Below are 51,241 nucleotides of genomic sequence, written 5' to 3'. Positions count from 1 at the left end.
GCCCTACACCCCGAGGCGACCCCTCCCCTGTGGTTGGGGGGTGGTTGTCAAGGCATCTTTCCCGCCTTGACAACCACCCCCGAACCGTCAGCACACTCAGCTTCGGGGTGCCCACTCACCCCCCGAGGCGCAATGTCGCCGCCAGGCGACGAGCCCCGACCTCATTCCCCCCGAAAAACCGGCCGCCGCTTCCCCACGAACGCCTCCACCGCCTCCGCATGATCCTTCGTTCCCCCCAACGCCGTCTGCGCCGCATCCTCCGCAGCCAACGCCTCCTCCAGCGAAGACTCCGCGGCCACCGCCAGCACCCCCTTGATCTTCGCGTAAGCCACCGTCGGCCCACCCGCCAGCTTCGCCGCCACCTTCTGCGCCCGAGCCGCCAGCTCCTCGTCCGGCACGACCTCCCCGACGAGCCCGATCCGCAACGCCTCCGCCGAGTCCACCGTCCGCGCCATCAGCATCAGCTCCGCCGCCCGGCCGTACCCGATCAACCGCTGCAACGTCCACGACGCCCCCGAGTCCGGCCCGAGCCCGACATTCGCGAACGCCATCAGGAACGACGACGACTCCGCCGCGATCCGCAGGTCGCTGGCATACGCGAAGGCCGCGCCCGCGCCGGCCGCGGTGCCGTTCACCGCCGCGATGACCGGCTTCGGCATCTCGGTGATCAGTTTGACGATCGGGTTGTAGTGGTCGCTCACCGTGTGCAGCGGGGCCGGGTCGTTCGCCTGCAGCAGGCCGACGTGCTCCTTGAGGTCCTGTCCGGCGCAGAACGCCTTGCCGGTGCCGGTGAGCACCACCGCGCGGACGTCCGGGTCCTCGGCGGCCGCGCGCAGCTCGGCGATCAGACGCTCCTTGAGCTCGACGGTCAGCGAGTTGTACGCCTCCGGCCGGTTCAGCCGCAGGGTGCGCACGCCGTCGGCGTCGGCGGTCAACAGGACGTCGGATGTGGTCACGAAATGCTCCTCTGAAGCGGCGGCTCGGGTTCTCGGGACTGAGTCTCGCACCCTCGGCGGGCGGCATACCAGCACCGATGCGGCGGCAAATGATCGGTCCGCGTTCGCGCCCGGGCGCTGATGAGGGACAATGGGGGACGAGACCCGGCTGGCATGGGAGTGCGCGACCCGGGCGCGCCGGTTGAGACGGAGGGAGCACGCTATGGCGGCCATGAAGCCCCGGACCGGAGATGGTCCCCTCGAAGTGACCAAGGAGGGGCGGGGCCTCGTCATGCGGGTGCCACTGGAGGGTGGCGGCCGGCTGGTCGTCGAGCTCTCCGCGGAGGAAGCGAAGGACCTCGGCGCCGCACTGCAGGAGGTCACTGGCTGACCTGCGCTCTCCCCGCTCTGTCCACTGTGCACCCCGGTCTCCTTCTGGAGGCCGGGGTCGGTTCGTCTGCGCCCTAAGGTTGCTCGCTGTGCGTAACTCGCTACCACCCGTTCCCACGAAGCTGCCCGAGATCGAGGTCGTCGCCGCGACGCGCCGCGGAGTCCCGCGAGCAGTGCTGGTCGAGGCAGAGGAAGGTGCCGCGTACGGGTCGAGCGGGCGCGCCGCCGAAGTGCGCGAAGTGCCTGAAGACGGCGATGGTCCGCGGTGGGTCGCCGGTATCGGCGAAGGCGCGTCGAAGGACTTTCGACAGACTGGTGCCGCGTTGGCCCGGGCGTTCCGCGACGCGGCCGAGAACCGTCCGATCCGGACAGTCCAGGTAGTACTGCCCGAAGACGCGACAGCGGAGCACGCGGCCGAGCTTGCGGTTGGACTGTCGCTGGGCGGCTATCGGTTCGTGGTCACCACGACAGAGCCGAAGCCGGCAGTGCCCGCCGTGCGTCTCGTCGTCGCGCACGAGCGTGCTGTGCCCGCGTACGCGGACGCAGTGGCGCGTGTACGCGTTCTCGCGGCGGCTGCTGCCTTTACGCGCGATCTCGCGAACGCGCCCTCGAACGTCAAGAACCCAGCATGGCTGGCGAACACTGCGGCGAAGGTGCTGGGCGGCACCGTCGACGTGACCGTGCGAGACGAGAAATGGCTCGCGGACAAGGGCTTTGGCGGAGTGCTGGCAGTCGGCGGCGGTTCGGATTCGCCGCCGCGCCTGATCGAAATGTCGCACCGCCCGCGCGGCGCGAAGAAGCACTTGCTGTTCGTGGGCAAGGGGATCACCTTCGACACCGGCGGCCTTTCGCTGAAACCGGCCGACGGCATGCACCTGATGCGCACCGACATGGCGGGCGGCGCGGCCGTGATCGCCGCGATGCGCGCGATCGCGGAGCTGCAGCTGCCGGTGCGCGTCACGGCGCTGGTGCCCGCGGCGGAAAACCACGTCTCCGGCGGCTCGTACCGGCCGGGCGACATCGTGCGGCACTACGGCGGCCAGACCACCGAGATCGGCAACACCGACGCCGAGGGCCGGATGGTGATGGCCGACGCGCTCGCGTACGGAATCGCCCAGTTCAAGCCGGATCTGATCGTCGACGCGGCCACGCTGACCGGCGCGATGAAGGTGTCGCTCGGCCTGCGCACCGGCGGCGTCTTCGCGACCGACGACGACCTCGCCGCGCGAGTGATCGAGGCTGGCGCCCGCGTCGGGGAGGCGTGGTGGCGGATGCCGCTGGTCGAGGATTACGCGACCGGTATCGAGGGCGAACTCGGTGACGTGAAGCAGGCTCCCGGCGGCCCCGGCGGGATCATGGCCGCGCTGTTCCTGCGGGAGTTCACGGCGGGATTGCCGTGGGCGCATCTGGACATCGCGGGCCCGGCGCGCGCGGACAAGGCGTACGACGACGTAGTGCCCGGCGCGTCCGGGTTCGCGGCGCGGACGTTGGTGGAGTTCGCGGCTTCGTACGAGAGCTGATCGGGCTGCGGGGTTCCGGCGCGCCGAGGGGAGTTCGCCGCCTCGTGCGAGTGCAGTCCGGCGGGCGGCGGTCGTGCGAGGGTTCGCCGCCTCGTGCGAGAGCCTGACGATTCTGCCGCGGCGAGGTCGCCGCCGCGGCAGTGCCCGGCCTACTGCTTCCCCGCCAGCTCTTCCTCGCGCCGGGTCAGCACGATCGGATCGCCGTCGGTGATCGCCACCGTGTGCTCCGAATGCGCGGTGCGCGAGCCGTCGGCGGAGCGGATGGTCCAGCCGTCCGGGTCGTAGACGATCTTGTCCGTCGTGCGCGCCAGCCATGGTTCCAGCGCGAGCGTCAGGCCGGGCCGGAGCTTCATGCCGCGGCCCGCTTTGCCGCGGTTGGACACGTGCGGGTCGCCGTGCATGGTGCGGCCGATGCCGTGCCCGCCGAACTCGGTGTTGACCGGGTAGCCGTAGCCGGTGGCGACCGCCTCGATCGCGGCCGAGATGTCGCCGAGCCGGTTGCCCGCGCGCGACGCCTCGATCGCGGCTTCGAGCGCTTCCTCGGTGGCCCGGATGATCCGCTGGTCTTCTTCGGCGGGCGTGCCGACGATGACCGTGCGCGCAGAGTCGGCCGCCCAGCCGTCGATGGTGACCGCGATGTCCGCGGTGAGCACGTCGCCGTCGCGCAGGGTGTAGTCGTGCGGCAGGCCGTGCAGGACAGCGTCGTTGACCGAAAGGCAGATGACGTTGCGGAACGGGCCCTCGCCGAACGACGGCGCGTAATCCCAGTAGCACGAGACGGCCCCGCGCCGCTTGATCATGCCGCGCACGTGGTGTTCGAGGTCCATCAGATTGACGCCCACGTCGGCGAGCTTGCCGACCTCGGTCAGCACCTCGGCGACGAACCGCCCGGTCACGTGCATGCGGTCGATCTCCGCAGGCGTCTTCAGCTCGATCACGACTACCTCGCGTCCTCAAGTTCCGGTATTTCTATACCGGAAACGGTAGCACGGCACCGGGATACAAATACCACCCCGGCCGTCAGCCGCTCCTGCCGAGCACGTGGTCCCGGAACACTTGAACCGCGGGCGAAAGCGGTTCCCCGGCGCGCCAGCCGAGCCCGATCGTCCGGTGGACCGGCGGCTCCAGCGGCACCTCCGCGACCCCGGCGGGGGAGCCGGGTTCGAAGCGCGGCAGGAGCGCGACGCCCAGGCCCGCTCCGACGAGTCCGCGGACGGTGTCGGATTCCTGGCCCTCGAAGGCGACTTTCGGGGTGAAGCCGGCGGCGGCGCAGAGGTCGTCGGTGATCTTGCGCAGGCCGTAGCCGTGTTCGAGGAGGACGAACGGCTCGTCGGCCAGTTCCGCCACGCGCACGCCGCGCCGTCCGGCCAGCCGGTGCCCGGACGGCACCGACAGGCAGATCGGCTGCTGGTCGAGCACGACCGTTTCCAGCCGTTCGTGCTCGACGACCGGGGCGAGCAGGGCGAGATCGAGTTCCCCGGCCACGAGCCGGTCGGCGATGTCCTGCAGCGAACCCTGGACAAGGGTGAACCGGGCGGCTGGGGCCTGTTCGCGGTACGCACGCAGCAACTCCGGCACCAGCGAACGGCCGAGCAGGTGCAGGAAACCGAGCACGACACGGCCGCTCGCCGGTTCGATTTCTTCGCGGGCGAGGCGGACCCCAGCGTCGACTGCGGGCAGCGCGCGTTCCGCCGCGTCGGCCAGCAGTTCGGCGGCCCGGGTCAGCCGGACGCCACGGCCGTCGGGCACGGTCAGCGGCGCGCCCAGAGCCTGTCCGAGTGCTGCAAGCCGCCTGCTGACTGTGGGTTGCGGCACTCCGAGGATCTCGGCCGCGCGAGTGACGTTTCCCGTGCTTCGCAGCGTGGCCAGCAGAGAAAGGTGCGGGACGAGCTGCGCGGTGAGGCTCTCATTCGGCACGGTATGAATCATCGCAGATATGCGTATTAGACGTATTGATTAGCGAAGCTTAGCTTCAAGGGCATGCTCTCTTCCGCCCGCCGGGTGAAGGTCGCGGTCGCCGCCGCGGGCTTCACGTCGTTCGCCCTGCTCTACGCCCCGCAAGCGGTCCTTCCGCAGCTCGCCGGGCAGTACCACCTCGACCCCGGTGGCGCGGCGCTCACGGTGAGCGTGGCGACCGGCGCGCTGGCTATATCCGTGCTGCCGATCGCCGCGCTGTCCGAGGTGGTCGGACGACGGCCGGTGATCATCGCGTCCGTCGTGATCTCCTCGGTGCTCGGGCTCCTGCTGCCGCTCATGCCGAACTACCCGGTGCTGCTGGTGCTGCGCGCGGTCCAAGGCGTCGCGATCGCCGGATTTCCCGGCGTGGCCACGGCTTACCTCATGGAACGGCTCGGGAAGACCGGCGTCGCGGCCGCGGTCGGGGCGATGATCGCGGGCAACACCATCGGCGGCATGACCGGACGGCTGGCCACCGGGTTCGCCGCCGGACCGTTCGGCTGGCGCGGCGCGCTGTACGTGGTGGCCGGCGTTTCGCTGGTCTGCGCGGTTGTGACGGTGGTGATGCTGCCGCCTTCGCCGGTCAAAACGGGGGAGCGGCAGGGCTTGCACGACATCGGCGTCGGCCTGCTTTCCGCGGTGCGCAAGCCGGTTTTGCTGGTGCAGTATGCCGTCGCGTTGCTGGCGATGGGGTCGTTCGTCGCGCTCTACAACGCGGCCGGGTTCCGGCTGACCGGCGAACCGCTGAACCTGTCGCCAGCGATCGCGTCACTGGTGTTCGTGTCGTACGCGCTGGGCTCGGTCTCGTCGGCCACCGCCAACCGGTTGTCCGCGCGGCTCGGCCGTCGGCAAGCACTGGTCGGCGTGCTGCTGCTGACCGCGGTTGGCGCGGTGCTGACGATCCCGGACTCGCTGCCGTTGATCGTCGTCGGTTTCCTCGTGCTGACGACAGCGTTCTTCGCCGCGCATTCGATCGCGAACAGCTGGGCGGCGGCCGACGCCCCGGAGAACGCGCGCGGCCAGGTCGGCGGGCTGTACATGCTCATGTACTACCTGGGCAGCAGCGTCGGCGGCGGGATCGGCAGCGTGGTCTACGGGCGCGCCGGGTGGAGCTGGCTGATCGTGGTCGTCGTGGCTTGGCTGGGCATCGCCGCGGCGGCGGTCGCCGCGGGCACCAGGGCGGCTAGGGCCGAGCGGGTGCTGGTGCGGAGCTGAGCGCTCACTGGCAAGCGGTGGCCACCAGCAGTCCGCCGCCGACCGGCAACAGGGCCGGAATGAGCCGGTCGTCTTCGCGGACCGCGCGCGCGACCTCGCGCAACGCCATCGTCTCCGGATCCCGCCGGGCCGGGTCGGTGAGCCGTCCGCCCGCCAGGACTTGGTGGAACACGATCACCCCGCCGCGGCGCAGCAGTGCCACGCCCTGCTCGTAGTAGCCGGGGTACTCGATCCGCGCGGCGTCGACGAACACCAGGTCGTAGCCGCCCGGCGTGAGCCGCGGCAGCACATCCAGCGCGCGGCCGACGATCAGCCGCATCCGGCCCGGCGGATAGCCCGCTTCGAGGAAGGTCTTGCGTGCCGCGCGCTGGTACTCCGGCTCGACGTCGATCGAGGTGAGCACGCCGTCGGGAGCCATCCCGCGCAGCAGGTACAGCCCGCTCACGCCGGAGCCGGTGCCGACCTCCACGACCGCCCGCGCGGCGACCGTCGCGGCGAGAAAACGCAGCGTCGTGCCTGCTCCGGGGGCCAGCGGGGCGCAACCGAGGTCGACCGCGCGCAGCCGTGCCGCGGCCAGCACGTCGTCGTCGGGCAGGTACCCGTCGACCTGCTCGGCTCCGACCGCCCCGGTCTCGGCCGCCGCCTCTGTCCCCGAACTCACGCGCGAAGGTTAGCGCTGGTTGTCGATAAATCAGCGAAGGCTCCCTGGTTAGCGACCCCCGGTCCGGGGAAAGCCCGCGAAAACCCAGGAAAGGACCACGCGGGCCAACTTCTCAGGCTGCTCTCAGATCGGTCTCATGAGTTCCATAAGGAAGGCCGACAGACTGAGTCTCAACCACACGGGAACACCGTGTGCCCGGCCCGCGTTGGCAGAGGTGAAGAGGAGTTGACCCAGATGGAGGTGCCTGCTCCCCTGATGCAGAACGCCGAACTGCCGGAAGCCGCTCCGGTGACCGTGGACGCAGCCGAGGCGGCTTGGACGCCGCCCTCGTGGGACGAGGTCGTGCGCGAACACGCCGACCGCGTGTACCGGCTCGCCTACCGCCTCACCGGCAACACGCACGACGCCGAGGACCTGACCCAGGAGACGTTCATCCGCGTCTTCCGGTCGCTCGCGTCGTACAAGCCCGGCACCTTCGAGGGCTGGCTGCACCGGATCACCACGAACCTGTTCCTCGACATGGCGCGCCGCCGCTCGCGCGTGCGCATGGAGGGGCTGCCCGAGGACACCGACCGGATCGTCGGCGACGACCCGAGCCCAGAGCAGCACTACAGCGACACTCACCTCGACCCCGACCTGCAGGAGGCGCTCGACGAGCTGCCCCCGGAGTTCCGGGCCGCGGTCGTGCTGTGCGATGTGGAAGGACTGTCGTACGAGGAGATCGGCGCGACGCTGGGCGTCAAGCTCGGCACCGTGCGCAGCCGCATCCACCGCGGCCGCTCGGCGCTGCGCGCGTCGCTCGAGCGCCGTCGCGCGACCCGGGAGGAATCTGTGAAGGTGCCCGTATGACCGGCTGGCGTTTCGCCGAATCCCACCTCATGCCCGACGCGGTAGTCGCACTGGTCGACGGCGAGTTGACGCCCGCCGCCCACGACCGGGCCCTCGCGCACGTCGCGCGCTGCCCGGACTGCGCGGCCGAGGTCACCTCGCAGCGGCAAGCGGTCGCGGCGGTGAAGGACGCTGGCGCGCCGTCGATGTCGGCGGGGTTCCTGGCCAGTCTTCGGTCCATTCCGGAGCACACTGAGTTGCCGGGTACGCCGGATAATCTCGCGGTCACCGCGGACGGGCAGCTGGTGGCGATCCAGCGGCCGGAGCGGGTGGCTGGACTGCGGGACGCGGGAGTGCTCGGGGGTGCCGCACCGTTGGGAACAACCGCGCCGCTCGGGCAGTCGGCGACCGTGCTCGGCGGCGGAAGGTTCGCGTTCAGCCGGAAGCGGGCGGCGCAAGGGGCCGGGGTCGTGGTGTCCGGGCTCGTGCTGAGCGCGCTCGCGCTCGTCGGGACGGCGGCGGACAGCGGGGAGGGGACCGGCGGGGGTGAGCGGACGCCCAATGCGAATCTGCTGCCTGCTCGGATGAATGTGCCTACGACGGGTCCCTCGTGGGAGCCGGAGGCTCCCGGGCTGGGGGATGAGCCTGGGGTGGTTCGGGCTGGGGCTGCTTTCGCGGCTCGGTGATTTTGGGCGGCTCGTCGCCTGGCGGCGACATTGCGCGTGGTCCTCGGTGGGGGCACCCCGAAGTTGATTGTGACGACGGACGGCGGGTGCTTGTCAAGGCGGGAAAGATGCCTTGACAAGCACCCGCCGTCCGCATTTGTGGCTTCGTATCGGGGTGCGGGGGTGGTGTGGGTGCCTCGCTCGTTGGGTGTGCTGGTGCGGTTGGGCTGGGCATACCGGCAGCGTGTGGCAGCGGTTGTTGCGGGTGGGCTCGCGCTCGCGGGATCTGGGCTGGTTGTGAGGGGAACCCTGAGGGAGTTTGGGGCTGTGAGGGTTCCCCTCGCGCACGGCCTGGCTAGCCGCGGCGGGTGCGGACGGCGGAGGCCAGGGTCTCCAGCAGGTCTTCTGTCGTGTCCCAGTCCATGCAGGCGTCGGTGATCGACTGGCCGTAGGTCAGCTCTGCCGCGTGGCCTAGCACCAGGTCTTGGCGGCCGCCGATGAGGTTGCTTTCCAGCATCAGGCCGGTGATTCCGCGTTCGCCTGCGGAGATCCGGGTTGCCAGGTCGCGGACTACTTCGGCTTGGCGGACGTGGTCCTTGTTGCTGTTGCCGTGGCTCGCGTCGATGACCAGGCGTTCCGGGAGACCGGATTTCGCCAGGCGGGCCAGGGTTTCCTCGACGGTGGCCGGGTCGTAGTTCGGGCCTGCGGAGCTGCCTCGCAGGATGACGTGGCAGTCCGGGTTTCCGGAGGTTGTCACCAGGGCGGCCAGGCCGTCCACGTTGATGCCGGGGAAGACGTGCGACGCGGCGGCGGCGCGGGTGGCGTCCACGGCTACCTGGATGTCGCCTTCGGTCGAGTTTTTGATGCCGACCGGCATGGACAGGGCGCTGCACAGCTGGCGGTGGACCTGGCTGGCCGCCGTGCGGGCGCCGATCGAGCCCCAGGTGACGATGTCGGAGATGAACTGCGGGGTGATCGGGTCCAGGAATTCGCAGCCGACCGGCAGGCCCAGCGCGGAGACGTCCAGCAGCAGTTTTCGCGCCAGGCGCAGGCCTTTGTTGACCGCGAAGGTGCCGTCCAGGTCCGGGTCGTTGATCAGGCCCTTCCAGCCCAGCGTGGTGCGCGGTTTTTCGAAGTACACCCGCATCACGATGTGCAGGTCCTCGCGCAGCGATTCGGCTTTGGCGGCCAGGCGGCGGGCATAGTCGAGGGCGGCTTCCGGGTCGTGGACCGAGCAGGGGCCGACGATCACGGCCAGGCGGTCGTCGCGGCCGTCGAGGATGTCGACCGTTTCCGCGCGGCCGGTTTGCACGACTTTCGCCACGGCGGCGTCCACGGGATGGTCTTCGCGCAGCAGGGCGGGCGAGATGAGGGGACTGACCGACGTGGTGCGGCGGTTGTCCAGCGTGCTCGCGTCGGCGGGGGCAGCGACGAGGCGGGTGCTCATGAGCGGGTGGTTCCTTCCTGGTGGACACCGACCCGCGGGGGACTCGCCGAGCCGGTTCGAGATCCGGCTCGGGTGGAGGTCAGCGCAGGTTCACGCCGCCGTGCCCACCCGGGGCCGGCTTCGTAAACCAGAAATAGCGCTGCACGCCGCCACGGTAACACACCTCCGGACCAGCCCGAGCCGGACCGGATTCGGCAGGTGGTCCGCCCTGCACCGATCCAGATTCGAGCCGCTACGCTGTCCGCGGACTGTGACTGCACTCTCCCTGCGAGGAAGACGGAGGCAACAGATGCGTGTCGGTGTGCTGACGGGGGGCGGCGACTGCCCCGGCCTGAACGCGGTCATCCGCGCGGTGGTCCGCAAGGGCGTCGAAGTGCACGGCTGGGAGTTCGTCGGCTTCCGCAACGGCTGGCAGGGCCCGCTGACCGGCGACAGCCGGCCGCTCGGCCTCGCCGACGTCGAGGACATTCTCACCCGCGGGGGCACCATCCTGCGGTCGTCGCGGACGAACCCGTACAAGGTCGACGGCGGCGTCGACAAGATCCGCCAGGTGCTCGCCGACCAGGGGGTCGACGCGCTGATCGCGATCGGCGGCGAGGACACCCTCGGCGTCGCCAAGCGGCTGACCGACGACGGCATCGGCGTGGTCGGCGTGCCCAAGACGATCGACAACGACCTCGGGGCCACCGACTACACGTTCGGCTTCGACACCGCGGTCTCCATCGCCACCGAGGCGATCGACCGGCTGCACACCACGGCCGAATCGCACCACCGCGCCCTGGTCATCGAGGTCATGGGGCGGCACGCGGGCTGGATCGCGCTGCACTCCGGCCTCGCCGGCGGCGCGAGCGTCATCCTGGTGCCGGAGCGGCAGTTCTCCGTGGACCAGGTCGTGCAGTGGGTCGAGCGGCGCTTCGAGAAGGAGTACGCGCCGATCATCGTCGTGGCCGAGGGCGCGCTGCCCGAGGGCGGCGAGGAGAAGCTGCTGACCGGCGAGAAGGACGCCTTCGGGCACGTCCGGCTCGGCGGCATCGGCAACTGGCTGGCCGACGAGATCTCCGAGCGCACCGGCAAGGAATCGCGCGCGGTCGTGCTCGGCCACGTCCAGCGCGGCGGCACCCCGACCGCGTACGACCGGGTCCTCGCGACCCGCTTCGGCCTGCACGCGGTGGACGCGGTCGCCGACGGCGACTTCGGCGTGATGGTGGCGCTCAAGGGCACCGACATCGTCCGCGTGAAGCTGTCCGAGGCGACGGCCGAGCTGAAGACCGTTCCGCTGGAGCGGTACCAGGAAGCCGAGGTCTTCTTCGGCTGAGCCCGGGTAGGGGCAACCCCACCACGGTGCCGGGGGCGTGCGGTATTCCGCGCGCCCCCGGCGTTTTCCTACCCTCGGCTCGTGCGAATCTTCCTGGCGGGATTGACGATGCTCTCGGTGACCGCGGCTCCTCCATCCACTGTGGACGGCGTCTGGCGGACCGACGGCTACGGGCAACTGGTCCAAGTGTCCGGCGGCAAGCTGACGACCTACGACGAGACCGAGGTCAGCTGTCTGCCCGGCTCGCTTTCCGGAACCGGCGACGGGACCCGGTTCACGACGAACGAAGGCTCGGTCGTCACCATCCGCGCGGGCAGGATGAGTTTCGACAACAACCTGGGCGTGCGGTCGTTGCGTCGCGTTCCCGGCGGGTTGCCGCCCGCGTGTCAGGCTTCGGCCGCAGACTTGTTCGACGTCTTTTGGCACACTTTTGCCGAGAACTACCCGTTTTTTCAAGCTAAAGGCGTCGACTGGAAGTCCGAAGGGGACGCTGCCCGCCGCGAGGCGGCCGCGCATCCCGAACGGCTCTTCGACATCCTTTGTGGACTGATCCGTCCGCTGCACGACGCTCATGTCGGCCTGCTCGCCGCGAACCAGCACTGCTCTTCGCCGCGGCCGGGCACCCCGGACATGAAAACGACCGTGCCGCGCATGATCGCCGTAGCCGACGAGAACCTCGGCGTGCCGATCGAGCGGATCCAGCGCTGGGCCGGCGGGGCCATCGCGTACGCGGATCTGCCGGAAGGACGCGGATACCTGCGCATCAGCGGATTTCACGATTACGCCGACACTTTCGCCGCCAGCAGCAAGGTCCTGGAGAAAGCGCTGGACGAAATCTTCACCGCCGACCGGGTGCGCACGTTGCGCGGCCTGATCCTCGATCTGCGCGTCAACGGAGGCGGGGACGATCCGCTCGGACTGCAGGTCGCCGCCCGGCTGACCGACGTCCCGCATTTCGCCTACGCCAAGCGCGCGCGCAACGATCCGGACGACCCGGCGAAGTTCACTGTGCCGCAACCGTTTTTCGTCCACCCCGCCGCGGCGCCGCACTACACCGGCCCGCTGACGGTGCTGACCGGCAGCCTGGACGTCTCCGCGGGAGAGGCGTTCCTGCAGGCGCTCCTGAACCGGCACCCGCGGCCAGTCCTGATCGGACAGTCCACTCAGGGCGCTTTCTCCGACATGCTGGAACGGACGCTGCCGAAACCAGGCTGGAAGGTGGCGCTGCCGAACGAGGAATACCTCGACCCGCACGGCCGCACCTACGACGGCACCGGCATCGGCCCCGACCTTCTCGTCCCGGTCTACGACCCGGACGACCTCGCCGCCGGACGAGATCCGGCGCTGGCCGCCGCCCGCCGGTAAGGTGAGCGCATGGGGTCGGTCAAACAGTTCCAGGTCACTTTCGACTGCGCGGAGCCCGCGCGCGTCGCCCGCTTCTGGTGCGAAGCGCTGGGGTACGTCGAACCGCCGCCGCCGGAAGGATTCGCCGACTGGGCCGAGTTCGACCGGACCCAGCCGCCCGAGGAACAGGGTTCGTGGGCGGCCTGCGTCGATCCCACGGGGGTAGGACCGCGGCTGTACTTCCAGCGCGTGCCCGAGGGCCGGGTGGTGAAAAACCGCGTGCACCTCGACATCCGGGTCGGCAGCGGGCTGGTCGGCGAGGAACGGCTGGCGGTGCTGAAGGCCGAGGCCGAACGGCTGACGGCGCTGGGCGCGTCGGTAGTGCAGGTGCTGGAGTCGGACGGCGTGAACGAGTCCTGCATCCCGATGCAGGACGTCGAGGGCAACGAGTTCTGCCTGGACTGACCCGAAGCCGCCGTGCCGCGGATCGGTCGCGGCACGGCGGCTCTCAGTGCGTCAGGAAACGGAAACGTTGGCCGGAGCGGTGAACGAGCCGCTCGACACCTGGTAGATCTGGGACACGGTGAGGCTGCCGCCCGCCGGGATGGTGTCGTGGCCGGTAACCACGACGTGCCCGGTGGATCCGGACGCGGTGCCCGGGTTCGTCGTCGACAGCGATTCGTTCGAGGGCAGGTCGAACGACAGCGTCCAGCCGTTCGCCGCCGACGAACCGCCGTTGGCGATGGTGAAGTGCGCGAAGGCACCGAATCCGTAGTCGTAGTCGGTGGTGAACTTCGCGGTCAGCTTGCCCACCGGGGCCGTCGTGACGGTCCAGGTGAACGGAGCCTGCGCGGTCGCCCCGGCGGAATCGGTGGCCGTCACGGTGACGTTGCTGGTGCCCGCGGTGGTCGGCGTGCCGGTGATCGAGCCGGTCTTGCCGTCGATGGCCAGCCCGGCCGGGAGGCCATCCGCCTTGTAAGTGTAGGGCGAAGTGCCGCCGGAGGCGGTGACCTTCAGCGAAACCGCCTTGCCCACCACGCTGTTCTGGTTGCCCGGGTTGCTGACGCTCAGCTTGCCGTTGGTGCCGCCGCCGGGGGTCAGGCCGGTGACGCCGTGCGGGGTGCCGAGGCCGGTCGGGCCGTCCCAGCCGGTGCCGGCGTTGCAGATCACCGTGCCGCAGCTGCCGTTGCTGCCCGAGGTGACGTCGTTGAAGTCGCCGGGGTGCGCGTACGGGTAGGTCGCGGCGTTGTCGCCGTCCTTCGGCGTGCCCGCGAGCGCCCAGATGCCGGCGACGATCGGGGTGGCGAGGCTGGTGCCGCCGTACTGCGACTGCTGGCCGTTGACGTAGATCGTGATGCCGCTGTTGGGATCCGCGTCGGCCGAAATGTCCGAAGTGGCCCGATTGTCGCAGGCGGTGCTGATTCCGTTCTGGTAGGCGGGCTTGCTGAACTTGCTCGAACAGCCGCTGCCCGTTTTGTTCCACGCGGTTTCGGAGTAGCCGCTGCCGGACGCGCTCAGCGTGGTGCCGCCGACCGCGACCACCTCGGGCGAGGTGGCCGGGTATTCGGCCTGCGAACCGCTTTCGCTGCCCCAGTCGCCGGTGGCGCCGAGGATGGCGACGCCCGGGTGGTTGTAGTGCTGCTCGGCGTCGGACGGGATCGCGCTTTCGTGGTCGGCGTAGCTGTTGGACACGATCTTCGCGCCGAGCCGGACCGCGCTGTCGACGGCCGCCGCGAGGTCGCTGTCCTCGTTGCTGTTGCCCTCCACCAGCAGGATCTTGCAGTCCGGGCAGAGCGCGCTGACCGCGTCCACGTCGATGGCCATCTCGGTCGCCCAGCCCGAGTCGGTCTTGGACGGGAGCGTGCTCGTGCCGTCCTGGCCGACCACGGTCAGGCAGCCGTTCGCCTTGGTGCAGGAGCCCAGGTTCCAGTGCGACCGGTAGTCGTTGAGGTCCTTCTCGATGCCGGGGTCGTCGAAGGCGTCGACGATGGCGACGGTGGTCCCGCCGCTCTTCATCCCGGCGACGCCGTAGGCCTTCTGGAGGTCGGCCGGGCTCATCGCGCTGGCCGGGCGGGCTCCCGCCGAAACCAGTTGCACCGCCTGGCATTTCGCGTATCCGGCGGGCGCGCTGGCACACGACGCCGGGCTCAGCTGCGGCCCGGCGGCGGCCTCGGCGACCGGGGTGAAGGCCGCCGACACCCCCGCTCCGAGAGCGAGCGCCGCACCGGCGGCGGCCAGCCGTCTCAAGGTCATTCCTGCACGCATCATCGCGTCCTTCCTCGTACGCCGCTGCCCGGAGAGGGGCGAAAAGCGGTGCCGCCATTGGATTTCACCGAGGCGGTGAGGTACCAGGAACAACCGGCACAACCGGCTGTTGTGCCGGAGCGAGGAACCCGACCTTCGGAGGATGTTCCCCGCCCCGGGGCGAGCGACGATGGACCGGCGGGAGGTGCGGGACATGCCGGACGGCGCGACGGAGACGTTCGACCGGACGCTGGTCCGGCTGCGCCGGGCGGCCGGGCTGACGCAGGAACAACTGGCGCAGCGCTGCGGGCTCAGCACCCGCGGCGTCGGGAATCTCGAACGCGGGCAGCGGCATCCGCGGCGGGTCACCGTGCAGCTGCTCGCCGACGGCCTCGCGCTGCCCGAGGACGGCCGGGCCGAACTGCTCGCCGCCGCCCGGCGCGGCAGGCAGCGGCCGCCGGACGACCCGGTCCCGCCGCCGCGTCCGGCACCGGATCTCATCGGCCGCACCGAGGAACACGCCCTGCTGGACAAGCACATTTCCGGCACGGGCAGGCCGTTTCTGGTCTTCGCCGGACAGACCGGCATCGGCAAGACCCGGCTGCTGGCCGAAGCCGCGTCCCTGGCCGAGGTCCGGGGCACGACGGTGCTCTCCGCGGCGTGTTCACGGCACGGCGGAGAGCCGTACGCGCCGCTTTCGGAAGCGTTCGCCCAGCACGCGTCCGAGCATCCTGCCGGACCAGGCCTGGCGTTCCTGCTGCCGGAACAACGCACCGCCGAACCAGCTCCGCCACGCTGGCTGATGTTCGCCGAAGCCGCGAAATTCCTGGACACGCTCGCGCGGCGCCGCGGCGTGCTCGTGATCCTGGACGACCTGCAATGGGCCGGTCCGGACGGACTCGCCTTGCTGGCTTCGCTGGTGCAGGACGTCCGGCCGGACCGCGTCCGCTTCCTCGCCGCCTATCGCGACACCGAACTCGCCGCGGCTGAAACACTGGCCGACACCCTGCTCGATTTGTACCGAAAAGGCTTGCTTGTCCAGCATTCCCTGGCCCCGCTCGCGGACGAAGACGCGACGACGCTGTTGCACCACAGCGCCGGGACCGAGGTCGGGCAGTCCGCCCGCGAACGGGTGCTTCGGCTGGCGGGCGGGCTTCCGTTGTTCCTGGTCCAGTTGGGACACGTGCTGGGCCAGTCCGGCAAAGCGCCCGCGGAACTGCCGTGGGGGCTCGCGCACGCGGTGCGGCGGCAGGTCGGATCGCTGCCCGAACGCACCGTCGAGGTGCTGACGCTGCTCGCGGTGGGACAGCAGCGGATGGATCCGGACGTCCTGGCCGCGGCCGCCGGGCTGGATCCGGCCGAATTGCCCGAAGTGCTGGCTCCCGCGCACACCGCGCGGCTGCTGGACGAGAACGCCGAGGGCGTCCGGCTCACCCACGAACTGGTTGCCGAGGTGGTGAACGGCGACCTGCCCCCGAGCCACCGGCACGTGCTTCACCGCAGACTCGCCGAAGCCTTGGGCGGCGCGGCGGCGGCATATCACTACACCCACGCACAGGACACCGAGCGCGCCGCGCAGACTTTGCGGCACGCCGCGGAAAAAGCCAGCAGGCAAGCCGCGCACGACACCGCCGCCCAACACTGGGGCGCGCTCGTCGACCTCTTGGACCGCGCCGGTTCCCAGCTAGCCGTCGCCGAAGCCGCCGAATCCTGGGCAGACGCCCTCGCCGCGGCTGGTCGGTACGACGCCGCGCTCGCCGCCGCCGAACGCGCGCTTTTGGTGTACCGCAAGGAAGGCGACGAGGAACGGCAACGCCTGGTGATCGCCAGGATCGGCTACCTGCACTACCAACGCGGCACACCGCGCGAGGGCCTGGCCCGGATCGCGCCGACCCTGACCGAGGACCGGCCCGGCGAATCGGCCGTACAGCTGCGCTTGGCCCGTGCCGCCAACCTCTACCAGAGCACGCGCTATCGAGAATCCGTCGAGGTCTCCACCGCCGCGATCGTCGCTGCCGAGGCGGTAGGGGACGAGCACGGCCTCGCGGGCGGACACCTGCGCCGCGGACTCGCGTTACGGCTGCTCGGCCGCAACGAGGAAGCACTGGCCGACCTGCACACCGCTGCGGCGACCGCGGAACTGTGCGGCGACCGGGAGATCGTCGTCCGTGCCCTGACCGGCGTCGCCGTGCTGCACCACTACCGCGGCGAACTGGCCCGGGCCGACCGCCAGTTCGCACGAATCCTCCGGCTGGCAGAGGAACTCGGCGACCGGGAACTGCTCAGCCGAGCCGTGTGCAACGTCGGCGCGAGCGCGGTCTATGTCGGCCGGTGGGGAGACGCACTGCGGCGATTCAGCCAGGCATTGGAGCTGGCGGGACATGGAAGGTCGCCGATGTGCGGCGCGATGGCTCTGATCGGCCGGGGCGCGTTGTGGTCGGCCTGTGGTCGTTATGAGGTGGCGGCCGATGATTTGACCAAGGTCATCCGGCTGGGTCGGGAAAGCGACAATGCCGACATCGTCTGCAACGCTTCGGCGCAACTGGCGGAGAACGACGTGCGCGCGGGCCGTCCTGAGCGGGGCGTGAGCCGGTTGCTGCCATTGCTTGCGCTGCAAGGGGAACGCAGCTGGCAGATGACCGACGCGCTGCCGTTTCTCGCCGAGGCACAACTGGCCTCCGGGGATCCGATGGCGGCCGGGGAGACCGCTGCGGAAGCTGTTGCCTGCACTGAGCATATCGAGCATATTCTCGCCCGCACGGACGCGTTTCGGGTGCAGGGGTTGGCTTTTCTTCGACGGGGAGTCCTGGCGTCGGCGGAGGAGAGCATGGAGGAAGCGCACTCGCTGGCGGAACGGGTGGGGTCGCCGTATCTGCTGGCCCGGGTGAGTGCGGCGCGTGCTCGTTTGGCGGAGGGGCGCGGTGATTCTGGGGCTGCGGCTCGGGATCGGGAGAGGGCGGGGGAGTTGTTCGCGGCTTTGCGGAGGGATGCTTTGGCGGAGGGTTGAGCAGACTGTCCACATAGGGCGGTGCGGAAACTCAGGTGCCTCGGCTGACTTCGGTTTCTACACTCGCTGTCATGGACAGCTTCCTCCTGAACGTGGTCGATGTCGAAGCGACCTGCTGGGAGAAGCAGCCGCCGCCTGGCCAGGTCAGCGAGATCGTCGAAATCGGACTCACGGTCGTCGATCTGCGGGCTCGCGAGCGGCTGGCCAAGCACCGGATACTGGTCCGCCCGGCCCGGTCCGCGGTCAGCCCGTTCTGCACGGAGCTGACGGGGCTGACCCAGGCCGAGGTGGATGGCGGCCTGTCGTTTCGGGACGCCTGCCGGACTTTGGCGGTTCAGCACCGCACCGCGGAGATGCCGTGGGCGAGCTGGGGCGACTACGACCGCAATCAGTTTGCCCGGCAATGCCTGCGCACCGGCACCGAGTATCCGTTCACCACCATGCACACCAACGCGAAGGTCTCGTTCACCGCGGCCTACGGCCTGCGTCGCCGCCCCGGCATGGCGCAGGCGCTCGCCGTCGCGGGCCTCCCATTGGAAGGCCGCCACCATCGCGGCGACGACGACGCGTGGAACATCGCCGCGTTGGTACTCGCGGTCAACGATCGCGGAGCGTGGCCGGGCGGATAGAGCCGCGCCAGTGCGGTGACAATCCGGGCGGTGTCGCCCGGCCGGACCTGCCGCAGCGGAGCCCTGCGGCGCGGCTCGGCCGCGAGTGTCCACTGTGGCCAGTCAGATCCGCGCCAGCTCGTCCAGCACCCCAGCCGCCTCCGCGATGTCCTCGGTCAGCGGGCGATCCTCCAGCCGCTCGTCCAGCACCTCCACCGCGGCCTCGAACGCCGCCCGTACCGGCAGGTCCACCAGTTCCGCCTTCCGGATCCGCAACGCCCGCACCGCCGCCACCAGTTCGCACGCCAGCACTTGCCGGTAAGCGGCCGCGGCCGCCGTAGCCGCTCGTGCGGCTTGGGTCGAGAAGCTCGCGTGGTCCTCGATCCCGCGCGACACCACCGCTGTCCCGAGCGTCGCGGGCAACGCCGCTTGCCGCAGTTCGGTGAGCGCGTCGTGCGCGACGTACTCCAGGATCATCACTCCGGAACTTCCCGGCGGGCCGACCGCGAGAAACGGTCGCAGCCCGGTGAATTCCGGTTCCACCAAGTCTCCAAGCCGAGCCACGGACAGCTCCGCGACCTGATGCACCGTCGCGCGGGCCTGATCGAGCGCGGTCGAAACGTACGCGGTGTGGAAGTGCGCGTGATGGTACGCGTCGCCGTGCACTGTGGAGATCATCGGGTTTTCCGTGCTGGCATTGATTTCCACGGCGAGCACGTCGCGCAGATAGTGGATCGCGTCGAGCGCGGGGCCTTGCACCTGAGGAAAAGCGCGCAGTCCAAAAGGATCCTGAAGCCGACGCCCCGGCTTAGGCGTGCCGTGCATGCCCAACAGTCGACGCATCTCGGCCGCGCACGCCACCTGTCCGGCGTGCGGACGCGCTTCGTGCACAGGCGTCGCGTACGCCTCGGGGTTGCCGTCGAGAGCCACGTACGTGAGTGCGGCGACGGCGTGGCTTGCGCGTGTGAGAGTGTCCAGGCTCATCGCGGCGAGAGTCGCTTCGGCGAGCGTCGCGGCGTTGCTGCTCATGAACGCCAGCGCGTCGCCCGCGCGCACCGGAACCGGCGGCACCGCACCGATCTTCCACTCGCGTTCTCCGGCCAAGGCGAGCGCGGCTTCCGCGAGGGGAGCGAGGTCGCCGGTTCCGATCGCGCCCAGCCGGTGCACCACCGGCAACGCCCCGCTGCGGACGGCTTCGGCGAGCGCGCCGATCAGTTCCGGGCTGATTCCGGAGCGTCCGGCCAGCAGCTGGTTGAGCCGGATCAGCAGCATCGCGCGGATCTGCCCGGCCGGCAGCAGTTCGCCGCTGCCGCCGGCGTGGCTGCGCAGCAGGCGAAGGCCGTGCTCGACGGGTTCGTCCACCGCGTCGTCCTTGTTCGCGCCGACGCCGGTGGTGCGGCCGTAGACCACTCGCCGGGTGCTCAGGTCCTCGGCCAGCTTCCACGAGTGCTCGGCGGCGCGCAGCGCGGCGATGGACACGTCGATCGCCAGCGGGCCTTCGGTGCGCGCCGCCGCGACCACGTCGGCGCACCGCAAAGTCCGGCCGTCCACTCGGATCATGGCGTGCTCCTCACTCGGTTTCGTCGAGCCGCTGTTCGAGCGCGTCGAGCCGGTTCGCCCAGAACTGCCGATAGGGCGCGAGCCACGCGTCCACTTCGGCCAGCGGTTCGGCACGCAGCCGGTAGCAGCGGCGCTGCGCGGAAACCCGCACGGTCACCAGTCCCGCCTCGCGCAGCACCCGCAGGTGCTTGGACACCGCGGGCTGGCTGAGCCGCAGTTCGGCCACCAGCTCGCCGACCGACCGCTCGCCCTCGAGCAGCAGGTCCAGCAGCGCGCGGCGGCGGGGTTCGGCGAGCACGTCGAAGGTCTGCATCACCCCGGAAATTTGCCTCGCCGGGCATATGCCTGTCAAGGAATGCGACTACCGCCGAATGTCCGGTTTGTGGTCTAAACCATTGACCTGGTGGTCTAGTCCACTTACGGTGCATTCGTCCCCACCGTTACGGCTTCGTCACCGACGGTGACTCCTGAAGGGAGCAACGATGCTTCGCTTGCGCAGAAAACGCTTGCTGGCCCTAGCCGGCTTGGCAACCGCGGCGTTCGCCGCCGCGGCCGCGCTCGTCCCGGCCGCCTCGACGGCCGCGCCCGCGAGAACGGAGGCCGCGGCCGGGAAGGTGGTCGGCTACTTCACCGACTGGGGCATCTACGACCGCAACTACCACGTGAAGAACATCGAGACGTCCGGATCGGCGAACAAGCTCACGCACATCAACTTCGCCTTCGGCAACGTCACCGGCGGAGGCTGCGCGATCGGCGACGCGTGGGCCGACTACCAGAAAACCTACGACGCGGCGGGCAGCGTCGACGGCGTCGCCGACACCTGGGACCAGCCGCTCGCGGGCAGTTTCAACCAGCTCAAGAAGCTCAAAGCCAAGCATCCCGGGCTGAAAATCCTCTGGTCGTTCGGCGGCTGGACCTGGTCCGGCGGCTTCGGGCAGGCCGCGAAGAACCCGGAAGCCTTCGCGAACTCCTGCTACAACCTGGTCAACGACAAGCGCTGGGCCGGGCTGTTCGACGGCATCGACCTCGACTGGGAATACCCGAACGCCTGCGGTCTCACCTGCGACACCAGCGGTCCCGACGCGTTGAAGAAGCTGCTCGCGGCAGTGCGGGCGAAGTTCGGCTCGTCGAAGCTCGTCACCGCCGCGATCTCCGCGGACGGCAGCAACGGCGGCAAGCTCGACGCCACCGATTACGCGGGCGCCGCGCAGTATGTCGACTGGTACAACGTGATGACGTACGACTTCTTCGGTGCCTGGGCGGCCCAAGGACCTACCGCGCCGCACTCGCCGCTCACGTCGTACAACGGCCTGCCGACGCAAGGGTTCTACTCCGACGCGGCCATCCAGAAGTTGAAGTCCAAGGGCGTTTCGGCCTCGAAGCTGTTGCTGGGCATCGGTTTCTACGGCCGAGGCTGGACCGGCGTCACGCAGAGCGCGCCGGGCGGCACCGCGACCGGACCGGCTCCGGGCAAGTACGAGCAGGGCATCGAGGACTACAAGATCCTCAAGACGAGCTGCCCGGCGACCGGAACCGTCGCGGGCACCGCGTACGCGAAATGCGGTTCGAACTGGTGGAGCTACGACACCCCGTCGACCATCGCGGGCAAGACCGCGTACGCGAGGTCGCAGGGGCTCGGCGGCACCTTCTTCTGGGAGCTGTCCGGCGACACCTCGAACGGCGAACTGATCACGGCACTCGCGAAGTGACCACGGCCGGGGCGCCGATTCTGTCGGTGCCCCGGTTTATCGTGCTGCGGGTGAAGTTCAGCGGATTCGGGGAGCACGCCGTCGAGTTCTACGACGGGCTGCTCGCGGACAACACCAAGGCCTACTGGGACGACCACGTCGCGATCTACAAGGAGCACGTCCGGGCTCCGATGGAGGCGCTGCTGGCCGAACTGGAGCCGGAGTTCGGCGCGGGCTTCGGCGAGGCGAAGGTGTTCCGGCCGTATCGCGACGTCCGGTTCGCCAAGGACAAGACGCCGTACAAGACGCATTGCGGCGGCGTGATCGAGGCTGGCCGCGGCGGGGGAGCGTATTACGTCGAGGTCGGCCCGGCCGGGCTGCGCGTCGGCGGCGGCTGCTTCCACCTGGCCTCGGACCAGCTGGCCCGCTACCGCACTGCGGTCGACACCGAACTGCACGGCCCCGCGCTGGAGAAGATCCTGGCGAGCCTGCGCCGGGCGGGCTGGGAGATCCTCGGCGACCGGCTGAAATCGAAGCCGCGCGGGTTCGCCGAGGACCATCCGCGCCTCGACCTGCTGCGGCACCGTTCGGTGTACGCCGCGCGCACTTGGGAGCCGGACGATTTCCTGCACGAGCGCGAGGCGCTGGAAAGGGTCCGGAAATCGTGGCGCCAGCTGCGGAAGTTCAACGAATGGGCGCGCGACCACGTCGGCCCGAGCGAGCAGCCGCGGCGCTGATCCGGGCATCCCCCGCACGGGTGGTTTCAGGCCGCTCCGCCCGGCCTCGCCGCGCAGCGCACGCCGGTGACCGGAACTGAATCCTTCCCGTGTTCTTCCCCCGGAGTTTCGGGATCGGTACAGACGCGAGCGGCTCAAGCGACTAGGCTCTCCGGACGTGAGCCGACGCGCGAAGATCGTTTGTACATTGGGTCCCGCGACCTCCACGCCGGAGAAGATGCGGGCACTCGTCGACGCCGGGATGGACGTCGCGAGGATGAACTTCAGCCACGGCAGCCACAGCGACCACAAGCAGGTCTACGACCTGGTCCGGTCCGCGGTCGCCGAAAGTGGCCGGGCGGTGGGGATCCTCGCCGACCTGCAAGGACCGAAGATCCGGCTGGGCACGTTCGCCAGCGGATCGGCGGAGTGGCACACCGGGGACGTCGTCCGGATCACCGTCGAGGACGTCGCCGGCACCCACGACCGGGTTTCGACCACCTACAAGGGACTCGCCAAGGACGCCAAGCCGGGCGACCGGCTGCTGGTCGACGACGGCAAGGTCGGCCTGGTGGTCAAAGAGGTCGAGGGCCAGGACGTCGTGTGCGAGGTGACCGAGGGCGGCCCGGTCAGCAACAACAAGGGCGTGTCGCTGCCCGGGATGGACGTCTCGGTGCCCGCGCTGTCCGAGAAGGACATCGAGGACCTGGAGTTCGCGCTGCAGCTGGGCGTCGACTTCATCGCGCTGTCCTTCGTGCGCTCGCCCGCCGACATCGACCTCGTGCACCAGGTGATGGACCGCGTCGGCAAGGGGCGGCTCCCGGTCGTCGCGAAGATCGAGAAGCCCGAGGCGGTCTACAACCTCGAGGCCATCGTGCTGGCCTTCGACGCGGTGATGGTCGCTCGCGGCGACCTCGGCGTCGAGCTGCCGCTGGAGCAGGTCCCGCTGGTGCAGAAGCGCGCCATCCAGATCTGCCGCGAGAACGCGAAGCCGGTCATCGTCGCCACGCAGATGCTGGAGTCGATGATCAACAACTCCCGCCCGACCCGCGCCGAGGCCTCTGACGTCGCGAACGCGGTCCTCGACGGCGCGGACGCGGTGATGCTGTCCGGCGAGACGAGCGTCGGCCGGTACCCGATCGAAACGGTCCAGACCATGGGCCGGATCGTCGAGGCCGTCGAGACGGATTCGCCGGTCGTGCCGCCGCTGTCGCACGTGCCGCGCACCAAGCGGGGCGTGATCTCCTACGCCGCCCGCGACATCGGCGAGCGGCTCAACGCCAAGGCCCTGGTCGCGTTCACCCAGTCCGGAGACACCGTGCGCCGCCTCGCCCGGCTGCACACCCGGCTGCCGCTGCTGGCGTTCACGCCGGAGCAGAGCGTCCGCAGCCAGCTGGCGCTGACCTGGGGCACCACGACGCAGATCGTGCCGAGGGTGGACTCCACCGACCAGATGATCCAGCAGGTCGACCACGCGATGCTCGAAATGGGCAAGTACCAGCGCGGCGACCTCGTGGTGATCGTCGCGGGCTCCCCGCCGGGGACCGTCGGGTCGACCAACCTGATCCACGTCCACCGGCTCGGTGAAGACGACCACGCATAAGGGACACGCCGGAACCTTCCCGCATAGTGTTCCGGCATGACTGAGATGGCCAGGGAAGCCGCCACCGAACTCGACACGAGCCCCGGTGGCGGCGGGCAGCCGGTGCTGGACAAGCTCGTCGCGCTGCTGGACCTGGAGAAGATCGAAGAGAACATCTACCGCGGCGTCTCGCCCGCGCACTCGTCGGTGCGGGTGTTCGGCGGGCAGGTCGCCGGGCAGGCGCTCGTCGCCGCGGGCCGGACCGTCCCGGAGGAGCGGCGGGTCCATTCGCTGCACGCGTACTTCATCCGCGGCGGCGACCCGAGCGTCCCGATCGTGTACGGAGTGGACCGCATCCGCGACGGCCGCTCGTTCACCACCCGGCGCGTGGTCGCGGTCCAGCACGGCAAGGCGATTTTCTCGCTGTCCGCGTCGTTCCAGAAGGACGAGCCGGGCATCGATCACGCCGAGACCATGCCGGCGGACGTGCCCGATCCCGAGTCGCTGCCGACGTTTCCCGAGCTGACCGCGGGCTACGGCCTGCGGTTCAGCGAGGTCCCGCGGCCGATCGACATCCGCTACATCGGCGAGCCGCCCTGGGTCACCCGCACCACCGGCGAACGCCCGACGCACCACCGCGTCTGGATGCGGGCCGACGGAACCCTGGCCGACAACCAGCTGCTGCACGTCTGCGTGCTCACCTACGCCTCGGACATGACGCTGCTCGACTCGGTGCTCGCGCGGCACGGCGTGTACTGGGACGTCGACAAGGTGCTCGGCGCGAGCCTCGACCACGCACTGTGGTTCCACCGTCCATTCCGGGCGGACGAGTGGTTCCTCTACGACAGCACCTCGCCGAGCGCCTCGGGCGCCCGGGGACTGGCCACCGGGCGGTTCTTCACCCGCGACGGCCTGCACGTCGCCACCGTGGTCCAAGAAGGACTGCTGCGAGTCCGGTGAGGACACCCCGGTCCGGCCGATGACCACTCAGAGTGGCTGTCTGCAGAAGAAATCACCGGAAACCGTCACACCGCCGTGGCGAAATTGCGCGGGAAAACCCGTCTGAGTAATACCGGGAAGCAAAGGAAGGTGCCCGGGACCGGTCGGGGGACGGTCCCGGACACCGTGGTCGTCCGTTTTCCCGCGGTGTCCGCGAATAGCCGGGGACAGTCGTCGTCTACGCTGCTCAGGGCCCGTCGGCGCGGCTGGATTCGCGTCTTGGCCCGCAGGATGCCAGAGTACAAGCGCAGTCTGCACAATGCAGGTCGGAGCACGGCGGAACCAGCGATCGGCGGCCCCCGGCGAGCCGCCGGGAATTCGCCGGTGTTATTACTCCACTGACAAGTCGATCACCTGGTTAGATATGCAGTGCGGGCAACAATACGGACCGGAGGTGCTGCCGTGGCGAGAGGCCAGGGACCGACCGTTCGCCGCCGGCGCCTCGCGAGCGAGCTGCGAAGGCTGCGCGAAGCCGCCGATCTCACCATCGACGAGGTCGGCGAGAAGCTGGAGTGCTCGGCGTCCAAAGTGAGCCGCATCGAGACCGGTCACGTCGGCGTCACCCCGCGCGACGCGCGCGACATGCTCGCGCTGTATGGGATCACCGGCGACGAGCAGGAGGCGCTCGTCCAGCTGGCGCGGGAAGCGCGCAAACGCGGCTGGTGGCACGCGTACAACGAAGTCTTCACCGGTACCTTCGTCGGCCTCGAAGCCGACGCGAGCTCGCTGCGCGCTTTTCAGGCGCTGCTGGTCCCGGGCTTGCTGCAGACCGAGCGCTACGCGTTCTCCGTGATCCGCGCGCTGCGCCCGGACGCCGAAGAGGCCGAGACCCGCCGCCGGGTCGCCGCCCGGATGGCGCGCCAGCAGCTGCTGACCGAGAACCCGCCGGTCGAATACTGGGCGGTGATCGACGAGGCGGTGCTGCACCGCGTGGTCGACAGCGCCGAGGTGATGGCCGAACAGCTCTTCCGGATGACCGCGATGGCCGAAAAGCCGAACGTGACCGTCCAGGTGGTGCCGTTCGGAGCCGGGGCGCACCCCGGCATGGAGGGACCGTTCCTCATCATGGGCTTCCCCGAGCAGGCCGATCCCGACGTGGTCTACGTCGACGACAGCACTTCCAGCGGCCTGTACCTCGAACAGCCCGACGACGTCCGGCGCTACGCGCTGATGTTCGACCACCTGCGCGCAGCAGCGCTCAAACCGGACGATTCGGTGGCGCTGATCACCGACGCGGCCGGCCGGTTCGCCGAACAGGCCGCCGCGGTTCAGGAACCGAGGAACACCAACCCGAGACAGTGAGGATGTGGGGACCATGATGGCCGACCTTTCCGGGGCCCAGTGGCGCAAGAGCAGCTACAGCGGCGGCGGCAACGACTGCGTCGAGGTCGCCTTCGTCGCGGGCGGCGCCGCGGTGCGGGACTCGAAAGACCCCGAAGGCGGAGCCTTCCGCCTGCCCGCCGCCGGCTGGCGGGCATTGCTGGACGCGGTGCGTGCCGACGGCCAGGGCCAGGCTTGACCCGTTCGCTCGACTGATCGCTGCACTGAGACCCCTTACCCCGCTCGACCAGGACATCCCTAGTCGAAAGCGCGGGTAAGGGGTCTTTTCGCGCCGGGGTGTAGGCGATCACCTGATGCCCGGGGCGGCCCCTCAGCACGAAAGTGGACGTCATCAAGGAACGACGACCCGCTGGGGAGAACACGATGAGCGACTACAACTGGGACGCGACCCGCGCCGAGGTGGACTACCGGATGGCCGAACTGCGCCGCGCCGCCCGCCAGGCCCGCCTCGCCCGGGGCAACCGCGTGGTCCGCTGGGTGCGGGCGCACCGCATCACGAACGTCGAGGTGCCTCGCCAGGAAAGGCGCACGGCGACAGTACCGGAGGCCCGGGCGCGACATCACGCCTGAGCCTTCCGGGGCCGGGGACGGCAAGGGGGTCGGGCGGGGCGGACGGACCGGAACACGGGGTTCCGGTGCGGCCGCTCCGCCCGCCGGAACCGCGGCGGGCGCCGGACGGATCCGGTGCCCGCCGAACGGCGTTGGAGGCCGTTTCGCTCGCCGGGCGGCCTCTCTCTGCTTCGGCAAGGGGGAGCGGAACCGGCTGACGGGACCGGGATCGGCGCTAATCGGCGTCGTCTCGCCTGCCGGAGTGAAGTCTCCCGTGCTCAGCACGAACGAGACGTCTGTGAGGGGCACCCTCACGGACCTCTGCGGGAAAAGTGAGCCAAGGGCCGCCCAGCCTCGCGAGTTGCCTGGCCCTTCCGTCCAGAAGCCCGCGATCCTCGGCGGTCCCGCCCGTCGATCGGACGGAGATCACTGGCCGAATCGGCCGCCACGAGCAAATCCATGCCGGAACTGTCGGGGGTGTAGGTGAGAATGCATCTCGTGCCTCGTCTCGGTTCCGGTATTCCGCTCGTCGCCCGCACGCAAGAGATGCGTCGGCTGCGCGCGGCCTTCGCGCGCGCTGAACGCGGGGAAGCGGGTGCGGTGCTGATCTCGGGCGACGCCGGGGTCGGCAAGACCCGCCTGCTCACCGCGCTCGGCGAACATGTCGCCGGATGCGGCGGGCTGGTGCTCACCGGCCGGTGCATCGACGTGCGCGACGGCGGTCTGCCCTACCTGCCGTTCGCCGAGGCGCTGGCTCCGCTGGGATCGTCGGCCGATCCCGCGATCGCGGCCGCGGTGCGGGCGCGGTCGGCGCTCGGGATGCTGCTGCCGCAGGGCGGCGATCCGCGGCCGGCGGCCACCGGCGACCACGGGCAGGTTTCGGAAGGGGAGCGCGAGGGCGTCCGGCAGGTGCGGCCTGAGCAGGACCTGGGTCAGCTCCAGTTGTTCGACGCGGTGCTGGGGGTGCTGACCGAGGTCGGCCAGGAGCAGCCGGTGGTCGTGCTGCTCGAAGACCTGCACTGGGCGGATTCCTCCACCCGCAATCTGCTGTCCTTCCTGCTCAGCCGCCTGCGCGCGCAGCGGCTGCTGGTCGTGGGCAGCTATCGCGAGGAGGACGTCCACCGCAGGCATCCGCTGCGCGGCCTGCTGTCCGAACTGGTCCGGCTGAACACGGTGGAGCAGCTCTCGCTGGCCCCGTTCGGCCCGGCCGACGCGCGGGCGTTCGTCGCGGCGCTGGCGGAGGAACCGCTGTCGCCGGACATCATCGCGGACATCGCCGAGCGATCCGAGGGCAATCCGTTCTTCGTGGAAGAGCTGCTCGCCACCGGTGCGGATTGCCGGGATCTTCCCGCCGGGCTCGCCGAAGTCCTGCTCGCCCGGCTCGAACGCTTCCCGGCCGAAACGCGGCGGGTCCTGCGCGTCATCTCGGTGGCCAACGAATCGGTGTCGCACGCCGCCCTCGCGCAAGTGGCGGGCATCGGCGACCTGGAGCTGGACGAGGCGCTGCGCGAAGCCGTGCAGCACCACATCCTGGTCATCGAGCGCGGTTTTTACACCTTCCGCCACGCCCTGCTGCAGGAAGCGGTGTACGGGGACCTGCTTCCCGGCGAGCGCACGCGGATGCACGCCGGATACGCCGCGCGGATCAAGTCGATGCCGCAGGGTCGTGGCCACGACGCGAAGCTCGCCTTCCACAGCCTGGAAAGCCGGGATTTCGACACCGCCCTGTCCGCCTTGCTGCGAGCCGCCGACGAGGCGGAAAAGCTTGGCGCGCCCGGTGCTGCTTTGCGGCACATCGAGCAAGCACAGTCCATTTGGGACGCCGTGGCCCCGGAGAACCGCCCGGAGGGTGTCGACGAACTGAAACTGCTCAGCGAGGCCTCGTACTTCGCGGGCACTTCGGGCGAGCCAGAGCGCGCGGTGGCGTACGCGCGTTCAGCCACCGAAGCCCTCAAACCGGACGCGTCGCCGGAGCACGCGGCGAAAGTCTGGCGTCGGCTGGCTGAAACGCTTCTCACGCTGGAAGGCACGTTCGACGAGGCGGTTCGGGCGATCGAGCGGGCCTGGGAACTGGTCGCTGATCGGAAACCGAGCGGGGCGCGGGCCTGGGTATTGGCTTCCCGGGCTGGGTTTCAGCGGTTGCGCGATCAACCTGCCGAGGCCTTGGCCAGCGCGCATACCGCGGTCGCTGACGCACGGGCGGTCAGCGCGGTGGGGGCCGAGGCGTCGGCGTTGGTCACGCTCGGCACGCTCGCGGACAGTGCGGGGGATGCCGACGAAGCCCGGGAGCGTTTGCGCGAAGCCGAGCGTAAGGCGCACGACGCGGGGGCTTTGAACGTCGAGATCCGGGCGATGTACTTCCTTGCCCTCAGCTACGACGACCAGGCCGAAATGGACCTCGCGCTCGCCCATGCCGCACGCGGGGTCGCGCGGGCGGAGGAAACCGGGCTCACCTGGAGCACGTACGGGCTGGAGTTGCGCGCTCGGCTGCTCTACCTGCGCTACCTGAGTGGAGACTGGCCGAAGGAAGACGCTGCGGGACGCGCGAGACGAGGCGTGTCCAGCGCGGTCGCGGCTCGGATTCTGGCCAACTGGGTGTTGTTCCTGGTCGGTCGTGGGCGGTTCGAGGACGCGGCCAAGGCGATGCCCCGCCTTCGGCAGCAGTGGATGGCGGATCTGCAGATCGCGCTGGCGGCGGGGGACGCCGCGATCGAATTGGCTGCCTGGCGTGGGGAGCATGCGGAGGCGCTGCGGGTCGCCGACGAATTGGTGGCGTGGCTGGAGAAGGTCCAGACCGCTTTGCTGGGCGGCATTCGGATCGTGGCCTTGGCGATTCCGTCGGCGGTCGCGTTGGCCGCGGAGGCCCGGGCCAGGGGCGACCACGCCGCGGCGGAGGGCTTTGTGGCTGCTGGGCGGCGGTTTTTGGAGCATGGCCGTCGTTGTGCCGCAGAGGGGCAGCCTCGTTCCGGGACGATGGGGCCGGAGGGGCGGGCTTGGCTGGCCCGGATGGAGGCTGCCGCGTCCGGGTTGGAGGGGCCCGCGGATCCGGACCTGTGGGCCGAGGCGGCTGAGGCGTATTCCTACGGTGCGATCTATGAGCAGGCGGTGTGCCGGTGGCGGCAGGCGGAGGCGTTGCTGGCCACCGGGCGGCCGGGCGCGGCGGAAGCGTTGGAAGCGGCGCATTCGGTCGCGGTGAAGCTGGATGCGGTGCCGTTGCGGGACGCGGTGCGGGATGTGGCGCATCGGGCCCGGGTCGAGTTGTCTGGAGTGGAGGCGGCGGCACCGGTGCGGCAGCAGGTGAATCCGCTGACTGACCGGGAGCGGGATGTGCTGGAGCGGGTCGCGCTCGGCCGTACGAATCGCCAGGTGGGGGAGGAACTGTACATCAGCGAGAAGACGGTGAGTGTGCATCTTTCGCGGGTGATGGCGAAGCTGGGGGCTAGTCGGAGAGCGGAAGCTGTCGCGATCGCTTACGACCGAGGCTTGCTCACCGCGCCGGAGTAAGGGCGGTGAGGGGAACCCCTGAGGGACTCAGCGTCCGCGCGGACTCCCCTCACGGACACCTCACCGGCCGGGCAGCCGCCGCAGCAGTTTCATGCTGACCGTCATGAACCGGGCCCACATCGAGCCCGGCACTCCCTTGGGCGGGCGCAAAGCCAGGCCGCGCTGCACGGCGATCGACTGCGGTTCCGTGTACTTCAACAGGCCCTCAGCGCCGTTTCGCCGCCCGGCACCGGATTCCTTCATGCCGCCCATGGGTACCGCGACTGTTCCGAACGTTGCCGCGTAGCCCTCGTTCACGTTCACCGTGCCTGCTTTCAGGCGGGCGCCGATTTCCCAGCCTGCTCGGCCGTTTCGGGTCCATACGCTTGCGTTCAGTCCGAACGGGGTGTCGTTGGCTTGCTCGATGGCGTCGTTGACGTCGCTGAATCCGTAGATCGACACCACTGGGCCGAAGGTTTCCGAAGCGAAGGGCGTCATTCCCGGGCGTACGTCCGTCAGAACGGTCGGTTCGTAGAACAGCGGTCCGAGGTCCGGCCGTGGTCGTCCGCCGGTGAGTACTCGGGCACCCTTCGCTCGGGCGTCTTCTACGTGCGCTGACACGGTTTCCAGTTGGCTTTGCGAGGTCAGCGAGCCCATTCCGGCGTGGTAGTCCAGGGAGCCGCCGAGGCGCAGGGCTGCCGTCCGTGCCACGAATTCGCGGGTGAACTCTTCGCGGATGCTGTCGTGCACGTAGATGCGCTCCACCGAAACGCAGAGCTGGCCTGCTGACGAGAAGCATGCCGTGACCGCGCCTGCGGCGGCCTTGGCGATGTCCGCGTCTGGCAGCACGATCATCGGGTTCTTGCCGCCCAGTTCCAGCGAATAGCTAGTCAGGCGCTGGGCGATCCGGCCTGCCAGGTTCTTGCCCGTCGGGGTGGAGCCGGTGAAACACAGGTAGTCGCATTCCTCCAGCAGCGCGTCGCCGATCTGCGAGCCTCGGCCCAGCACGATCTGCCACAGCCCAGCGGGCAGTCCGGCTTCCTCGGCCAGTTCTTGCAGCCACAGCGCGGACAACGCGGTCTGGTTGTCCGGCTTCTGCACTATCGCGTTTCCGGCGACCAGTGCGGGGAAGACGTCCATCGCGGTCAGCGCGAGCGGGTAGTTCCAGGGCGAGATGATTCCGACGACACCCTTGGGGTGCCGCAGTTCGCCTGCTCGGGTCAGGCCTGGGATCACACCGGGGGCGCGTCGCGGCGACAGAATCTTCGCGCTGTGTTTGCCGTAGTAGGCCGCGACCAGTGCGGTGGCGCTGACCTCGTCGAACGCGTCGATGCGGGCCTTGCCTGCTTCGACCTGGACGAGGTCGAGGACTTCCGCCTGCCGCGCGAGAACCAGGTCGTGCAGGCGGATGAGGAACTGCTGCCGCCGGGCTACCGGCAGCGCTGCCCACTCGCGTTGGGCCTCGCGCGCGGAGGCGAACGCGGCGCGGACTTCGGCGTCGTCGGCCTGGGGGAGCGAGGCGATCGGCTGCCCGGTGAAGGGCGCGGTCATCTGCACTGGTGCGTTGTCGGCGCCGCCGGTCACGCGGGCCACCAGCGCTGCGGCGCGGGCCGCGGACGGAGCGCCTGCCACGCCGCCGACGGTCGCGGGCAGGGGCTGGCCGGTGAGGTTCGCCGGGGTCGTACTCGTCATCGAGCGCACCTTCTTCCGTGCGGGGCCGGGTGTTACCGACGAGTACACCATACCGGCGGTATGGAGACTAGTCGCCCGAATACAGCAGCACGGCGATCCGCTTCCACTCCTCCAGCAGCTGACGGCGGCGTCGCGGGTCGCCGCCCAGCTCGGCGTCCAGCGCGAGGCCGCGGGTGAGGTTCACGGTGAGCCAGAACAGCATCTCCGCACGCTCTTTCGGCAGCTCACCGGCGACTTCGCTGATGTGCCCCAGTGTCGCTCGGCCCAGCGCGCGGTCCACCGGCCGGATCGCCGCGCGCAGCTCGGGGTCGGTGCGGGCGGCCACCCACAGCTCGGTGACCGCGGTCGACAGCGTGCCCGAATAGCCCTCCCACAGCAGGTCGATCGCCGCTGCGACGCCCGACGCGCCGCCTGGCAGCGAGCCGAGCGAGGCGGCCAGCTGGGTGCGCAGCTTCGTGGTGAGGTGCTCGACCGCGGCTGCCATCAGTTCGGCCTTGGTGGCGAAGTAGTGCTGCACCGCGCCCTTCGAGACGCCTGCGCGGGTGCAGATTTCCTGCACTGACGTGCGTGAGTAGCCGATGTCGACCAGGCACTCGATCGTCGCGTCCAGCAGGGCGGTGCGCGTCTGCTCGCGGCGTTCGGCCTGGGTGCGGTGTCCCCGGGCGACCTCAGTCATCGCGGCTCCTGCTTTACCTGCCGTACGGATGGGATGTACATTCCGCTCAGAACTTACCTGCCAAGCGTCATGTTTTCCAGTTCGCGGGAGGCCCAGCCGTGCCGTTGCAGATCCAGAAGAGCTCGTGGAGCACCACCGAACTCGAAGACCTCCGGGAGCTCGCCCGGTCGTTCCTGCAGAAGGAATTCGTGCCGAACCAGGAGCGCTGGGCGGCGGAGAAGAAGCTCGACCGGGAAATCTGGACCAAGGCGGGCGAACTCGGCCTGCTGTGCCTGTCGATCCCGGAGGAATACGGCGGGGGCGGCGGCACGTTCGCGCACGAGGCCGTGCTGTACGAGGAGCAGGCCCGCGCCGGGGACAGCGCCTGGGGCGTCACTGTCCACAGTGGAATCGTCGCGCACTACATCCTGGCGTACGCGTCGGAAGAGAAGAAGCGCGAGTGGCTGCCGAAGATGGCCACCGGAGAGATGGTCGGCGCGGTCGCGATGACCGAACCGGGCACTGGTTCGGACCTGCAGAACATCAAGACCCGCGCGGTCCGCGACGGCGACCACTACGTGATCAACGGCGCGAAAACGTTCATCACCAACGGTTTCCACTCCGATCTCGTCGTGGTCGCGTGCAAGACCGACCCGGACGCCGGCGCGCAGGGCGTGTCGCTGATCGTGGTGGAGACCGACACGCCGGGCTTCCGCCGCGGCCGCGTGCTCGACAAGGTCGGGCTCAAGGGGCAGGACACCGCCGAGCTGTTCTTCGACGACGTCCGCGTGCCCGCCGCCAACCTGCTCGGCGACGCCGAGGGCCAGGGCTTCATCCAGCTGATGCTGCAGCTGCCGCAGGAACGGCTGATCATCGCCGTGACCGCGGTGGCCGGGCTCGAAGCCGCGGTGAACCTGACCATCGACTACACCAAGGAACGCACGGCGTTCGGCCGCCCGATCTTCAACTTCCAGAACACGAAGTTCAAGCTCGCCGAGGCGGCGACGGAAGCCGCGGTGTCGCGCGCGTTCCTCGACCAGTGCATCGAACGGCATCTGCGCGGCGAACTCGACGTGCAGGGCGCGGCGATGGCGAAGCTGTGGACCACGGAGCGGGTGAACAAGGTCGTGGACGACTGCCTGCAGCTGTTCGGCGGCTACGGCTACATGACCGAATACCCGATCGCGCGGGCCTGGGCGGACGTGCGGATCTCGCGGATCTTCGGCGGCACCAGCGAAATCATGAAGGAAATCATCTCCCGCACGCTCTGAATCTCCCCAGCTGCCGCCCCGCCGCCACCCTCAACGGAGCGGCTGCGCCGCAGGTGTCCGACGGAGAAAGGATTTTCCCGTGAAACAAGGTCCGCTCGCCGGGCTGCGGGTGGTGGAGCTGGCCGGGCTCGCGCCGGCTCCGTTCGCCTGCATGATCCTGGCCGACCTCGGCGCGGACGTGGTCCGCGTCGACCGCGCCACCCCGGGCGCCGACGTGCTCGGCATCCCGAACGACCCGCTCGCCCGCGGCAGGCGGTCGATCGGGGTGAACACGAAAACGCCCGAGGGCGTCGAACTGGTGCTGAAACTGGCCGAACGCGCCGACGTGCTGATCGAAGGCTTCCGCCCGGGGGTCGCGGAACGGATGGGCATCGGGCCGGAGCAGGTGCACGCCCGCAACCCGCGGCTCGTGTACGGCCGGATGACCGGCTGGGGCCAGGACGGCCCCCTCGCGTCGGCGGCCGGGCACGACATCAACTACATCGGCGTCGCCGGTGCGCTCGACCCGATCGGCCGCGCGGGCGAACGTCCGGTGCCCCCGCTCAACCTGGTCGGCGACTTCGGCGGAGGCGGCCTGATGCTCGCGATGGGTGTGCTGGCCGCACTGCACGAGCGCACGACGTCCGGGCGCGGGCAGGTCGTGGACGCGTCGATGGTCGAAGGCGCGGCGCTGCTGACCACGAGCCTGCACGGGATGCGCGCGGCCGGCGTGTGGCCGGGGGAGCGCGGCGAAAACCTGCTCGACGGCGGTGCCCCGTTCTACGACACCTACGAGACGGCGGACGGCAAATACGTCGCCATCGGCGCGATCGAGATGCGGTTCTGGGCCGATCTGGTCAAGGTGCTCGGGCTGGAGAACGAAGACCTGCCCCTGCACGTCGACCAGAGCCAATGGCCGCGGCTGCGGAAGATCCTGGAGGAAGCGGTCGGCCGGTTCACGCGCGACGAACTGGTCGCGCGGGCGGACGGCACCGACGCGTGTCTCACCGCCGTGCTTTCGCCGTGGGAGGCCGCCGAGCATCCGCAGAACGCGGCGCGCGGGACGTTCGTGGACATCGGCGGCACGGTGCAGCCCGCCCCGGCGCCGCGATTCGACCGGACGCCCGCCGCCACGCCGGAAGCTCCGCACGAGAAGGGCGCGGACACCGCGGAAGTGCTGGCGGAGCTGGGTTACGACGCCGCGGGCGTCACGGCGCTGCAGGAGGCCGGAGCGATCGGCTGAACGCTCACAACGGCAGATCGGCGCGGACCGGTCGGCAGGGCGGCATTCGCGCGGGGCTGATCGCTCCGTGCGAATGCCCGCCCGAGCCGTTAGGCCGGTCGGCGCGGACGAGGCTGTTCGCGCCGATCTGCCGCCGCGAACACCGTCACAGCGGCAGATCGGAACGGATCACCGAGTAGAGGATGTGATCGCGCCACTGCCCGTCGCGGAAGTCGAACCCGCGGAGAATCCCTTCGCGGGTGAACCCGGCCTTCTCCAATGAACGCTGTCCGGCCCGGTTCCCGACCTCGGTGCTGGCCTCGACGCGGTTGAACTGCGTGTGCGCGAACAGGTAGCGCACGAGTTCCCGCTGCGCCTGCGCGCCGAGGCCGTGTCCGCGCGCCTCCGGCAGCAGGACCATGCCGATGTTCCAGCAGTAGGTGTGCGGGCCGGTCCGCGTGCGATGCCAGGACACGAGCCCGAGCGCGCGTTCGTCGAGCGTGGGGACGAGCATGCCGTTGTCGGTGGTCAGCATGCCGTTTTCGCGCCAGAGCCGGCCGAGGTAGCCGGGGTCGTGCCAGCCGAACCACTGGTGCTCGCCGACCGTTTCCGGGTCGTTGGTCAGCGCCTCCAGCAGACCGAGATCGGACTCGCGCACCGGGCGGAGAGTCACTGCGCCGTCGTCCATCGCCGGAGCGTACCGGGGGCGCCCGCCGGACCCCGTTCACCCGATGGTGACCGGGGTCACCCGGCCGTGAGCCTTCTGGCTGGGATCCGGGCCTGCGACGGGCCATCCCGGCGGGTCGTCATTAGAGTGGGAACCGACTCTGCCGAGGCGGGGCCGGCTCCCGACCGGGCGCCGGGGGAGCGGAGGGGACGAAACCATGTCGAGCGGCCTGAAGAAGATCATCGTCGTCGGAGTGGTCGCGCTCGTGCTGTTCTTCCTGATCACGCAGCCCACCAACTCCGCGGCCTTCGTGCACCGCGTGCTCGGCGGCCTCAAGGAGGGCGCCGAAGCGATCGTCACCTTCTTCAAGAGCCTTTTCGCCTGACCCGGGTTTCTCGCTCGCCGGGCCGCTTCCGCGCGCCGTCCGGCCAACTAGTCACGCATCGTCACCGGATCCCGGGATTCGGGCACTTCGCTCGACCATCCGGGTGGATTGGCCCCTGAAATCGCCTGGTCACGGAATTTCCGGGGTCCGGGGTATGGCGGAGAAAGCAGGTGCCGCCCTACGGTGCTCACATTGCGTGATCAGCCGGTTCTCCGGTCCCCCGGGAACCGGGTCACGGCGGGTATTCGGCCCGGTCACGCGTGGGGAGCCAATCGTGGACGCGCAACGGGGCAGGCGGTCGAAACGCCTGCCCGTCGGGGACCGATGAGGAGGCAGGGATGACCGGAGATCCCGGAGTGGACGCGTTGATCCGGCAGTGGTCGGCCGAGCGCGAGAAGACCCCTGAGGAGCAGGAGGTCGACCGCATCGCCTCGGCCTGGCTGGCCGACGCGCCGGCCGCTCCGCCCGGCATCCCCGGCCAGCGCGCCCGGTCCGGACCCGCCCGCTGGGCCCCGGTCGAGGCCGCCGACCCCGGCTACCTCGACGCGATGCGCGCCCGGCTGCCGGAGGTCCCGGAAGAACTGCTCGTCGCCGCCGCCGGCTGGTGGCAGATGGTGGGCGACGTCGCCGAAGCGCAGCAGTGGTGGGACGCCGGGATCAGCCCGCTGGACCAGCGAGCCCTGGACTACCGGGCGGCCGGTCTCGCGCCGTCCGACCTGGCCCGGCGGCTCGGCCCGATGACCGTGCTGCAGCACCTCCGCCGCGGCAGCGCGCCCGCGTGGTGCGTCGCGCGGTTGGCACGGCAGCAGAAGCCTGCCTGATCGTTCGCTGGACCGGGGTGTTCTCCGCCTGGAAGCCTGTTTGACAGCTGTGTTGCCTGGTCGGTGAATCGGCCAGGCAACACGGCGAAGCGGCTGGCCGGGCCTCGCTCTCTCCTTCGCCGCTCAGGTTCGCGAGCACGCTGATTCTTCGGCGAGGCCGCGGACTAGGCGAGGTCAGATGCCGATTGCCGACCTGGCGTCAGGAGTTGCTGAGCCAGGTTCGCACGAAGAATCCGAGCGCTGCGTCGAACTGGTCGGCGGCAGTCCACGCGCTGACCGCGTCGCTGCGGGCTGAGCGCGATTAAGGCGCTCACCAGGCGGGTTATGGCGCGTTGGAGCGCTTTCCCCCGAGCGACGTCGTCGCGGGCCAAGTGCTGCAGCAGCTTGCGCCGACCTCGACAGTTTTCATCGCGGCGTGAACGAGCTGCGACACCGGCTGGACAGCCTCGTCCGGGCCACGAACAGGACAAATGACTCGTCGGCGAAAGGTCTGCGGGCAAGCTGCGAGTTGCTTTGTGCCGCGTCGGCCGTCCACCTGACGGAACCTCGACTACCCGGCCGGGTGAACCGGCGTGGCGGGGCCCATGGCGATGTGCGCGTAACGCTAACCTGCGCGGGCTCGTTGTGTGTTGCGAACCCCAAGCCATGCTGGAGGACCGGAGTTTCGTGCCCGCCACCGGACAGACCCCCGACACCGCGCCGACCGGGGACGAGACCGCGGCTCCCGCTGCCGCCCCCTCGCCCGCCCGTCGCGGCCACGGCGCCGCGCTCGCGGTGCGGCTCGCCGTCGTCGTCGCGGTGCTCGCGGTCGCGGGCGGCGGGGTCTGGATCGTCACCAGGGCGGCCGCCCCGGAAGCCAGTCCCACCACGACGGACATCCCGGCGCTGAGCGTCAAGGCGGTCGACGTCAAACCCGGTTCGATCGCGCCGGTCAACGCCGTCGTCGCGGGCGGGGCGGCGGACCAGGGCACCGCGCCGCAGTCGGCGCGCCCCACCGGCGGCGACCCGCTGCAGGCCTGGGCGGACAAGGTCGCGCCGGTCACCGGCATCCCGGCCCGTGCGGTGCGCGCGTACGGCAACGCGGAACTCGCGATGCGCGAGGTCGACCGAGGCTGCCACATCTCCTGGGCGACCCTCGCCGGCATCGGCCGCATCGAGTCCAACCACGGCCAGTACGGCGGAGCGGTCCTCGGCGCGGACGGCCGCCCCTCGAAGCCGATCATCGGCGTCCCGCTCGACGGCTCCTCCGGCGTCCGCGCGATCAGCGACACCGACGGCGGCCAGCTCGACGGCGACCCGGTCGCCGACCGCGCGGTCGGCCCCATGCAGTTCATCCCGGGCACCTGGCGGAAATGGGCCTCCGACGCCACCGGCGACGGCCGCGCCGACCCGCAGCAGATCGACGACGCCGCCCTCACCGCCGCGCGCTACCTGTGCGCGGGCGGCCGCGACATGGCCAGCCCGGCGGGCTGGTGGGCGGGGATCCTGTCGTACAACAACTCGACGGAGTACGCGCAGAAGGTCTTCGGCCTGGCCGACGGCTACGCGAAGGCGGCGCAGAAGGTGCAAGCGGGCTGACGCCCGAGCCTTCGCCGCACGTCGCCGCTGCTTCCCCGGCCCGGTCGTGAGGGGGACCTTCACGGACAGGGCTTCCCTCAAGGTCCCCGGTCACGACCTCGCCCGGCGGTTGACCGCGCCGGGCAGGGGCAGCCGGGGCTCAACGGCGTGTGGGAGAACAGGACAGCGCCCTGCTGCCCGGGCGAGCAGGGGAGCGCCGGGTGGGCCTTGGTCACGGCCTCTCCTGCCGCACTCTGATGTGGCATTGGGGCGGTTGACCGAGCCGGGCAACCGCCGTCCGGACTCAGCGGCGTGCGGGAGAACAAGACAGCGCCCTGCTGCCCGGGCGAGCAGCGGAGCGCCGGTGTGCCTCGGTCGCGACCTCGCCCGCCGCACCCCGATGTGGCATGAGGCGGCTGACCGCGCCAGGTGGGGCCCCGGTCACGACCTCGCCGCCTCTCAGCAACGCGTTCCCCGGCCAGTGCTAGCGTCGATACCGTGCCCGCAGATCCCGGCCCGGCCGTGTCCCCGCTCGGGCGACGGCTCCTGATCGTCGCCACGAGCGTCGTGAGCCTGGCGCTGTGCTGCGGGCTGGCCTGGTGGCAGTGGGACCGGTTCACGTCCGCCACCGGCACCTTCCAGAACCTCGGCTACGTGCTGCAATGGCCGCTCTTCGGGCTGTTCCCCGCGTTCATGTTCTGGCGCATCAAGAAGCTGCGCGAACGCGAGGAGCAAGCCGCCGGGCAAGGCGAGCAGGCGGCACCCGCCCCGGCGCCGGTCCGCGTGCCCGCACCGCGACCGGCCGCGGCCGTCGACGAAGAAGACGACGAGCTCGCCGCCTACAACCGCTACCTGCGCGAGCTCAACGCCCGCGACCAGCAGTCCTGAACGCCCGCGGAAGTGAGGACGCTCCCATGACGACCAGCACCGACGGTGCCGCCCCCGCTCGCCAGTCGAAGGTGTCCGGCTCGCTGACCCGGTTCCGGGCCAGCGCGTACGTGACCGGTGTCGGCCTGCTCGCCCTGTGCGCCACGATGATCATCGAGTACGGCTTCGGCAACGCCACGCCCGCTCAGGTGTACTCGCCGATCCACGGCGTGCTCTACATGATCTACCTGGTGCTCACCATCGACCTCGCGATCAAGGCCCGCTGGTCGATCAAGAGCACCGTCCTGGTGCTGCTGGCCGGATGCGTCCCGTTCGTGTCCTTCGTCGTCGAGCGCCGGGTGACCCACCGCGTGCAGGCTGGCCGCGACATCTTCTGAGCAGCGAAAAAACCGCGGCACCCGAAAACTCGGGGCCGCGGTTTTTTCGTGCCAGGGGGTCAGGAACCGAAGCCGATGCCGGTCAGCGACCGGACCTCCATCTCCGCGTGCTTGGCCGGATCGCTCTTCGAGCGGCCGACGAACGTGCCGATCGCACCGCACAGGAACGACACCGGGATCGACACCAGGCCCGGGTTCTTCAACGGGAACCAGTGGAAGTCGACGCTCGGGAAGATCGAGTCCGAAGCGCCCGACACCACCGGCGAGAACAGCACCAGCACGACGCAGGCGATGAGCCCGCCGTAGATGCTCCATAGCGTCCCGGTGGTGTTGAACCGTTTCCAGAACAGCGAGTACAGCAGGGTCGACAGGTTCGCCGACGCCGCCACCGCGAGCGCGAGCGCCACGAGGAACGCGATGTTCTGGCCGTTGGCGAGGATGCCGCCGACGATGGCGAACACGCCGATCACGACCGCGGTCAGCCGGGCGACCCGGACCTCGTCCTCTGGATCCGCCTTGCCGCGCTTCATGACGTTCGCGTACACGTCATGCGCGAACGAGGCGGACGCGGTCAGCGTCAGCCCGGCCACCACGGCGAGGATCGTCGCGAACGCGACCGCCGAGATGATGCCGAGCAGCACCGTGCCGCCGACGTGCAGGGCCAGCAGCGGCGCGGCCGAGTTCTCGCCGCCGGGCGCGGCCTTGATCTCGTCGGGGCCGACGATCGCCGCCGCGCCGAAACCGATCACCAGCGTGCACAGGTAGAACACGAACATGCACGCGGTCGCCCACACCACCGAGCGGCGCGCCTCGCGGGCGTTCGGCACGGTGTAGAAGCGCATCAGCACGTGCGGCAGCGAAGCGACGCCGAGCACCAGGGCCAGCGAAAGCGACACGAAGTCGAGCTTCGTGGTCCCGTTCTTGCCGTAGGAACCGCCAGGGGAGAGCAGGTCCTTGCCCATCGGGCTGTGGTCGGCGGCCGCGCGCAGCAGGTTCGAGAAGTTGAAGCCGTACTTGCCCATCAGGAACACCGTGATCAGCGAGGCCGCGGTGAGCAGGATGGTGGCCTTGATGATCTGCACCCAGGTGGTGCCTTTCATGCCGCCGAGCAGCACGTAGGAGATCATCACCAGCCCGACCACGGTGATCACCAGCGCCTGGCCCCACTTGGAGTGGACGTCCAGCAGCAGGGCGACCAGGCCGCCCGCGCCCGCCATCTGCGCGAGCATGTAGAAGAAGGAGATCACCAGCGTCGAGGTGGCCGACGCGGCGCGCACCGGACGCTGCTTCATCCGGAAGCTGAGCACGTCGCCCATCGTGAAGCGGCCGGTGTTGCGCAGCAGCTCCGCGAGCAGCAGCAGGTCGACGAGCCACGCGACGAGGAAGCCGATGGAGTAGAGGAAGCCGTCGTAGCCGTTGATCGCGATCGCGCCGGCGATGCCGAGGAACGACGCCGCGGACAGGAAGTCGCCGGACAGCGCGACGCCGTTCTGCCTGCCGGTGAAGGCGCTGTCGGCGGTGTAGTAGCCGGACGTGGACGAGCGGCGGTTGCCCGCGCGGTAGACCACGTAGAGGGTGATCGCGACGAACAGCGCGAACACCCCGGTGTTGATCAGCGGGTTGCTCGCCGAAACTCCTTCGGCGAGCGAAGCGGTAGTCACTGAGGTTTTCCTTCCGGGACAGCGGCGGCCTGCGCGCGGATCTCGGCGGCGCGCGGGTCCATCTCGCGGTCGGCGAAGCGGACGTACAGCGCGGTGATGACCGCGGTGGTGACGAACTGGCCGAGGCCGAGCAGCATGCCGACGTTGACCAGTCCGAAGACCGGCGTGCTCATGAACTCGCCCGCGTAGGCGGCGAGCACGACGTAGACGAGGTACCAGGCGAAGAACCCGATGCTCATCGGGAACACGAACCGGCGGAAGCGGCCGCGCAGCGAGCGGAACTGGGGGCTGCGCTGGATCTGCTCGTAGTCCGGACCGGGCTTGCGGCGCCTGCCGCGCGGGGCGGCGCCGCCTCCTTCGCGGTCGAACAGCGCGGGCATCTGGCCGGTGTCCTCGGCCGAGGCGGCCGGCCCGGTGGTGCGCGCGACGTTGTGCATGGCTGCCTCCGGCAACTTGCGCGGTGGATGGCGGCGGGCAGTGCTCGGGAAAGCGCCCGGATCGCCCTTGCGGACTGGGAGGCGGCCATAGTAACGACGGCGCCGGAACGCGGAAAAAGCCGGTTCGGGAGGGCGCCGGAAATTCCTTTTCGCCCGGGAAATAGCGCGAAACGGCGCGTCCGGGCAGATCACAGGCTGATCACTCGGAATAGTGAGCGCCGATGTCACGGAAAGTCGCCGGTTTTCGCCGGGTTGCGGCAGATGGCGGAGTGACGGGGCCGGTCAAGATCCATTACGGTGACCGGTCGTAGCCGCCGGGCGGGGCGGCCGCTCCGTTTCGGCGGGCAGGCCGGCTTCCGGGCGGGGATTCCCAGGCTGGGAAGGGAGGCTGGCAAAAATCACCGGGTCGAGCGGCGCGTCGCTGCATCTCCACAACATCGGGTTCAACTTCCGGGGGCGCCCACCCGATGGGGGCACGGAGCGTAGTCCCATCGAGGGTGCTGCTTACCCTGTGTGGGCTAATCGGGTGACGGCCGGACGCCGGAGCCGAGAGCGCCGGGTAACCGGAATTCCCGTGCCGGGCGTTCCGTGCCGAATCCCCGGCTCCGAGTTTGTCCGGGCCGCCTATTTTCCCAGGTCAGCACCCCGATGCGGAACGCAATAACACCGGCGGCGATTGGTGTACGATTCTTTGGCCCCAGCCGCCCGCAGCGATCGATAAGGCACAGACAAGTTGATCTCGACCACCGCCGTGCAGTCCGCAAGTTGCGTCGTGCACGTGCATAGTCCCGGGAAGCCGATCGTCTCCCGGGCCGGTGACGGATCGGCCCGGTCGTGTCCCGCGATCGGACGCGCGGGCAGGCGGACCGCGGCATTCCGCGCCGGGAGCGCACTGCGCACCGGGAGCGCGGAGAGCCGAGGGGACCGCCGACGGGCCGCCACGACGCCGGACAGGGAGTCACTTTCGTGACCGTTGCAGGAGAAGGCCAAGTGCCTGTGGAGAAGCTGCTCGGCCGCCCGCCCAAGCGGCCGCGCTGGTCGTCGGGCTGGCGCGCGGCGTTGCGCTGGCGGGACTGGAGCCTGCCGGTCAAGCTGTCCGCGGTCACCATCGTCCCCATCGTGCTCGCGCTCGTCCTCGGCATCACCGCCATCGCGGGCCAGGTCTCGCGGTCGAGCGACTACCAGCGGATCGACCGGCTCGTCGCGCTGAGCACCCAGCTGCGCGCGCTCACCGACGGGCTGCAGCGCGAACGCACCCAGACCGCCGCCCAGCTCATCGCGGGCACCTCGGGCGTCACCCCCGAACTGAAGGCCGCCCGCGCGGCCACCGACGCGGCGGTCGCGCCGTTCACCGAGGCGGCCGCCCGGGTCGGGGCCGACGGCTCGAGCGTGTCCGGCGCGGTGAACTCGGCGACCGCGCAGGTCAACGAGATCGCGGTGATCCGCCAGCAGGTCGGGGCGGGCCTGCTGAACGCGGCCGAGGCGGTCGGCGACTACAACGCCGTCACCACCGCGCTGATCGGAGCCGACACCGCGGTGTCGGCGGGCGCGAGCGCCGACGCGCTCGGCAGCACCCCGAGCGCGCTGCACGACCTCGAAGCCGCCAAAGAACAGGTGTCGGTCACCCAATCCCTGGTGGCCTACGGCATCTCGGCGGGCACGCTGACCCCGCAACAGCTGAGCGACGTGCGCGACGCGGAACTGCGGTTCGACGACCGGGTCGCCGACTTCAACGCCGCCGCCACCGCACCGCAGCGGCTCGACTTCGAGAGCACGATCAAGCCGGACACCTCCTACGACCGCAAGCGGATGCTCGGCACCGTGCTCGGCGGGCAGGGCGTCTCCACCGACGACGCGCTCAAGCGGCTCTCGGCCCAGGAGTGGAACAACGCCTCGAACGCGGTGACCGCGCAGCTGGCCGACGTCTCCGGCCGGATCAGCGCCGACCTCACCGCGGCGTCGTCCCAGCTGGTCGAGGACGCAGGCAGCAGCGCCGGTCTGCTGGCCGTGCTGCTGTTCGCGGCGCTCGCCGCGGCCGCCGCGGTCGTGTTCGTCATCGCCCGCCAGCTGTTGCGCTCGCTGAAAGTCCTGCGGCGCTCGGCGCTGGAGGTCGCGGAGAAGGACCTGCCCGAGGCGGTCCGCAACATCCAGGAGGGCCGCGCGCAGAGCGTCGAGGTCGAGCCGGTGCCCCTCCAGGTGCAGGACGAGGTCGGCGAGGTCGCGCGGGCGTTCGAGAAGGTGCACAGCCAGGCGTTGAAGCTGGCGACCGAACAGGCCGCCATGCGCGCCGGCTACTCCAGCGTGTTCGTCAACCTGTCGCGGCGCAGCCAGAGCCTCGTGCAGCGGCAGCTGCAGCTGATCGAGCGGCTGGAGCGCGACGAGGAGGACGCCGACCAGCTCGCCACGCTGTTCCAGCTCGACCACCTCGCCACCCGGATGCGGCGCAACAACGAGAACCTGATGGTCCTCTCCGGCGCCGAGCCGGGCCGCCGTTCCGGGCAGCCGGTCGCCACGCACGACGTGCTGCGCGCCGCGGTGTCGGAAATCGAGCAGTACCAACGGGTTTCGGTGCAGCACCCGCCCGCGGTGAAGATCGTCGGGTTCGCCGCCAGCGACGTCCAGCGGCTCATCGCGGAGCTGCTGGACAACGCGACCGCGTTCTCCGCGCCGGAAACCCAGGTGACGGTCGCGACGCGGCTCGCCGAGGACGGTTCGCTCAACGTCGACATCCTCGACAAGGGCATCGGCATGAACGAGTACGAGGTGGTGGAGGCCAACGGCCGCCTCACCGACTCGGGCTCGGTCGACCTCGCGACCTCGCGCCGGATGGGCCTGTTCGTGGTCGGCCGCCTCGCCGGCCGCCACCGCATCGGCGTTTCGCTGCACGGCGGCAAGGACATCGTCGGCGTCCGGGCCACCGTGGTGGTGCCGCCGGAACTGGTGATGACCGGGCTGGCCACGATACCGGGCGACCGGTCCGAACCCGGGCAGCTGCCCGGTCCCCAGGCGAGCCTCGCCGCCCCGCCCGCCGCGCCGGGCGGACTGCCGCGGCGCCAGCGTCCGGCCAACGGATCGGCCGTGCCGGGTCTCGTCCCGCAGCAGGGCACCTCCGACGAGACGCAGCGCTGGCCCTCGGCGGGCGATCTCGCGGGCTTCTCCGGCGACCAGGTCGCGCGTCCGCCGTCCGACCTCGAGGTCTCCGGCACCGCGCTGTTCAGCCCGATCCCGCGCGACGACGAGACGCCCGCCCCGGCTCCGAAGCTGCCGCAGACCTTCGACGTCCCGCCGCCTCGGCCGGAGCCCGAACCGGAGCCGTCCGCGGAAACCCGCGACGAGCGCGACGGCGAACTGCCCTCGGGCAAGGACCTTTTCTCCGCGGCCAACGCGACGACGCTGAGCGACTGGTGGAACCAGGCCGCACAGCAGGTTCCGGAGGTCCCGCCGCCGTCCGCGGCCGAGACGACGATCGAGAACACGCCGATCTTCGACGAGATGCTGTCGGCCTGGTTCCGTTCGCCCGCGCAGCCGCCCGCCGCCGCGTCCGCGTCCGGCAAAGCCGCCGCGGAACCGGAAGCGGAGACCGAACAGCAGCAGCGGAACTGGGATTTCGCGAGCGACGAAAACTGGCGGACGGTGCAGGCACTGTCCCAAGTGGAGCCGACCGCGTTCACCAAGTCGGGCCTGCCCCGCCGGCGTCGCGGCGAACAGCTCATGCCGGGCAGCGCCACGCCGGAACCGGCGGCTCCCGCGGCCGAAACGCCGAGCAGCGGTCCCCAGGGCCTGCTGGACCTCCCGGTCCGCGACCCGGCGGACGTGCGGGGCCGGCTGAACAGCTTCCAGCGCGGCGTCACCCGCGGCCGCCAGGAGGTTCGCGGGACCGCGGCGGAAACTACTGGCAGCACTGCGGATTCGAACGCCACGGACACCTCGAGCACGACGCAGGAGCGGGCGCGCGCTCACGACGCGGCGCTCCGGCGGCGGCAGACGGTCGCGGGCGCGTTCGGCGTTCCCGCGGACCAGAACCGTCCCGGCGGGATGCCGCAGCGCACCGCGGGTTCGGCCTCCCTGTTCGGCGGGACGGACGCGCCCGCCGGGTTCGGCGGACGGCCCGCGGACGCGGACTCGCCGGACGAGACCGCTCCCGTCCCGGCCGTGCCCCCGGCGTTCGACCCGGACGGCGGCTGGCCCCGCCAGGAACCCGCCGCGCGCACGGAACTGCCCGCGCCGCAACCGAACCGGACCGTGCGGCCGGACAAGCCGGACAGCCTGCCGACCCGGCGCAAGGGCGCGAGCAGCCTCCCGCCCGCCCCGCCGACCGCCGACCCGAACCAGGTCCCGGCGGCCGTGGCCGGGCTCGAAGCGGCGGTCTCCGGAACCGGGCAGGCTCCCGCGGCCCAGGCTTCGGCCAACGGCCAGACCGCGGCACCGGAGAAGACGGACAGCGCGGACGCGTCGCCGGGCACGGAGCAGACTTCGTTCTGGAACAAGCCCGCCGAGAATCCGGGCCAGGCTTCGCCGTTGACGACCTGGCGCGCCGCGCAGGCTTCGGCCGCCGCGCCGAGCCAGGCGGCGGAGAAGGCGGAGCAGCCCGGCACGGAAGCGGATCAGGCTCAGGGACCGGGCCAGAAACTCCCCGGCCAGTCCGGTGCGGCGCCGGATCAGGCCCCGGCTTCGACGGCTTCGGCGCAGGGTCTTGCCGGGGGATTGGGCCAGACGCGGGTGCCCGGCCAGAGCCTCCCGGACCAGACCTCGGCTTCGGCGCAGGGTCTTGCTGGGGGATCGGGTCAGACCCGGGTTCCGGGCCAGAGCCTTCCGGGCCAGTCTGGTGCGACGCCGGACCAAGCCCCGGCCTCGACGGCTTCGGCGCAAGGGCTGGCCGGGGGACTGGGGCAGACCCGGGTGCCCGGCCAGAGCCTCCCAAGCCAGTCCGGGACTCCCGGGCAGACCGGGCTGTGGGGACAACCGCTGGCGCCGGGGCAGGCGCCGCAGTCCACCGGACCGGACGTCGCGGGGACCCCGGCGGCACCGTCGGCTCCTGCCGGTTCGGACGGTTCGGCAAGCCCCTCCACGACTCCCGCCGAAGGCGCCGCCGAGTGGAACTTCGGTTCCGACGAAGGTTGGCGGACGGTCCAGTCGGTGTCCCAGTCGGCACCCGCTTCCTTCACTTCGGCAGGATTGCCTCGGCGCCGCCGAGGAGAACAGCTACTTCCCGGCAGCGCACCGCCGCCCGCCGGGTCGGCGAGCCCCCGTCCGTCCCGCGACGCGCACGACGTGCGCGGTCGCCTGAGCAGTTTCCAGCAGGGGATCCAGCGCGGCAGGCACCGCACCGCGCAGGCCGCTGAGAAGAACCACGAAACATTGGAGGGTGAATGACCTCGCCGAATGCGGCCCAGCCGCAGCAGAACCAGTTCGGCTGGCTGGTGAACGACTTCGCCGACCGCGTCCCGGGCGTCGCGCACGCGGTCGTCGTGTCGGCCGACGGTCTCCTGCTGACGGCCTCCAACCGGCTGCCGCTCGACCGCGCCGACCAGCTCGCCGCCGTGGCGTCCGGGCTCGTCAGCCTCACCCAGGGCGCCGCCCGCTGTTTCGAGGCGGGCGCGGTGCGCGAGACCGTCGTCGAGATGGAACTCGGCATCATGGTGCTGATGTCCATCAGCGACGGCTCCTGCCTGGCGATCCTCGCCGCGCCCAACTGCGACATCGGGCAGGTCGCCTACGAGATGACGATGCTCGTCGACCGCGTCGGCCAGATCCTGACCCCCGAGCTGCGCGCGCAGCTGCAGGGAGCCGGGGGCTCGCTGATCGGCGAACCGGTGGGATGATGGCGCGATGAGCCAGGGGTCCGGATTGTTCGGCGAAGAGCCCGGTACCGGCGGCGAACCCCCGCGCGGGGAGGAGCCCGCCGCCGGGGACGACGGCACGTTCGCCGACGTCCTCAACGGGTTCAGCCTGGATTCGGGCCGCTCGCGCAGAAAACGGAAGAAGAGCGGCAAAGAAAAGAAGGAATCCCAGTCCCCAGCGCCGCCCGCCGCGGGAGCGCACGCGGCAGCGGACCCGCCGCCGGCACCCGTGCCGCCGGCCGACCAAGGAGATGGTGTGACCTCTCTCGTCTCTCCACCGGGCAGTACGGACTCCGACGGCCCCAGACCAGGCGGGCTCTTCGACCCGGGACCGCCGAGCGGCGAGTTCTCGATGCCGTCGGCGATCGTCCGGCCCGAGCGCCACGATCGGGTGGACCCGGCCGAGGAGACGTCGATCGTGCGCCCGTACGCTCTCACCGGCGGGCGCACGCGGGCGAACTACGCGCTCGAACTGGAGACTCTGATCTCCACCAAAGACCATGTCGCCGCGGGGGGCTTCCCCCAGGCGGCGGCGGAGCAGATCGAGAGCATCTCGATCATGGAGGCGTGCCGGACCCCGCGTTCGGTGGCGGAGATCGCCGCGGTGCTGTCGGTGCCGCTGGGGGTGGCGAGGGTGCTGATCAGCGACGCGGCCGACGCCGGCCTCGTCACCGTGCACCGGACGATCTCGGGCCAGGACGGCGCCGAAGCACACTTGATGTTGATGGAAAGGGTTTTGAGTGGACTCCGTCGGCTTTAAGGCACCGCGGGAAACCGCACCCCCGACCATGACATCGGCGAAGATCGTGGTGGCGGGCGGCTTCGGAGCGGGCAAGACGACCTTCGTGGGCTCGGTGTCGGAAATCGTTCCGCTCACCACCGAGGCGATGATGACCGACGCCAGCCGGGGCATCGACAACCTCGACCAGACCCCGTACAAGACGACCACCACGGTCGCCATGGACTTCGGCCGCGTCTCCCTCGACGCGGACCTGATCCTCTACCTGTTCGGCACGCCCGGGCAGCAGCGGTTCTGGTTCATGTGGGACGACCTGGTGCGCGGCGCCATCGGAGCGGTCGTGCTCGCCGACACCCGCCGGCTGGCGGACTCGTTCGCGCCGATCGACTTCTTCGAAGACCGCGGGCTGCCCTACATCGTCGGGGTGAACACGTTCGACGGCGTGCTGGAGCACGACATCAACGACGTGCGCGAGGCGTTGTCGATCGACGCGAGCATCCCGATCGTCCGGTGCGACGCCCGGGAGCGGGAATCGACGAAGCAGACGCTGATCACGCTGGTCGAGTACGCGATGCGGCAGTGGATCGCGTTGCGCGCGGCGAAAGCGCACCAGTAAGCGGAAACCGGGTCACGGTTGGGGTGACCCGGTTTTTCTCTGCCTCAGTACTCGTCGTGGCGGCGCCACCAGCTGCTCGGGCCGTCGGTGCCGGGGGAGTTTTCCTCCCACGCTTCCTGCCGTCCGAAGGGCGTGACGTCCAGGTATCGCAGGGTCGAGATGAACTGGTCGCCGCCGCGGCCGTCGGTGAAGTACGTGCGGTAGATGTCGTTGCCGTCGCGGAGGAACACGCTGACGCCGAAGCCGCCGTTGACGCCGCAGTCCGCCGGGAAATCCGTGCCCGCGGCGGAAACCCAGGGGATGGTCCAGCCCATCCGGGTCCAGTAGCGCTCGATCTCCGGCGCTGTCGCGGGCGCAACGACCTTGAGCGTCACGTCCCGGGCGTGCAAATGCGCGGGGTGAGCCATGTTGTCCACCAGTAAGGAACAGCCAGGGCATCCGGTTTCGTCGCCGGGGTGCAGCATGAAGTGGTAGACGATCAGCTGGCGGCGGTCGTCGAAGAGGTCCAGCAGGGTTCGCGGGCCGTCCGGGCCGGTGAGCTCGTAGTGCTTCGGGTAGCGGACCATCGGCATCCGGCGGCGTTCGGCGGCGAGGCGGTCGCCCGCTCGGGTGTGTTCTTTTTCCTTGCGCAGCAAGGCTTCTCGGGCGGCGGCCCATTCTTCGGGCGTTACGACGCGGGGGAGTGCGGCGGTCATTTCCTTGCCTCCAGGGTGCGGTCGAGATCTTCGAAACCGGACTGCCAGCCATCGGAATGGCCGTCGCGTTCGGCTTCGTTCGGGAACGGCGCTTGGTGGAACGTCATCGAGGTTTTGCCTGCCAGCTCGGCGAAATCGATGGTTACGAGCGTTTCGCCGACTTCGTCCTCCGGGTGCTGCCAGCGGAACGTGAACACGAGCCGGGACGGAGCCGCGACCTCGCGGTAGACGCCGGACACCCGGCGGTCGATGTTCTGGTCGGCGTTGGTGATCCGGCTGCGCCAGGCGCCGCCCGGGCGGGGGTCCGTGCTCGTCTCGGAAGCGACGAAGCCGTGCGGGCCGAACCAGCTCGCGAAGTGCGCCGGGTCGGTCCAGGCCTGGAAAACCAGTTCCCGCGGCGCGTCGAAGACCCGCACGATGGTCAGCTCGGTCATTCGGTCCCCTCCCGCAGTTGCCGCAGGTGCTCGTCCAGGCGGTCGAAGCCGGACTCCCAGAACCGCCGGTACTCGGCGACCCATCCGGCGACGTCCGCGAGCGGTCCCGCTTCCAGCCGGCAGGGCCGCCACTGCTTGGTGCGGCCCCGGCTGATCAGCCCGGCGTGTTCCAGCACTTTCAGGTGTTTCGACACCGCCTGCAGGCTCACCTCGAACGGTGCGGCCAGCTCGTTGACCGTGGCCTCGCCTTCGGCGAGCCGGGCGAGGATCGCACGCCGGGTCGGGTCGGCCAGCGCGGCGAAGGTGGTGCTCAGCTGATCTGTCGGCATCGGTGCTCAATCACTTGGTTAATTAACTTACAGGTTGAATATAGCCCGGCCGTCAAGCCCTGAGAGCCGGGTCACTTCGGGCTCCGGTTTCCAATAGTAGGAAGTCCTAGTAAATTGAGAGGATGAGCGGCAGCGACCTGTACCGTCCCGCGAACCCGGTCCGGTTCGTCACGGCGTCCAGCTTGTTCGACGGCCACGACGCCTCGATCAACATCATGCGCCGGATCCTGCAGTCCCAGGGCGCGGAAGTCGTCCACCTCGGCCACAACCGTTCGGTCGACGAGGTGGCCACGGCCGCGATCGCCGAGGACGTCCAGGGCGTCGCTATTTCCGCTTACCAGGGCGGGCACGTCGAGTACTTCAGCTACCTCGTGGAGCTGCTGAACGAACGCGGCGCGGGGCACATCAAGGTGTTCGGCGGCGGCGGGGGCGTCATCGTGCGCGAGGAGATCGACCTGCTGCATTCGCGTGGCGTGGCGCGGATCTTCTCGCCGGAAGACGGCTACGAGATGGGCCTGCCGGGCATGATCAACCTGATGATCAAGGCCTGCGACAGCGATCTGTCCGCGCAGCCGCCCGCCTCGGTCGACAAGCTGCTCTCCGGCGACGTTCAGGCGCTTGCCCGGGTGATTACTCAGCTGCAGCGCGAAAATCTGCCTGAGGAATGGCTGTCGGCGATCACCGAGGCCGCCGGGCAGCGACAGGCGCCGGTCCTGGGCATCACCGGCACCGGTGGTTCGGGCAAGTCCTCGCTGACCGACGAGCTGATCCGCCGCTTCCGCCTCGACCAGGAAGACAAGCTGCGCATCGCGGTGCTCGCGGTGGACCCGTCGCGGCGCAAGGGCGGCGGCGCGCTGCTCGGCGACCGGATCCGGATGAACTGCCTCGACGGGTCGCCGGTGTACTTCCGTTCGCTGGCCACG

General features: G+C 70.2%; 46 protein-coding genes (1 of these 46 cut by a window edge). 30 read left to right on the top strand and 16 right to left on the bottom strand.

The genetic code is table 11. The features are described from left to right. Positions 1–161: 161 nt before the first annotated feature. Positions 162–956 (bottom strand): enoyl-CoA hydratase-related protein, encoded by a 795-nt coding sequence (locus tag ACZ63D_RS07695; RefSeq protein WP_465353460.1) that lies wholly within the window; start codon positions 954–956, stop codon positions 162–164. A 202-nt stretch (positions 957–1,158) separates the two neighbouring features. Between ACZ63D_RS07695 and ACZ63D_RS07690 the strand changes: the two genes are divergently transcribed. Both ACZ63D_RS07690 and ACZ63D_RS07685 read left to right on the top strand, forming a co-directional pair. Then, positions 1,159–1,326 (top strand): DUF3117 domain-containing protein, encoded by a 168-nt coding sequence (locus tag ACZ63D_RS07690; protein ID WP_005155393.1) that lies wholly within the window; start codon positions 1,159–1,161, stop codon positions 1,324–1,326. A gap of 88 nt (positions 1,327–1,414) precedes the next feature. Then, positions 1,415–2,845, top strand: a complete 1,431-nt coding sequence (locus ACZ63D_RS07685) for a leucyl aminopeptidase family protein (protein WP_465353459.1) — start codon at positions 1,415–1,417, stop codon at positions 2,843–2,845. Positions 2,846–2,994: 149 nt separating this feature from the next. Here ACZ63D_RS07685 and map read toward each other — a convergent pair whose 3' ends face one another. Continuing rightward, positions 2,995–3,783, bottom strand: coding sequence for a type I methionyl aminopeptidase (gene map, locus ACZ63D_RS07680; protein WP_465353458.1), 789 nt, complete (start codon positions 3,781–3,783; stop codon positions 2,995–2,997). Between the two features lie 82 nt (positions 3,784–3,865). Then, entirely contained in the window at positions 3,866–4,774 is a 909-nt protein-coding gene (locus ACZ63D_RS07675; protein WP_465353457.1) for a LysR family transcriptional regulator, read from the bottom strand. 51 nt (positions 4,775–4,825) lie between these two features. Here ACZ63D_RS07675 and ACZ63D_RS07670 point away from each other — a divergent pair, with 51 nt between their 5' ends. Beyond that, positions 4,826–6,016 (top strand): MFS transporter, encoded by a 1,191-nt coding sequence (locus ACZ63D_RS07670; RefSeq protein WP_465353456.1) that lies wholly within the window; start codon positions 4,826–4,828, stop codon positions 6,014–6,016. A 4-nt stretch (positions 6,017–6,020) separates the two neighbouring features. On the opposite strand, the gene ACZ63D_RS07665 is transcribed toward ACZ63D_RS07670, so the two are convergent. Further along, positions 6,021–6,677: an O-methyltransferase gene (locus ACZ63D_RS07665; protein WP_465353455.1), complete on the bottom strand. Its 657-nt coding sequence runs from the start codon at positions 6,675–6,677 to the stop codon at positions 6,021–6,023. A gap of 234 nt (positions 6,678–6,911) precedes the next feature. Here ACZ63D_RS07665 and sigE point away from each other — a divergent pair, with 234 nt between their 5' ends. Together sigE and ACZ63D_RS07655 are read left to right on the top strand one after the other, a co-directional pair. Beyond that, the gene (gene sigE, locus ACZ63D_RS07660; RefSeq protein ID WP_465353454.1) at positions 6,912–7,526 is read left to right on the top strand and encodes an RNA polymerase sigma factor SigE; all 615 of its coding nucleotides are present in this window, start codon (positions 6,912–6,914) and stop codon (positions 7,524–7,526) included. After that, on the top strand, positions 7,523–8,191 hold the full coding sequence (locus ACZ63D_RS07655; RefSeq protein ID WP_465353453.1) for an anti-sigma factor family protein: 669 nt from the start codon (positions 7,523–7,525) through the stop codon (positions 8,189–8,191). The genes sigE and ACZ63D_RS07655 overlap by 4 nt, the downstream gene beginning before the upstream one ends. Before the next feature lie 334 nt (positions 8,192–8,525). On the opposite strand, the gene ACZ63D_RS07650 is transcribed toward ACZ63D_RS07655, so the two are convergent. Continuing rightward, a complete protein-coding gene (locus ACZ63D_RS07650; RefSeq protein ID WP_465353452.1) occupies positions 8,526–9,617 on the bottom strand; it encodes a 3-deoxy-7-phosphoheptulonate synthase in 1,092 nt (363 codons plus the stop codon). Positions 9,618–9,906: 289 nt separating this feature from the next. Between ACZ63D_RS07650 and ACZ63D_RS07645 the strand changes: the two genes are divergently transcribed. From ACZ63D_RS07645 to ACZ63D_RS07635, 3 genes are all read left to right on the top strand, one after another. Next, positions 9,907–10,932: a 6-phosphofructokinase gene (locus ACZ63D_RS07645; protein ID WP_465353451.1), complete on the top strand. Its 1,026-nt coding sequence runs from the start codon at positions 9,907–9,909 to the stop codon at positions 10,930–10,932. 81 nt (positions 10,933–11,013) lie between these two features. Beyond that, a complete protein-coding gene (locus ACZ63D_RS07640; RefSeq protein WP_465353450.1) occupies positions 11,014–12,297 on the top strand; it encodes a S41 family peptidase in 1,284 nt (427 codons plus the stop codon). 9 nt (positions 12,298–12,306) lie between these two features. Further along, positions 12,307–12,741 carry a VOC family protein gene (locus ACZ63D_RS07635; protein ID WP_465353449.1) on the top strand — a complete coding sequence of 145 codons (435 nt, stop codon included), beginning with the start codon at positions 12,307–12,309 and terminating at the stop codon, positions 12,739–12,741. Positions 12,742–12,792: 51 nt separating this feature from the next. Here ACZ63D_RS07635 and ACZ63D_RS07630 read toward each other — a convergent pair whose 3' ends face one another. Next, positions 12,793–14,544 (bottom strand): putative Ig domain-containing protein, encoded by a 1,752-nt coding sequence (locus tag ACZ63D_RS07630; RefSeq protein WP_465353448.1) that lies wholly within the window; start codon positions 14,542–14,544, stop codon positions 12,793–12,795. 166 nt (positions 14,545–14,710) lie between these two features. On the opposite strand from ACZ63D_RS07630, the gene ACZ63D_RS07625 reads away from it, so the two are divergent. After that, positions 14,711–17,527, top strand: coding sequence for an ATP-binding protein (locus ACZ63D_RS07625; RefSeq protein WP_465353447.1), 2,817 nt, complete (start codon positions 14,711–14,713; stop codon positions 17,525–17,527). Positions 17,528–17,598: 71 nt separating this feature from the next. Next, positions 17,599–18,156, top strand: coding sequence for a 3'-5' exonuclease (locus ACZ63D_RS07620; protein WP_465353446.1), 558 nt, complete (start codon positions 17,599–17,601; stop codon positions 18,154–18,156). A gap of 102 nt (positions 18,157–18,258) precedes the next feature. Here ACZ63D_RS07620 and ACZ63D_RS07615 read toward each other — a convergent pair whose 3' ends face one another. Together ACZ63D_RS07615 and ACZ63D_RS07610 are read right to left on the bottom strand one after the other, a co-directional pair. Continuing rightward, complete coding sequence (locus tag ACZ63D_RS07615) at positions 18,259–19,695, bottom strand: aromatic amino acid ammonia-lyase (RefSeq protein WP_465353445.1); 1,437 nt, start codon at positions 19,693–19,695, stop codon at positions 18,259–18,261. A gap of 10 nt (positions 19,696–19,705) precedes the next feature. Continuing rightward, positions 19,706–20,008, bottom strand: a complete 303-nt coding sequence (locus tag ACZ63D_RS07610) for an ArsR/SmtB family transcription factor (protein ID WP_465353723.1) — start codon at positions 20,006–20,008, stop codon at positions 19,706–19,708. Between the two features lie 169 nt (positions 20,009–20,177). Here ACZ63D_RS07610 and ACZ63D_RS07605 point away from each other — a divergent pair, with 169 nt between their 5' ends. The 8 genes from ACZ63D_RS07605 (at position 20,178) to ACZ63D_RS07570 (ending at position 30,074) form a co-directional block, all read left to right on the top strand. Next, the gene (locus tag ACZ63D_RS07605) at positions 20,178–21,404 is read left to right on the top strand and encodes a glycoside hydrolase family 18 protein (RefSeq protein WP_465353444.1); all 1,227 of its coding nucleotides are present in this window, start codon (positions 20,178–20,180) and stop codon (positions 21,402–21,404) included. Between the two features lie 50 nt (positions 21,405–21,454). Next, positions 21,455–22,120 carry a DUF2461 domain-containing protein gene (locus ACZ63D_RS07600; RefSeq protein ID WP_465353722.1) on the top strand — a complete coding sequence of 222 codons (666 nt, stop codon included), beginning with the start codon at positions 21,455–21,457 and terminating at the stop codon, positions 22,118–22,120. Between the two features lie 157 nt (positions 22,121–22,277). Continuing rightward, a complete protein-coding gene (gene pyk, locus ACZ63D_RS07595; protein WP_465353443.1) occupies positions 22,278–23,702 on the top strand; it encodes a pyruvate kinase in 1,425 nt (474 codons plus the stop codon). A gap of 36 nt (positions 23,703–23,738) precedes the next feature. Then, entirely contained in the window at positions 23,739–24,641 is a 903-nt protein-coding gene (locus ACZ63D_RS07590) for an acyl-CoA thioesterase (RefSeq protein ID WP_465353442.1), read from the top strand. A 441-nt stretch (positions 24,642–25,082) separates the two neighbouring features. Beyond that, on the top strand, positions 25,083–25,982 hold the full coding sequence (locus ACZ63D_RS07585) for a helix-turn-helix domain-containing protein (protein WP_465353441.1): 900 nt from the start codon (positions 25,083–25,085) through the stop codon (positions 25,980–25,982). Positions 25,983–25,995: 13 nt separating this feature from the next. Then, positions 25,996–26,199 carry a DUF397 domain-containing protein gene (locus tag ACZ63D_RS07580; protein ID WP_465353721.1) on the top strand — a complete coding sequence of 68 codons (204 nt, stop codon included), beginning with the start codon at positions 25,996–25,998 and terminating at the stop codon, positions 26,197–26,199. 185 nt (positions 26,200–26,384) lie between these two features. Then, positions 26,385–26,591 carry a hypothetical protein gene (locus ACZ63D_RS07575; RefSeq protein WP_465353440.1) on the top strand — a complete coding sequence of 69 codons (207 nt, stop codon included), beginning with the start codon at positions 26,385–26,387 and terminating at the stop codon, positions 26,589–26,591. A gap of 468 nt (positions 26,592–27,059) precedes the next feature. Beyond that, positions 27,060–30,074: a helix-turn-helix transcriptional regulator gene (locus tag ACZ63D_RS07570; RefSeq protein ID WP_465353439.1), complete on the top strand. Its 3,015-nt coding sequence runs from the start codon at positions 27,060–27,062 to the stop codon at positions 30,072–30,074. 60 nt (positions 30,075–30,134) lie between these two features. On the opposite strand, the gene ACZ63D_RS07565 is transcribed toward ACZ63D_RS07570, so the two are convergent. Both ACZ63D_RS07565 and ACZ63D_RS07560 read right to left on the bottom strand, forming a co-directional pair. Continuing rightward, positions 30,135–31,745 carry a succinic semialdehyde dehydrogenase gene (locus ACZ63D_RS07565; protein ID WP_465353438.1) on the bottom strand — a complete coding sequence of 537 codons (1,611 nt, stop codon included), beginning with the start codon at positions 31,743–31,745 and terminating at the stop codon, positions 30,135–30,137. A 67-nt stretch (positions 31,746–31,812) separates the two neighbouring features. Continuing rightward, positions 31,813–32,421, bottom strand: a complete 609-nt coding sequence (locus tag ACZ63D_RS07560; RefSeq protein WP_465353437.1) for a TetR/AcrR family transcriptional regulator — start codon at positions 32,419–32,421, stop codon at positions 31,813–31,815. A 98-nt stretch (positions 32,422–32,519) separates the two neighbouring features. Between ACZ63D_RS07560 and ACZ63D_RS07555 the strand changes: the two genes are divergently transcribed. After that, positions 32,520–33,671 carry an acyl-CoA dehydrogenase family protein gene (locus tag ACZ63D_RS07555; protein ID WP_037809891.1) on the top strand — a complete coding sequence of 384 codons (1,152 nt, stop codon included), beginning with the start codon at positions 32,520–32,522 and terminating at the stop codon, positions 33,669–33,671. Between the two features lie 79 nt (positions 33,672–33,750). Further along, complete coding sequence (locus ACZ63D_RS07550; protein ID WP_465353436.1) at positions 33,751–34,893, top strand: CaiB/BaiF CoA transferase family protein; 1,143 nt, start codon at positions 33,751–33,753, stop codon at positions 34,891–34,893. 145 nt (positions 34,894–35,038) lie between these two features. Here the strand turns inward: ACZ63D_RS07550 and ACZ63D_RS07545 are convergent, their stop codons facing one another. After that, on the bottom strand, positions 35,039–35,560 hold the full coding sequence (locus tag ACZ63D_RS07545) for a GNAT family N-acetyltransferase (protein WP_465353435.1): 522 nt from the start codon (positions 35,558–35,560) through the stop codon (positions 35,039–35,041). Between the two features lie 196 nt (positions 35,561–35,756). Between ACZ63D_RS07545 and ACZ63D_RS07540 the strand changes: the two genes are divergently transcribed. The 5 genes from ACZ63D_RS07540 to ACZ63D_RS07520 all read left to right on the top strand — a co-directional run bounded on the left by ACZ63D_RS07540 (position 35,757) and on the right by ACZ63D_RS07520 (position 39,567). Further along, a complete protein-coding gene (locus tag ACZ63D_RS07540; RefSeq protein WP_465353434.1) occupies positions 35,757–35,924 on the top strand; it encodes a hypothetical protein in 168 nt (55 codons plus the stop codon). 338 nt (positions 35,925–36,262) lie between these two features. After that, positions 36,263–36,745, top strand: a complete 483-nt coding sequence (locus tag ACZ63D_RS07535) for a hypothetical protein (protein ID WP_037713183.1) — start codon at positions 36,263–36,265, stop codon at positions 36,743–36,745. Positions 36,746–37,390: 645 nt separating this feature from the next. Next, positions 37,391–38,323: a lytic transglycosylase domain-containing protein gene (locus ACZ63D_RS07530; RefSeq protein ID WP_465353433.1), complete on the top strand. Its 933-nt coding sequence runs from the start codon at positions 37,391–37,393 to the stop codon at positions 38,321–38,323. Between the two features lie 501 nt (positions 38,324–38,824). Then, positions 38,825–39,190: a hypothetical protein gene (locus tag ACZ63D_RS07525; protein ID WP_465353720.1), complete on the top strand. Its 366-nt coding sequence runs from the start codon at positions 38,825–38,827 to the stop codon at positions 39,188–39,190. 26 nt (positions 39,191–39,216) lie between these two features. Further along, the gene (locus ACZ63D_RS07520; protein ID WP_465353432.1) at positions 39,217–39,567 is read left to right on the top strand and encodes a DUF3817 domain-containing protein; all 351 of its coding nucleotides are present in this window, start codon (positions 39,217–39,219) and stop codon (positions 39,565–39,567) included. A 59-nt stretch (positions 39,568–39,626) separates the two neighbouring features. On the opposite strand, the gene ACZ63D_RS07515 is transcribed toward ACZ63D_RS07520, so the two are convergent. Beyond that, the gene (locus ACZ63D_RS07515; RefSeq protein ID WP_465353431.1) at positions 39,627–41,228 is read right to left on the bottom strand and encodes a solute symporter family protein; all 1,602 of its coding nucleotides are present in this window, start codon (positions 41,226–41,228) and stop codon (positions 39,627–39,629) included. Beyond that, on the bottom strand, positions 41,225–41,665 hold the full coding sequence (locus tag ACZ63D_RS07510; RefSeq protein ID WP_465353430.1) for a DUF485 domain-containing protein: 441 nt from the start codon (positions 41,663–41,665) through the stop codon (positions 41,225–41,227). Before ACZ63D_RS07510 ends, ACZ63D_RS07515 begins: the two co-directional genes overlap by 4 nt. Before the next feature lie 990 nt (positions 41,666–42,655). Between ACZ63D_RS07510 and ACZ63D_RS07505 the strand changes: the two genes are divergently transcribed. From ACZ63D_RS07505 to ACZ63D_RS07490, 4 genes are read left to right on the top strand one after another with little or no spacing between them, the layout of a single operon-like run. After that, positions 42,656–47,038 (top strand): sensor histidine kinase, encoded by a 4,383-nt coding sequence (locus tag ACZ63D_RS07505; protein ID WP_465353719.1) that lies wholly within the window; start codon positions 42,656–42,658, stop codon positions 47,036–47,038. Continuing rightward, positions 47,035–47,487 (top strand): roadblock/LC7 domain-containing protein, encoded by a 453-nt coding sequence (locus ACZ63D_RS07500; RefSeq protein WP_009075317.1) that lies wholly within the window; start codon positions 47,035–47,037, stop codon positions 47,485–47,487. The genes ACZ63D_RS07505 and ACZ63D_RS07500 overlap by 4 nt, the downstream gene beginning before the upstream one ends. Before the next feature lie 7 nt (positions 47,488–47,494). Next, positions 47,495–48,265, top strand: coding sequence for a DUF742 domain-containing protein (locus ACZ63D_RS07495; protein ID WP_465353429.1), 771 nt, complete (start codon positions 47,495–47,497; stop codon positions 48,263–48,265). After that, positions 48,246–48,860: a GTP-binding protein gene (locus ACZ63D_RS07490; protein WP_081654960.1), complete on the top strand. Its 615-nt coding sequence runs from the start codon at positions 48,246–48,248 to the stop codon at positions 48,858–48,860. Before ACZ63D_RS07495 ends, ACZ63D_RS07490 begins: the two co-directional genes overlap by 20 nt. Before the next feature lie 44 nt (positions 48,861–48,904). On the opposite strand, the gene ACZ63D_RS07485 is transcribed toward ACZ63D_RS07490, so the two are convergent. From ACZ63D_RS07485 to ACZ63D_RS07475, 3 genes are read right to left on the bottom strand one after another with little or no spacing between them, the layout of a single operon-like run. Continuing rightward, positions 48,905–49,555, bottom strand: a complete 651-nt coding sequence (locus ACZ63D_RS07485; RefSeq protein ID WP_465353428.1) for a DUF899 domain-containing protein — start codon at positions 49,553–49,555, stop codon at positions 48,905–48,907. Beyond that, positions 49,552–49,989, bottom strand: coding sequence for an SRPBCC family protein (locus tag ACZ63D_RS07480; RefSeq protein ID WP_465353427.1), 438 nt, complete (start codon positions 49,987–49,989; stop codon positions 49,552–49,554). The genes ACZ63D_RS07485 and ACZ63D_RS07480 overlap by 4 nt, the downstream gene beginning before the upstream one ends. Further along, entirely contained in the window at positions 49,986–50,318 is a 333-nt protein-coding gene (locus ACZ63D_RS07475) for an ArsR/SmtB family transcription factor (RefSeq protein WP_465353426.1), read from the bottom strand. The genes ACZ63D_RS07480 and ACZ63D_RS07475 overlap by 4 nt, the downstream gene beginning before the upstream one ends. Positions 50,319–50,440: 122 nt before the next feature. Between ACZ63D_RS07475 and icmF the strand changes: the two genes are divergently transcribed. Beyond that, positions 50,441–51,241: the 5' end (the start) of a fused isobutyryl-CoA mutase/GTPase IcmF gene (icmF, locus tag ACZ63D_RS07470; RefSeq protein ID WP_465353425.1), read on the top strand. It continues 2,439 nt past the right edge of the window; only the first 801 of its 3,240 coding nucleotides appear in the window; the start codon lies at positions 50,441–50,443; its stop codon lies off the right edge, out of view.

The organism is Amycolatopsis sp. NPDC104775 (assembly GCF_055583325.1).
The sequence above is the reverse complement of the archived record's forward strand: the minus strand, read 5'-3'. Positions and strand labels throughout refer to the sequence as shown.

What these genes read in the sequence shown, in the direction of transcription:
- ACZ63D_RS07690 (WP_005155393.1), top strand. Translation starts at nt 1,159, where the DNA reads ATGGCGGCCATGAAGCCCCGGACCGGAGATGGTCCCCTCGAAGTGACC.
- ACZ63D_RS07675 (WP_465353457.1), bottom strand. Translation starts at nt 4,774, where the DNA reads ATGATTCATACCGTGCCGAATGAGAGCCTCACCGCGCAGCTCGTCCCG.
- ACZ63D_RS07670 (WP_465353456.1), top strand. Translation starts at nt 4,826, where the DNA reads ATGCTCTCTTCCGCCCGCCGGGTGAAGGTCGCGGTCGCCGCCGCGGGC.
- sigE (WP_465353454.1), top strand. Translation starts at nt 6,912, where the DNA reads ATGGAGGTGCCTGCTCCCCTGATGCAGAACGCCGAACTGCCGGAAGCC.
- ACZ63D_RS07655 (WP_465353453.1), top strand. Translation starts at nt 7,523, where the DNA reads ATGACCGGCTGGCGTTTCGCCGAATCCCACCTCATGCCCGACGCGGTA.
- ACZ63D_RS07650 (WP_465353452.1), bottom strand. Translation starts at nt 9,617, where the DNA reads ATGAGCACCCGCCTCGTCGCTGCCCCCGCCGACGCGAGCACGCTGGAC.
- ACZ63D_RS07645 (WP_465353451.1), top strand. Translation starts at nt 9,907, where the DNA reads ATGCGTGTCGGTGTGCTGACGGGGGGCGGCGACTGCCCCGGCCTGAAC.
- ACZ63D_RS07635 (WP_465353449.1), top strand. Translation starts at nt 12,307, where the DNA reads ATGGGGTCGGTCAAACAGTTCCAGGTCACTTTCGACTGCGCGGAGCCC.
- ACZ63D_RS07630 (WP_465353448.1), bottom strand. Translation starts at nt 14,544, where the DNA reads ATGATGCGTGCAGGAATGACCTTGAGACGGCTGGCCGCCGCCGGTGCG.
- ACZ63D_RS07625 (WP_465353447.1), top strand. Translation starts at nt 14,711, where the DNA reads ATGGACCGGCGGGAGGTGCGGGACATGCCGGACGGCGCGACGGAGACG.
- ACZ63D_RS07620 (WP_465353446.1), top strand. Translation starts at nt 17,599, where the DNA reads ATGGACAGCTTCCTCCTGAACGTGGTCGATGTCGAAGCGACCTGCTGG.
- ACZ63D_RS07615 (WP_465353445.1), bottom strand. Translation starts at nt 19,695, where the DNA reads ATGATCCGAGTGGACGGCCGGACTTTGCGGTGCGCCGACGTGGTCGCG.
- ACZ63D_RS07610 (WP_465353723.1), bottom strand. Translation starts at nt 20,008, where the DNA reads ATGCAGACCTTCGACGTGCTCGCCGAACCCCGCCGCCGCGCGCTGCTG.
- ACZ63D_RS07605 (WP_465353444.1), top strand. Translation starts at nt 20,178, where the DNA reads ATGCTTCGCTTGCGCAGAAAACGCTTGCTGGCCCTAGCCGGCTTGGCA.
- ACZ63D_RS07590 (WP_465353442.1), top strand. Translation starts at nt 23,739, where the DNA reads ATGACTGAGATGGCCAGGGAAGCCGCCACCGAACTCGACACGAGCCCC.
- ACZ63D_RS07580 (WP_465353721.1), top strand. Translation starts at nt 25,996, where the DNA reads ATGATGGCCGACCTTTCCGGGGCCCAGTGGCGCAAGAGCAGCTACAGC.
- ACZ63D_RS07575 (WP_465353440.1), top strand. Translation starts at nt 26,385, where the DNA reads ATGAGCGACTACAACTGGGACGCGACCCGCGCCGAGGTGGACTACCGG.
- ACZ63D_RS07570 (WP_465353439.1), top strand. Translation starts at nt 27,060, where the DNA reads ATGCATCTCGTGCCTCGTCTCGGTTCCGGTATTCCGCTCGTCGCCCGC.
- ACZ63D_RS07565 (WP_465353438.1), bottom strand. Translation starts at nt 31,745, where the DNA reads ATGACGAGTACGACCCCGGCGAACCTCACCGGCCAGCCCCTGCCCGCG.
- ACZ63D_RS07560 (WP_465353437.1), bottom strand. Translation starts at nt 32,421, where the DNA reads ATGACTGAGGTCGCCCGGGGACACCGCACCCAGGCCGAACGCCGCGAG.
- ACZ63D_RS07545 (WP_465353435.1), bottom strand. Translation starts at nt 35,560, where the DNA reads ATGGACGACGGCGCAGTGACTCTCCGCCCGGTGCGCGAGTCCGATCTC.
- ACZ63D_RS07540 (WP_465353434.1), top strand. Translation starts at nt 35,757, where the DNA reads ATGTCGAGCGGCCTGAAGAAGATCATCGTCGTCGGAGTGGTCGCGCTC.
- ACZ63D_RS07535 (WP_037713183.1), top strand. Translation starts at nt 36,263, where the DNA reads ATGACCGGAGATCCCGGAGTGGACGCGTTGATCCGGCAGTGGTCGGCC.
- ACZ63D_RS07530 (WP_465353433.1), top strand. Translation starts at nt 37,391, where the DNA reads ATGCTGGAGGACCGGAGTTTCGTGCCCGCCACCGGACAGACCCCCGAC.
- ACZ63D_RS07520 (WP_465353432.1), top strand. Translation starts at nt 39,217, where the DNA reads ATGACGACCAGCACCGACGGTGCCGCCCCCGCTCGCCAGTCGAAGGTG.
- ACZ63D_RS07510 (WP_465353430.1), bottom strand. Translation starts at nt 41,665, where the DNA reads ATGCACAACGTCGCGCGCACCACCGGGCCGGCCGCCTCGGCCGAGGAC.
- ACZ63D_RS07500 (WP_009075317.1), top strand. Translation starts at nt 47,035, where the DNA reads ATGACCTCGCCGAATGCGGCCCAGCCGCAGCAGAACCAGTTCGGCTGG.
- ACZ63D_RS07495 (WP_465353429.1), top strand. Translation starts at nt 47,495, where the DNA reads ATGAGCCAGGGGTCCGGATTGTTCGGCGAAGAGCCCGGTACCGGCGGC.
- ACZ63D_RS07485 (WP_465353428.1), bottom strand. Translation starts at nt 49,555, where the DNA reads ATGACCGCCGCACTCCCCCGCGTCGTAACGCCCGAAGAATGGGCCGCC.
- ACZ63D_RS07480 (WP_465353427.1), bottom strand. Translation starts at nt 49,989, where the DNA reads ATGACCGAGCTGACCATCGTGCGGGTCTTCGACGCGCCGCGGGAACTG.
- ACZ63D_RS07475 (WP_465353426.1), bottom strand. Translation starts at nt 50,318, where the DNA reads ATGCCGACAGATCAGCTGAGCACCACCTTCGCCGCGCTGGCCGACCCG.